This is a genomic window from Kribbella endophytica, from assembly GCF_054781295.1.
The window spans coordinates 844,356-899,861 of the sequence record NZ_BAAGUR010000003.1; the positions used below are offsets into that span (position 1 = coordinate 844,356).

54 protein-coding genes (2 of these 54 running past the window's edge) are annotated in these 55,506 nt (G+C 69.2%); 20 read left to right on the plus strand and 34 right to left on the minus strand.

Annotation, left to right across the window (positions count from 1 at the left end):
- Positions 1-75, plus strand: partial view of an oxidoreductase gene (locus tag ACYVIO_RS30360; protein WP_460654341.1) — the final stretch only. It extends 966 nt beyond the left edge of the window; 75 of the gene's 1,041 nt are visible here — the last part of the coding sequence; its start codon lies off the left edge, out of view; the stop codon is at positions 73-75.
- Between the two features lie 25 nt (positions 76-100).
- Here ACYVIO_RS30360 and ACYVIO_RS30365 read toward each other — a convergent pair whose 3' ends face one another.
- Positions 101-904: an alpha/beta fold hydrolase gene (locus ACYVIO_RS30365; protein ID WP_460654342.1), complete on the minus strand. Its 804-nt coding sequence runs from the start codon at positions 902-904 to the stop codon at positions 101-103.
- A 10-nt stretch (positions 905-914) separates the two neighbouring features.
- Positions 915-1,838, minus strand: coding sequence for a helix-turn-helix transcriptional regulator (locus ACYVIO_RS30370; RefSeq protein WP_460654343.1), 924 nt, complete (start codon positions 1,836-1,838; stop codon positions 915-917).
- Positions 1,839-1,901: 63 nt separating this feature from the next.
- Between ACYVIO_RS30370 and ACYVIO_RS30375 the strand changes: the two genes are divergently transcribed.
- Complete coding sequence (locus tag ACYVIO_RS30375) at positions 1,902-3,053, plus strand: epoxide hydrolase family protein (RefSeq protein WP_460654344.1); 1,152 nt, start codon at positions 1,902-1,904, stop codon at positions 3,051-3,053.
- Here the strand turns inward: ACYVIO_RS30375 and ACYVIO_RS30380 are convergent.
- From ACYVIO_RS30380 to ACYVIO_RS30405, 6 genes are all read right to left on the minus strand, one after another.
- Entirely contained in the window at positions 3,034-3,450 is a 417-nt protein-coding gene (locus tag ACYVIO_RS30380) for a nitroreductase family deazaflavin-dependent oxidoreductase (protein ID WP_460654345.1), read from the minus strand. The genes ACYVIO_RS30375 and ACYVIO_RS30380 overlap by 20 nt on opposite strands.
- 65 nt (positions 3,451-3,515) lie before the next feature.
- Entirely contained in the window at positions 3,516-4,424 is a 909-nt protein-coding gene (locus ACYVIO_RS30385; protein WP_460654346.1) for a ribonuclease Z, read from the minus strand.
- Between the two features lie 4 nt (positions 4,425-4,428).
- On the minus strand, positions 4,429-6,723 hold the full coding sequence (locus tag ACYVIO_RS30390) for an aminotransferase class III-fold pyridoxal phosphate-dependent enzyme (protein ID WP_460654347.1): 2,295 nt from the start codon (positions 6,721-6,723) through the stop codon (positions 4,429-4,431).
- Positions 6,720-7,415 (minus strand): MBL fold metallo-hydrolase, encoded by a 696-nt coding sequence (locus tag ACYVIO_RS30395; RefSeq protein WP_460654348.1) that lies wholly within the window; start codon positions 7,413-7,415, stop codon positions 6,720-6,722. The genes ACYVIO_RS30390 and ACYVIO_RS30395 overlap by 4 nt, the downstream gene beginning before the upstream one ends.
- An 87-nt stretch (positions 7,416-7,502) precedes the next feature.
- Positions 7,503-8,483 carry a threonine/serine dehydratase gene (locus tag ACYVIO_RS30400; RefSeq protein ID WP_460654349.1) on the minus strand — a complete coding sequence of 327 codons (981 nt, stop codon included), beginning with the start codon at positions 8,481-8,483 and terminating at the stop codon, positions 7,503-7,505.
- Positions 8,484-8,508: 25 nt separating this feature from the next.
- A complete protein-coding gene (locus ACYVIO_RS30405) occupies positions 8,509-9,690 on the minus strand; it encodes a C45 family autoproteolytic acyltransferase/hydolase (protein ID WP_460654350.1) in 1,182 nt (393 codons plus the stop codon).
- A gap of 102 nt (positions 9,691-9,792) precedes the next feature.
- Between ACYVIO_RS30405 and ACYVIO_RS30410 the strand changes: the two genes are divergently transcribed.
- A complete protein-coding gene (locus ACYVIO_RS30410; protein WP_460654351.1) occupies positions 9,793-10,716 on the plus strand; it encodes a MurR/RpiR family transcriptional regulator in 924 nt (307 codons plus the stop codon).
- Positions 10,717-10,743: 27 nt separating this feature from the next.
- Here ACYVIO_RS30410 and ACYVIO_RS30415 read toward each other — a convergent pair whose 3' ends face one another.
- Genes ACYVIO_RS30415 through ACYVIO_RS30425 form a run of 3 tightly spaced genes read right to left on the minus strand, consistent with a single transcriptional unit; the run spans position 10,744 to position 16,050 of the window.
- On the minus strand, positions 10,744-12,543 hold the full coding sequence (locus ACYVIO_RS30415; RefSeq protein ID WP_460654352.1) for an aldehyde dehydrogenase family protein: 1,800 nt from the start codon (positions 12,541-12,543) through the stop codon (positions 10,744-10,746).
- A gap of 1 nt (position 12,544) precedes the next feature.
- The gene (gene acnA / locus ACYVIO_RS30420; RefSeq protein WP_460654353.1) at positions 12,545-14,983 is read right to left on the minus strand and encodes an aconitate hydratase AcnA; all 2,439 of its coding nucleotides are present in this window, start codon (positions 14,981-14,983) and stop codon (positions 12,545-12,547) included.
- A complete protein-coding gene (locus ACYVIO_RS30425) occupies positions 14,980-16,050 on the minus strand; it encodes an isocitrate/isopropylmalate dehydrogenase family protein (RefSeq protein WP_460654354.1) in 1,071 nt (356 codons plus the stop codon). Before ACYVIO_RS30425 ends, acnA begins: the two co-directional genes overlap by 4 nt.
- A 177-nt stretch (positions 16,051-16,227) precedes the next feature.
- Here ACYVIO_RS30425 and ACYVIO_RS30430 point away from each other — a divergent pair, with 177 nt between their 5' ends.
- Both ACYVIO_RS30430 and ACYVIO_RS30435 read left to right on the plus strand, forming a co-directional pair.
- Positions 16,228-16,911, plus strand: a complete 684-nt coding sequence (locus ACYVIO_RS30430) for a GntR family transcriptional regulator (protein ID WP_460654355.1) — start codon at positions 16,228-16,230, stop codon at positions 16,909-16,911.
- A 77-nt stretch (positions 16,912-16,988) separates the two neighbouring features.
- Positions 16,989-17,987: a GDSL-type esterase/lipase family protein gene (locus ACYVIO_RS30435; RefSeq protein ID WP_460654356.1), complete on the plus strand. Its 999-nt coding sequence runs from the start codon at positions 16,989-16,991 to the stop codon at positions 17,985-17,987.
- Positions 17,988-18,000: 13 nt separating this feature from the next.
- Here ACYVIO_RS30435 and ACYVIO_RS30440 read toward each other — a convergent pair whose 3' ends face one another.
- Both ACYVIO_RS30440 and ACYVIO_RS30445 read right to left on the minus strand, forming a co-directional pair.
- A complete protein-coding gene (locus ACYVIO_RS30440; protein ID WP_460654357.1) occupies positions 18,001-18,885 on the minus strand; it encodes an alpha/beta fold hydrolase in 885 nt (294 codons plus the stop codon).
- Between the two features lie 81 nt (positions 18,886-18,966).
- Positions 18,967-19,944: a GlxA family transcriptional regulator gene (locus ACYVIO_RS30445; protein ID WP_460654358.1), complete on the minus strand. Its 978-nt coding sequence runs from the start codon at positions 19,942-19,944 to the stop codon at positions 18,967-18,969.
- 409 nt (positions 19,945-20,353) lie between these two features.
- Here ACYVIO_RS30445 and ACYVIO_RS30450 point away from each other — a divergent pair, with 409 nt between their 5' ends.
- The 4 genes from ACYVIO_RS30450 to ACYVIO_RS30465 all read left to right on the plus strand — a co-directional run bounded on the left by ACYVIO_RS30450 (position 20,354) and on the right by ACYVIO_RS30465 (position 24,823).
- Positions 20,354-21,811 carry a GDSL-type esterase/lipase family protein gene (locus ACYVIO_RS30450; RefSeq protein ID WP_460654359.1) on the plus strand — a complete coding sequence of 486 codons (1,458 nt, stop codon included), beginning with the start codon at positions 20,354-20,356 and terminating at the stop codon, positions 21,809-21,811.
- A 161-nt stretch (positions 21,812-21,972) separates the two neighbouring features.
- The gene (locus ACYVIO_RS30455; protein WP_460654360.1) at positions 21,973-22,389 is read left to right on the plus strand and encodes a cupin domain-containing protein; all 417 of its coding nucleotides are present in this window, start codon (positions 21,973-21,975) and stop codon (positions 22,387-22,389) included.
- Positions 22,390-22,427: 38 nt separating this feature from the next.
- A complete protein-coding gene (locus tag ACYVIO_RS30460) occupies positions 22,428-23,981 on the plus strand; it encodes an alpha/beta hydrolase fold domain-containing protein (protein ID WP_460654361.1) in 1,554 nt (517 codons plus the stop codon).
- An 86-nt stretch (positions 23,982-24,067) separates the two neighbouring features.
- Positions 24,068-24,823, plus strand: coding sequence for an ANTAR domain-containing protein (locus tag ACYVIO_RS30465; RefSeq protein ID WP_460654362.1), 756 nt, complete (start codon positions 24,068-24,070; stop codon positions 24,821-24,823).
- Positions 24,824-24,909: 86 nt separating this feature from the next.
- Here the strand turns inward: ACYVIO_RS30465 and ACYVIO_RS30470 are convergent, their stop codons facing one another.
- On the minus strand, positions 24,910-27,888 hold the full coding sequence (locus tag ACYVIO_RS30470) for a glycine--tRNA ligase (protein WP_460654635.1): 2,979 nt from the start codon (positions 27,886-27,888) through the stop codon (positions 24,910-24,912).
- Positions 27,889-28,213: 325 nt separating this feature from the next.
- Between ACYVIO_RS30470 and ACYVIO_RS30475 the strand changes: the two genes are divergently transcribed.
- Complete coding sequence (locus tag ACYVIO_RS30475; protein WP_460654363.1) at positions 28,214-29,209, plus strand: methyltransferase; 996 nt, start codon at positions 28,214-28,216, stop codon at positions 29,207-29,209.
- Here the strand turns inward: ACYVIO_RS30475 and ACYVIO_RS30480 are convergent.
- A complete protein-coding gene (locus tag ACYVIO_RS30480) occupies positions 29,202-29,558 on the minus strand; it encodes a winged helix-turn-helix transcriptional regulator (protein WP_460654364.1) in 357 nt (118 codons plus the stop codon). The two genes, ACYVIO_RS30475 and ACYVIO_RS30480, sit on opposite strands and share 8 nt — an antisense overlap.
- A 112-nt stretch (positions 29,559-29,670) precedes the next feature.
- On the opposite strand from ACYVIO_RS30480, the gene ACYVIO_RS30485 reads away from it, so the two are divergent.
- Both ACYVIO_RS30485 and ACYVIO_RS30490 read left to right on the plus strand, forming a co-directional pair.
- Complete coding sequence (locus tag ACYVIO_RS30485; protein WP_460654365.1) at positions 29,671-30,618, plus strand: NADP-dependent oxidoreductase; 948 nt, start codon at positions 29,671-29,673, stop codon at positions 30,616-30,618.
- 304 nt (positions 30,619-30,922) lie between these two features.
- Positions 30,923-31,549 (plus strand): superoxide dismutase, encoded by a 627-nt coding sequence (locus ACYVIO_RS30490; RefSeq protein ID WP_344180851.1) that lies wholly within the window; start codon positions 30,923-30,925, stop codon positions 31,547-31,549.
- A gap of 48 nt (positions 31,550-31,597) precedes the next feature.
- Here ACYVIO_RS30490 and ACYVIO_RS30495 read toward each other — a convergent pair whose 3' ends face one another.
- From ACYVIO_RS30495 to ACYVIO_RS30505, 3 genes are all read right to left on the minus strand, one after another.
- The gene (locus ACYVIO_RS30495; RefSeq protein WP_460654366.1) at positions 31,598-32,044 is read right to left on the minus strand and encodes a YdeI/OmpD-associated family protein; all 447 of its coding nucleotides are present in this window, start codon (positions 32,042-32,044) and stop codon (positions 31,598-31,600) included.
- The gene (locus tag ACYVIO_RS30500; RefSeq protein WP_460654367.1) at positions 32,041-32,817 is read right to left on the minus strand and encodes an alpha/beta fold hydrolase; all 777 of its coding nucleotides are present in this window, start codon (positions 32,815-32,817) and stop codon (positions 32,041-32,043) included. Before ACYVIO_RS30500 ends, ACYVIO_RS30495 begins: the two co-directional genes overlap by 4 nt.
- A gap of 95 nt (positions 32,818-32,912) precedes the next feature.
- On the minus strand, positions 32,913-34,169 hold the full coding sequence (locus ACYVIO_RS30505) for an RNA polymerase sigma factor (RefSeq protein WP_460654368.1): 1,257 nt from the start codon (positions 34,167-34,169) through the stop codon (positions 32,913-32,915).
- A gap of 162 nt (positions 34,170-34,331) precedes the next feature.
- On the opposite strand from ACYVIO_RS30505, the gene ACYVIO_RS30510 reads away from it, so the two are divergent.
- Positions 34,332-34,706: a YciI family protein gene (locus tag ACYVIO_RS30510; protein ID WP_460654369.1), complete on the plus strand. Its 375-nt coding sequence runs from the start codon at positions 34,332-34,334 to the stop codon at positions 34,704-34,706.
- Here the strand turns inward: ACYVIO_RS30510 and ACYVIO_RS30515 are convergent.
- A complete protein-coding gene (locus tag ACYVIO_RS30515; RefSeq protein ID WP_460654370.1) occupies positions 34,699-35,526 on the minus strand; it encodes an SDR family NAD(P)-dependent oxidoreductase in 828 nt (275 codons plus the stop codon). The genes ACYVIO_RS30510 and ACYVIO_RS30515 overlap by 8 nt on opposite strands.
- A 106-nt stretch (positions 35,527-35,632) precedes the next feature.
- Between ACYVIO_RS30515 and ACYVIO_RS30520 the strand changes: the two genes are divergently transcribed.
- Positions 35,633-36,217 carry a TetR/AcrR family transcriptional regulator gene (locus ACYVIO_RS30520; RefSeq protein ID WP_460654371.1) on the plus strand — a complete coding sequence of 195 codons (585 nt, stop codon included), beginning with the start codon at positions 35,633-35,635 and terminating at the stop codon, positions 36,215-36,217.
- On the opposite strand, the gene ACYVIO_RS30525 is transcribed toward ACYVIO_RS30520, so the two are convergent.
- The 3 genes from ACYVIO_RS30525 to ACYVIO_RS30535 form a co-directional block, all read right to left on the minus strand.
- A complete protein-coding gene (locus ACYVIO_RS30525) occupies positions 36,214-37,746 on the minus strand; it encodes an LCP family protein (protein WP_460654372.1) in 1,533 nt (510 codons plus the stop codon). The genes ACYVIO_RS30520 and ACYVIO_RS30525 overlap by 4 nt on opposite strands.
- Before the next feature lie 130 nt (positions 37,747-37,876).
- The gene (locus ACYVIO_RS30530) at positions 37,877-38,659 is read right to left on the minus strand and encodes an ABC transporter permease (protein WP_460654373.1); all 783 of its coding nucleotides are present in this window, start codon (positions 38,657-38,659) and stop codon (positions 37,877-37,879) included.
- Complete coding sequence (locus ACYVIO_RS30535; protein ID WP_460654374.1) at positions 38,656-39,609, minus strand: ATP-binding cassette domain-containing protein; 954 nt, start codon at positions 39,607-39,609, stop codon at positions 38,656-38,658. The genes ACYVIO_RS30530 and ACYVIO_RS30535 overlap by 4 nt, the downstream gene beginning before the upstream one ends.
- A 99-nt stretch (positions 39,610-39,708) precedes the next feature.
- Between ACYVIO_RS30535 and ACYVIO_RS30540 the strand changes: the two genes are divergently transcribed.
- Positions 39,709-40,476, plus strand: coding sequence for a TetR/AcrR family transcriptional regulator (locus tag ACYVIO_RS30540; RefSeq protein ID WP_460654375.1), 768 nt, complete (start codon positions 39,709-39,711; stop codon positions 40,474-40,476).
- Between the two features lie 66 nt (positions 40,477-40,542).
- Here the strand turns inward: ACYVIO_RS30540 and ACYVIO_RS30545 are convergent, their stop codons facing one another.
- The 3 genes from ACYVIO_RS30545 to ACYVIO_RS30555 form a co-directional block, all read right to left on the minus strand.
- Positions 40,543-41,217 (minus strand): SDR family NAD(P)-dependent oxidoreductase, encoded by a 675-nt coding sequence (locus tag ACYVIO_RS30545; protein WP_460654376.1) that lies wholly within the window; start codon positions 41,215-41,217, stop codon positions 40,543-40,545.
- 83 nt (positions 41,218-41,300) lie between these two features.
- Entirely contained in the window at positions 41,301-42,176 is an 876-nt protein-coding gene (locus ACYVIO_RS30550; protein WP_460654377.1) for a hypothetical protein, read from the minus strand.
- 30 nt (positions 42,177-42,206) lie between these two features.
- Positions 42,207-43,112 carry a GntR family transcriptional regulator gene (locus ACYVIO_RS30555; protein WP_460654378.1) on the minus strand — a complete coding sequence of 302 codons (906 nt, stop codon included), beginning with the start codon at positions 43,110-43,112 and terminating at the stop codon, positions 42,207-42,209.
- Between the two features lie 100 nt (positions 43,113-43,212).
- Between ACYVIO_RS30555 and ACYVIO_RS30560 the strand changes: the two genes are divergently transcribed.
- The gene (locus ACYVIO_RS30560) at positions 43,213-44,424 is read left to right on the plus strand and encodes an FAD-dependent monooxygenase (protein WP_460654379.1); all 1,212 of its coding nucleotides are present in this window, start codon (positions 43,213-43,215) and stop codon (positions 44,422-44,424) included.
- Here the strand turns inward: ACYVIO_RS30560 and ACYVIO_RS30565 are convergent.
- Positions 44,396-45,037: an HD domain-containing protein gene (locus tag ACYVIO_RS30565; RefSeq protein WP_460654380.1), complete on the minus strand. Its 642-nt coding sequence runs from the start codon at positions 45,035-45,037 to the stop codon at positions 44,396-44,398. The two genes, ACYVIO_RS30560 and ACYVIO_RS30565, sit on opposite strands and share 29 nt — an antisense overlap.
- Before the next feature lie 93 nt (positions 45,038-45,130).
- Here ACYVIO_RS30565 and ACYVIO_RS30570 point away from each other — a divergent pair, with 93 nt between their 5' ends.
- Positions 45,131-46,144: a GlxA family transcriptional regulator gene (locus ACYVIO_RS30570; protein ID WP_460654381.1), complete on the plus strand. Its 1,014-nt coding sequence runs from the start codon at positions 45,131-45,133 to the stop codon at positions 46,142-46,144.
- Here the strand turns inward: ACYVIO_RS30570 and ACYVIO_RS30575 are convergent.
- A complete protein-coding gene (locus tag ACYVIO_RS30575) occupies positions 46,089-46,736 on the minus strand; it encodes a nitroreductase family protein (RefSeq protein WP_460654382.1) in 648 nt (215 codons plus the stop codon). The two genes, ACYVIO_RS30570 and ACYVIO_RS30575, sit on opposite strands and share 56 nt — an antisense overlap.
- A 54-nt stretch (positions 46,737-46,790) precedes the next feature.
- On the opposite strand from ACYVIO_RS30575, the gene ACYVIO_RS30580 reads away from it, so the two are divergent.
- Positions 46,791-47,231 carry a MarR family winged helix-turn-helix transcriptional regulator gene (locus tag ACYVIO_RS30580; RefSeq protein ID WP_460654383.1) on the plus strand — a complete coding sequence of 147 codons (441 nt, stop codon included), beginning with the start codon at positions 46,791-46,793 and terminating at the stop codon, positions 47,229-47,231.
- On the opposite strand, the gene ACYVIO_RS30585 is transcribed toward ACYVIO_RS30580, so the two are convergent.
- Together ACYVIO_RS30585 and ACYVIO_RS30590 are read right to left on the minus strand one after the other, a co-directional pair.
- The gene (locus ACYVIO_RS30585) at positions 47,228-47,818 is read right to left on the minus strand and encodes a TIGR03086 family metal-binding protein (protein ID WP_460654384.1); all 591 of its coding nucleotides are present in this window, start codon (positions 47,816-47,818) and stop codon (positions 47,228-47,230) included. The genes ACYVIO_RS30580 and ACYVIO_RS30585 overlap by 4 nt on opposite strands.
- A gap of 283 nt (positions 47,819-48,101) precedes the next feature.
- Entirely contained in the window at positions 48,102-48,251 is a 150-nt protein-coding gene (locus ACYVIO_RS30590) for a hypothetical protein (protein WP_460654385.1), read from the minus strand.
- 65 nt (positions 48,252-48,316) lie between these two features.
- Here ACYVIO_RS30590 and ACYVIO_RS30595 point away from each other — a divergent pair, with 65 nt between their 5' ends.
- A complete protein-coding gene (locus ACYVIO_RS30595; protein WP_460654386.1) occupies positions 48,317-48,883 on the plus strand; it encodes an HhH-GPD-type base excision DNA repair protein in 567 nt (188 codons plus the stop codon).
- Between the two features lie 3 nt (positions 48,884-48,886).
- On the opposite strand, the gene ACYVIO_RS30600 is transcribed toward ACYVIO_RS30595, so the two are convergent.
- Positions 48,887-49,687: a helix-turn-helix domain-containing protein gene (locus tag ACYVIO_RS30600; RefSeq protein WP_460654387.1), complete on the minus strand. Its 801-nt coding sequence runs from the start codon at positions 49,685-49,687 to the stop codon at positions 48,887-48,889.
- Between the two features lie 77 nt (positions 49,688-49,764).
- Between ACYVIO_RS30600 and ACYVIO_RS30605 the strand changes: the two genes are divergently transcribed.
- The gene (locus ACYVIO_RS30605; protein WP_460654388.1) at positions 49,765-50,472 is read left to right on the plus strand and encodes an alpha/beta fold hydrolase; all 708 of its coding nucleotides are present in this window, start codon (positions 49,765-49,767) and stop codon (positions 50,470-50,472) included.
- Between the two features lie 355 nt (positions 50,473-50,827).
- Here the strand turns inward: ACYVIO_RS30605 and ACYVIO_RS30610 are convergent, their stop codons facing one another.
- From ACYVIO_RS30610 to ACYVIO_RS30625, 4 genes are all read right to left on the minus strand, one after another.
- Positions 50,828-52,918: an iron ABC transporter permease gene (locus ACYVIO_RS30610; RefSeq protein WP_460654389.1), complete on the minus strand. Its 2,091-nt coding sequence runs from the start codon at positions 52,916-52,918 to the stop codon at positions 50,828-50,830.
- Positions 52,915-53,886 (minus strand): ABC transporter substrate-binding protein, encoded by a 972-nt coding sequence (locus tag ACYVIO_RS30615; protein WP_460654390.1) that lies wholly within the window; start codon positions 53,884-53,886, stop codon positions 52,915-52,917. The genes ACYVIO_RS30610 and ACYVIO_RS30615 overlap by 4 nt, the downstream gene beginning before the upstream one ends.
- A gap of 7 nt (positions 53,887-53,893) precedes the next feature.
- A complete protein-coding gene (locus ACYVIO_RS30620) occupies positions 53,894-54,715 on the minus strand; it encodes an ABC transporter ATP-binding protein (RefSeq protein ID WP_460654391.1) in 822 nt (273 codons plus the stop codon).
- 87 nt (positions 54,716-54,802) lie between these two features.
- Positions 54,803-55,506, minus strand: the 3' portion of a protein-coding gene (locus ACYVIO_RS30625; protein ID WP_460654392.1) for a hypothetical protein. The gene runs 10 nt beyond the window's last position; 704 of the gene's 714 nt are visible here — the last part of the coding sequence; its start codon lies off the right edge, out of view; the stop codon is at positions 54,803-54,805.

Below are 55,506 nucleotides of genomic sequence, written 5' to 3' on the forward strand. Positions count from 1 at the left end.
ACGAGGAAGTCCTCCGTCGCCCGCGCCGAAGAGGCCGAGCGGTGGTCCCACGTCAGCACCTCGACGGACTACTGAGCCCGAAGGACCCAAAGGCCGCGGACTACTGAACCAGGAAGTCCTCCAGCAGAGCGTTGACCTCGGTCGGATTCTCCAGCGCCGCGAGGTGAGCCGTCTTCTCCAGTACGGCGAACCGCGCGCCCGGGATCGCGTCCGCCATCGCCCGCGTCTCCGCGACCGGGAACGTCGCGTCCTCCCGCCCGGCCACGACCAGCACCGGAGCCTTGATCGCTGCGAACAGCTCCCGCTGGTCGGGCCGTCGCGGGACAACGCTCGTCACCGCGTGCCGCACCGACGAGACCTCCGCCCGCGACGCCAAATCGTTGACATAGGCAACAACTGCGGGCCGCTCCCGCTTGCTCGTCGGCCCCAGGAACGCATCCCGGACCGGCCCCACCAACGGCCCACGCATCCCACCCAACAGTCGAGCGGTGACAACCAGCAGCGGGTACTCGACCCTGTGCCGCAGCCCAGCCGGCGAAGCCGTCGCATTCATCAGCACGGCACGATCGACCCGATCGGGGTACAGCGCGGCGAACGTCCCGCCGATCATCCCGCCCCACGAGTTGCCGACCAGGTGCGCCCGGTCGATGCCGAGGGCATCAAGAATCTGTACGACGACCTGCGCACACTCGGTGAAGTCGAACGGCCGGGTCAGCGGGCTGCTCCCGCCGTGCCCCGGCGGATCCACCAGTACGACGCGGAACCGGTCGGCGAAGTACGACGCCTGCTCGTTCCACAGCGTCCCGTCCATCAGCAGACTCGGCCAGCACACCATCGCCGGCCCGTCGCCCCCGACCCGGAGCCGAATCCGCCCGAGCACCGTCTCGACGTACTGGTCTTCCATGAGCGGGACCCTAAGCCCCCGCAAGCCGGGCCGCTACCGTCCGGGCATGCGCCGCGACTTCGGGTGGTGAGACGACCTCGAAGCCGAAGCCCAGCAGGCCCATGTAGAGGACGAGCTCGTCCAAGGAGTTCGAGCCGGTCCGCACCAGACAGGTCGCGTCATCGACGGCCTCCACAGACGCAACCGACGGAGCCAGCCGGTCGCCGACCTCGAAAGCGGAGGCGTGCACGCGGAAGACCGCTTGGTACTTGTAACCACCGGACGCGATGTCCTGAGAGTCCTCCGGCACCTCCCGCGGCGTGAACCGCGGACCAACAGGAATCCTCAGAACCATCCGGTCCAGCCGATACGTCCGCCAATCCGAGCGATCAAGATCCCAGGCCGTCAGGTACCACCGTCGCCCGGTGTGGACGAGCCGATGCGGCTCCGTCGTCCGCACACTCGCCGTACCGTCGTGCGACTGATAGTCGAACCGCAGCCGCTGATGATCCCGGCACAGTGCAGCCACGGCCAGCAACACCTCCGGATCGACCACAGCCCCCTGAGCAGCCGGTACGGCGACCGACTGCAGCAGGCGGACCCGCTGCCGCAGCCGCGACGGCAGCACCTGCTCCAGCTTCGTCAGCGCGCGCACCGACGACTCCTCCAGCCCGGCCACTCCCCCGGCCGCCGAACCGCGCAACCCAATCGCCACGGCGACAGCTTCCTCGTCGTCCAGCAGCAACGGTGGCAACGAAGCCCCGGCCCCAAGTCGATAGCCCGCCACGCCAGGCACTGCCTCGACGGGGTAGCCAAGATTGCGCAGCTTGTCGACGTCCCGCCGCACGGTCCTAACACCGACGCCCAGCTCGTCAGCCAGCGTCGTGCCCGACCAGTCGCGCGGAGTCTGCAGCAGAGACAGCAGCTTGAGCAGCCGTGCCGAGGTTTCCAACATGCCGCGAAGTCTGCCACCAAGCTAGGACCGAAGCTGTCCTAACCGGATGACAAAGTCGAAGCCATGACGACGATCACCCCGTTCCGCATCGACATCCCGCAGACGACCCTCGACGACCTGCAGCGCCGGCTCACCGGCGCCCGGCTACCGGCCAAGCTGCCGGGCGACGGCTGGGACACCGGCGTACCGGTCAGCTGGCTGAGCGAACTCGTCGACTACTGGCGGACCGAGTACGACTGGCGCAAGGTCGAGCAGCAGCTCAACGAGTTCCCGCAGTACACGACCGAGATCGACGGGCAGCAGATCCACTTCCTGCACGTCCGGTCGGCCGAGGCGGATGCGTTGCCGTTGCTGCTGACGCACGGCTGGCCCGGTTCGTTCATCGAGTTCGTCGACCTGATCGGGCCGCTGACCGACCCGGTCGCGCACGGCGGCGACGCGAGCGACGCCTTCCACGTGGTGATCCCGTCGCTGCCCGGCTTCGGCTTCTCGACGCCGGTCGCGAGCGACGGCTGGACCACCGAGCGGATCGGCCGCGCCTGGGCCGAGCTGATGAGCCGGCTCGGCTACGAGCGGTACGGCGTACAGGGCGGCGACATCGGCGGGTCGGTGTCACCGCAGGTCGCGCGGGCCGATCGCGAACGCGTCGTCGGCGTGCACGTGAACGGCGGGCCCGCGATTCCGCCGTACCCGCTGCCGGACGAAGAGCTCGCGACGCTGACGCCGCTGGAACAGGACCGGATCGCGCGGGTCGGCGAGTTCATGCAGCAGCAGTTCGGCTACATCGCGATCCAGTCGACGCGCCCGCAGGCGCTGGCGTACGGGCTGGTCGACTCACCGGTCGGGCAGCTGGCCTGGATCATGGACAAGTTCCGCGAGTGGACCCACCCGCGGGCGACGCTGCCGGACGAGATCATCAGCCGCGACAAGCTGCTCACCAACGTGATGATCTACTGGCTGACCGGTTCGGCCGGCAGTTCGGCGTACGTCGGTTACGCGCAGGGCGGCGCCTGGGGCGCGAAGCTGGAGAACTCCGGCGTCCCGACCGCGGCGATCATCTTCGCCCACGACGTCTGCATCCGGCGGTACGCCGAGCAGGAGAACACGATCGTGCGCTGGACCGACGTCGACCAGGGCGGCCACTTCGCCGCCCTGGAGGAGCCGGAGCTCCTGCTCGCCGACGTCAGGGAGTTCTTCAGGACCGTTCGAGGATGACGATCGGGATCTCGCGGTCGGTCTTGGTCGTGTAGGTGTTGTAGTCCGGCCAGACCTCGACCATCTGCGGCCAGATCCTCGCGCGCTCCTCCGAGGTCGCGACCCGGGCGTGCGCGGCGAACCGGTCACCCTTGATCTGCGCCTTCACGTCGGGGTTCGCCTCGAGGTTGAAGAACCAGCCCGGGTGCGCCGGGGCGCCGCCCTTGGAGGCCACGATCGCGTAGCCCTCGTCGACCTTGCGGTAGATCAGCGCGTTCTTGCGCTCCTCGCCCGACTTGGCTCCGATCGTGGTCAGGACCAGGATCGTCGCGCCGTGGTCGCCCCACTCGTAACCGGTCGCACCGTCGGTGTCCTCGTACGCCTTCACGTGTGCGGCGCCGTACAGCTGCTCAGCCATGCCATCTCCTTGCTTACGCGGGTATAACGCGCACAACCATAAGCCCGCGCGGAAGATTCCCGCGCTCAGCGGCGTGGCGGCACCGGTACCCGCATCAGGTCGGCGGCGATCACGACCTCCCCGTCGAACTCGGCGCGCGCCTCCTCCTCGAAGAGCTTCATGTCCGTGTAGCGCTGGGAGAAGTGCGTCAGCACTAGCGTCCGTACGCCGCACTCCTGCGCAACGCGAGCGGCCTGCTTTGCGGTGAGGTGCCCGAAGTTCCGGGCCAGCGTCGCCTCCGAGGACAGGTACGTCGACTCGATCACCAGCAGGTCCGCGCCGTCGGCCAACCGGAAGACGCCGTCGCACAACCGCGTGTCCATCACGAACGCGAACCGCTGCCCGCGCCGCGGCTCGCTGACCTGCTCGACCGTCACCGTGCGACCGTCCACCACCAGGGACCCGGCTGCCTGCAGCCGTCCAACCGCGGGCCCGCTCACGCCGTACGCCGCCAACTGGTCCGGCAGCATCCGCCGGCCGTCGGGCTCGATCAGCTGGTACCCGAAGGCCTCGACCGGGTGCTCGAGCCGTCGTACCCAGAGCTGTCCGAACGAGCCGACCGACAACAGCCCTTCCTCGTCGATCGGCTCCTCGCGCAGCTCGGCCCGCTCGAAGAACGACGCCGCGTAGCGCAACCGGGTGAAGTACTCCTGCCCGGACGCCGGGTAGTGCGCGTGCACGGGATGCGGCACGTCGTCGAGCGACAGCCGCTGCACCACCCCCGGTACGCCGAGGCAGTGGTCGCCGTGGAAATGCGTGACGCACAACCGCGTGATCGCCCCGGCCGCGACTCCGGCGTACAGCATCTGCCGCTGGGTGCCCTCGCCCGGATCGAACAGGAATCCGTCGGAGTCCCACCGCAGGAAGTAGCCGTTCTGGTTCCGCTCCCGGGACGCCACCTGGCTCCCGGTGCCCAGCACAACTAGTTCACGCACGCCCTCACAGTAGTGCGAACGCCTTCAGGAAGATCTCGACGTGCTGGGTCTCCCAGATCAACGGCGGCCGGACCTTGAGCACCTGACCACCAGGACCGGTCGTGCCGACCAGTACGCCGAGGTCGCGCAACCGCTCGGCCAGGTCGGCCGCGGTGACCCCGGCCTCGTCGGGGATCTCGACGCCGACCATGAGTCCCTGACCTCGCACCCGAACGGCCGGGTGGATCGAAGGCGCGAGCTCGGTCAGCCCCGCGGCGAGCTGCGCGCCGACCTCGCCGGAGCGCGCGACCAGGTCCGACTCCTCGATCACGTCGAGCACCGTGTTGGCCGCGACGCAGGAGACCGGGTTGCCGCCGAAGGTGCTGAAGAACTCGTCCACGTCGGCGAACTGCGCGGCGATCTCCCGGCGGGTGATCAGCGCGGCGACCGGGTGCCCGTTGCCCATCGGCTTGCCGAGCGTGACGAAGTCCGGCGTCAGCCCGTAGTCCTCGAACCGCCACAGGTGCCGTCCGCCGCGGCCGAACCCGGCCTGCACCTCGTCGGCGAGGAACAGTCCGCCGGCCGCCCGGACCTCGTCCTGCAGCCCGCGCATGAACTCACCGGTCGGCGTCAGGATGCCCGCGCTGCTGAACACCGAGTCGACCGCGAGCAGTGCGACCTCGTGGCCCTGCAACTCCGAACGTCCGGCGCGAACCCGTTGCCTGGCGTCCTCCTCGGTCGGCTGGCGTCCGTCGGCGTCGGTGCGCGGCGCCTCGAACGTCCCGACGTGCGCCGGCCGCGCGGACGGCGGGTAGGTGTTGGTCGAGAACGCCGTCGTCGCCTCACTCACCCCGTGGTACGCGAGGTCGGCGGCCATCGCGCCGGACCGCCCGGTGACGATCCGCGCCATCCGCCAGGCCAGGTCGTTGGCCTCGCTGCCGGAGTTCATGAACACGCAGGTGTCCAGACCGTCCGGCATCGACGCGGTCAGCCGCTCGGCCAGCTCGATCGCGTGCGGGTGCAGGTACCGCGAGTGCACGTTCAGGACGGCGGACTGCCGCGCGATCGCCTGCACCACCGCGGGATGCGCGTGCCCGACGACCGGAACGTTGTTGTAGGCATCGAGGTACCGCTTGCCGTCGGTCCCCTCGATCCACGCACCCGCCGCCCGGGCAACCTGCAACGGCCGACGGTAGAACAAAGGCGACAACGTCCGCCCCCCGAACACCAAGTCCCGACGCCCGAGCAGGTCAGCTTCCCCCGTAACGCTGACGCGCGACGTGCCACAAATCCTGTGGAACCGATCCGCCAACTCCCGCGGATCCAGGTCCGCCCACAGATCCAGCACATGCCAACTGCCGGCAACAAGACTGGTCAGGTACTCCTCGTTCCCCGGGTACAGCGGCGCCCGCCAGGCCGAGATCAGCGTGCTCGCCGCGCACCGCGCGAGCACCAGCTCACCGATCAGCTCGACCTCCTCCGGCTCCAGCGGAAGCACCCGCTGGTACGCGTCGAGGAACTCCCGCGCGGCCGGCCAGGGGTCGTCGGACTCGCGCAGCAACGAGGTCAGGCTGATCGCCAGGTCCGCGACCCGCGCGGTGTGGTGCATGTCGCCGAAGTCGATCACGCCGTCGATGCCCTCGGCACCGAGCAGCACGTTGCTCAAGGTCACGTCGGCGTGCAGGACGAAGCCGGGCAGTCTGTCCGTTGCCGCAGGCAAGGACTCGAAACGGTCGAGCAACTTCTGCATCGGAGCCCGGCGGCGTTCCTCGGGCAGGCGTTCGGCGTACGGGCGCAGCGACGAGACGACGCGCGGATCCCAGTCCAGGCGGCGGTGGGCGGCCGGGTCGCCGAAGCCCTGCAGGGCCTTGACGAGCCGGGCGCAGATCGTGCCGAACGATGAGGCGAACCAGCTCGGCAGGCGGACGAGGTCGCCGACCTGGCCGGGCATCACCGTCATCAGCCGGGTCAGATGCTTGCGGCCGTCCGCGGCCTCGGCCAGGACGACCGAGCTGCCGTCGAGGGCTGCGAGCAGCCGCGGGATCGGGAGACCGGGATCGGTCACCTCGACGTGCCGCATCGCCGCGCTCTCCATCGCGATCTGCGCCGGGTCGTCGCCGGTGTTGGAGATCTTCAGCACCAGCTCGCGGCCGTCGTCGGCCACGGCGAGGAAGTTGCGGTCGCGCTCGCTGCGCAGCATCCGCAGCTCGGCAGTGATCCCGTACGCCGACCGCAGCAGCTCCGTCGCCGCGGCGATGTCCACCTCGGGCGGATCCTCGATCATGCTCGGCGTCTGGCCGGCCGCTGTCTCCACGCTCATCCCTTCACGCTGCTGACGCCGGAGAACACCAACGGCGTCCGCTCCCGCGCTGTCTCGAAAACTCCTCCGGCGGTCCGCCGGAGCAACTGATCGTGTCCCGGCTGGACGAAGTCCGCCAGAGCGGCGACCCGTGCGATCGACGCGTTCGCCTGCTCCGGATCGGTCGGCTGCCCGGACGCCTGACCGGACCGCAGCACGTTCAAGGTCGGTACGGCGTCGCCGGTCAGGACGACGGTCCCCTCGTCGGTCGCGACGGTGAGACCGATCGATCCAGGCGTGTGCCCCGGCAGTTCGATCACCCGTACGCCGGGCAGGACTTCCTCGCCCTCGGCGGTCTCGGTGATCTTCAGGCCGGCCAGCACCGAGCTCGTCCAGCTGGGAGTGTGCGGCCCGGCAGGGTTCGCCAGGAACGTCAGCTCGGCGGGATGCACCAGCACGCGGCTCTGGTGGAACAGGTCGATGTTCTGGATGTGGTCCCAGTGCCCGTGCGACAGCACGACGGTGTCGATGTCCTCAGGTTCGAGGTCGCGCTCGGCCAGCACCCGACGGAGTGCCCGGCGTCGGCCGACGTGCCCGAAGTCGAACACCAGGCGCCGCCCGTCGCTCTCGACCAGCACGATCGAGCAGAACGCCGGACTCCCCTGGTCGGTCGACAACGAGTAGCCGTTGAGCAGGGTGGTCACGGTCGGCATCGGGTCTCCTGGTCGAGGTGGAGCAGCAGCGCCCCGCGGTGTATGAGCACGCGTCAACGGGGCGCTGCTGGTAGAGGGGAACTCTGGTCAGCCCAGAGCCGTGACGAGCGTGCTCGCCGAGATGTTGCCGCCGCAGGACACGATCGCGACGCGCTTGCCTTCCAGTTCCGTACGCCGGGCGCGCGCCGCCGCGAACGCCATCGCGGCCGAGCCCTCGATCAGCTGGTGCTCGGTGTCGATCACCATCCGCAGCGCGGCGGCGATCGCGTCCTCGCTGACCAGCACCCAGTCGTCGACCAGCTCGCGGCACAGCGGGAACGTGATGCTGCCCGGCTCGACGCTGCCCGCCGTACCGTCGGACAGGCTCTCCTGCGGCTCGACCTGGACGATCTCCCCGGCCACCATCGACGCCGCCATCGGCGCTTCGCGCACCGGGGACGCACCGATCACCTGGATGCCCGGCCGGTGCTTCTTCAGCACCGCCGCGACGCCGCTGACCAGTCCACCGCCACCGACCGCGATGACGACCGCGTCCAGCTGCTGACCGGCCAGCTGTTCGAGGATCTCCACCCCGACCGTGCCCTGCCCGGCAATGGTGTCCGGGTCGTTGTACGGCGGCACGTAGACGAGATCGTGCTCAGCGGCGTACGCCCGAGCCTTCGGTTCCAGTACGCCGGAGTCGAACCCTTCGGCCCGCAGCTCGAGCCCGAACCGGCGCAGCGCGGCGACCTTGCCCGGCGCCGCGTTCTCCGGCAGGTAGACGATGCCGCGACCGCCCAGCGTCGCCAGCGCGTTGCCGACGCCGAGCCCGTGGTTGCCGGTCGACGCCGTCACCACGCCGCGCTCGCGCTGCTCGTCGGTCAGCGTGAGGATCTTGGACATCGACCCGCGCGCCTTGAACGACCCGGTGCGCTGCTGGTGCTCGCACTTGACCAGCACCTCCGCGCCGAGCTCCTCGCTGAACGCGTCGTAGCGCACGAGCGGCGTGACCGGCAGGTGCTCGCGCAGCTTCGGCGCGACCCGCTCGGACCGGGCCGCGATCTCGGCCGGTGTCGGTACTTCGGTCATTCGGATCTCCCCTGCTGGAAGGTGGTCAGCGGCCGGCGAGTACGGCGGTCGGCGCCGGGACGTCCGGCCGGTCCTCGGGCCCCGGGCCGTCGTACAGGTTCCAGGGCGCCTGCTGGTAGCTGTTGCTGCACGGCAGACCCGGGGTGAGCTGGTAGCTGCCGGTGGTCAGGTCGACCAGGCTGGACACGATCGTCTCGTTGCGGTCCAGCTCGTGCCGACGCGGGTCGGAGTGCTCGCAGACGGCGTTCGGGTGGCCGAAGTGGTCGCTCATCGTGGTCTGGACGATCCGCGCGACCGCTTCCTCGCTGGTCCCGTCGGTGCGCAGCTGCGCCAGGCCCTCCTCGACCCGCGGCAGCCGGTAGAGCGAGTCGACCGAGAACGGCTTGTAGCTGTCGTTGACCTGCTCGGGGATGAACGACTGGAAGTGGTTGCCGTGCACCAGCAGCCCGTCGGTCGGGTACATCCAGTTGTTGCGGCCGGGCGTGGTCTCGATGTCGATCGCGAACCCGTCCCGGTGGGTGAGCAGCAGGTTGCTGGACAGGCTCTGCTTGGCGTCGAAGATCACCTGCAGCGCGTCGTGGAAGTCCCAGCACTCCAGCACCGTACGACGAACAACCGTGCCCGGGATGCCCGCGCCCGGGCCGAACCCGGCGCCGAGGCCGTTGGCGTTCAGCGCGATCCCGGCCGAGTTCGCGCCGTGGCGGGCGACCTGGCCGGCCTCGACGTGGCCGATGATCGTGGGCTTGCCGGGCTGCGTGATCCGCAGGACGACGACCGTGTCGGCGACACCGGAGTACAGGTCCCAGTTCTGGCCGGCGTACACGTGGCCGAGCGGGTTGGCGGCCGGCAGCAGCGCGAACGACGTACAGCCGTCGTCGTTGCTGTTCTCGGTCTCGGTCCCGAACACGTCACCGCGGAGCAGTTCGCCGCGCACGTTCAGCGTGAGGATCTCCTCGAGGCTGCGGTTGGCGCCGAGCGCGATGCCGCGGATCTCCTCGAGCAGGTCGGGCGCGAAGCCCTCGATCAGCGGCACCCACTGCGTCGACCGGGCGACCACCTCGGCCCAGGGCAGTCCGGTCTTGCGCGCCACCGACTCGGAGTAGAAGGCGAGCGAGCGCTCGATCGGCGCGCGGGCGGCCTCGCCGTACTGCGTGCCCCGCTCCCGCGGGTCGGCGGCGGTGAGGTCGATGGTCTGCAACTGCGTCACGAGCTTGACTCCATTCGTTACAAGATCTGGGTTCACCGTAGTGTCTATTACAGCAACTGGCAATGGCATGATCGGTCCCACCTACGGCGAGGTGGAGGAACTGTGTCGGTAGCCAAGACCCCGACCTTGCAGGAGCGGGTGGCGAGCCGGCTCGGCGCGCTGACCGCGACCGAGACCAAGATCGCCGAGTACCTGGCGGCCCATCCGCAGGAGGCCGCGTTCTCGTCGGCCGAGGAGCTCGGCAAGGCGACCGGCACCAGCGACGCCAGCGTCGTACGGACGGCGAAGGCGCTCGGGTTCGACGGACTGCCGGGGCTGAAGCGTTCGCTGCGCGGTCACCTGCAGACGCTGCTCACGCCGGCGAACCGGCTCAGCAACAGCCTGCAGAGCATGACCGATGGGCCGGAGGCGATGCTCAGCGCGACTTTGCACGACCACGTCGAGCGGCTGCAGGCCGCCGAGCGCACGCTCGACCCGGCCGAGTTCCGGCGGGCGGTCGAGCTGCTCGGAGGGGCCCGGGAGATCCTGGTCTGCGGGCTGGCGGGGCTGGACGGCGTCTCGGAGTACGTCGCAACGCATCTGACCCGGATCGGCCATCGAGCCCGTACGGCGTCCGACACCGGCTATCGCTTGGCCGACCGGTTGCTGCTGCTCGGCCCGGACGACGTCGCGATCGTGATGGCCCACAACCGGATCCAGCGCGAGACCCGGGTGATCCTCGACAGCTGCCGCGAGACCGGCGCCGCGGTGATCCTGCTGACCGACACTCTCGGCGAGGCCCTGCGCGACACCGTGGACGTCGTACTGTCCGCGCCGATGGGCCGGCCCGGTCAGTTCAGCAGCCAGGCGACCGTGCTCATCCTGCTGGAGGCGTTGGTGATCGCCCTGGCCGCGGCGGACCGCGACCAGGCGCTGGAGGTCACCGACCGGATGAACCGGCTCCGCGAAGAGCTCAACGGGTACGCCCTGGCCGACGAGACCCCGCTGGTGCAGCCGCGCACCAAGGAACGCCGCAAGCGCGGCTGACCGGCTGCATCGGGTGGGCATCTGCTGCTACTTGGCGCCCGTGGCGACGGCGCCGCGATCGCCGTCGGACAGGTGCGCGACGGTGATCCCGGTCTCGGTCAGCGTCCGGGTCACCGCGCGGCCGCCGTACACCCAGTAGATGGTCATCTCGTCGTCGCCGACGTTGATGAAGTGGTGCGGGACGCCGGCCGGCACCCAGGTCGCGTCGCCGGCCTTCAGCTCGACCCGCTCGCCGCCGATCACCGCGACCGCGCTGCCGCGCAGGATCAGGACCGACTCCTCCACGTTGTGGGAGTGCAGCGGGATCTGCGTGCCGACCTTGAAGGTCGTCGTCCCGGTGGTGACGCCGTTGTGGGCGCTGTTCCAGCTTCCGACGTACGGCGTGGTGACGACTCCGTTGCCGCGATCGAAGATGTCTGTTTCGTCCGGCCTGACCACGAGGCACTCCGACTCCGGTGTCGTTGCCGGGCCGACCCAGACGGTCTTGGTGTTCATGAACTCGCGCATCCCGTGCGGGCCGAGCTCCCGGCCGTAGCCGGACTGCTTGATCCCACCGAACGGCAAGCGGGGGTCCGAGGCAACCATCCCGTTGACGAACACCGCACCCGCGTCGAGCTGGCGGCTGTACTGCTCGGCCTTGACCGGATCGCCGGTCCACAGCGCGGCGCCGAGTCCGAACTCGGTCTGGTTCGCAAGGCTGATCGCTTCGTCCGCATTCGCCGCGCGAGTGATCGCCGCGAGCGGGCCGAACGTCTCCTCGTCGAACGCGGCCATTCCCGGTACGACGTGGTCGAGCACCGTCGGCTGGTAGTAGTAGCCCTTGCGGTCGACCGGATGGCCGCCCCGCAGGAGCTTGGCGCCGGCCTCGACCGAGCGGCGGGTCTGCTCGTGCAGCGTGACGCGCAGGTCGGCGCGAGCCAGTGGGCCGATGGTGGTTTCTTTGCTCAGTGGATCGCCGACGACCAGGCGATCGGTCGCCGCACAGAACGCGTCGACGAACTCGTCCGCGACCGACTCCTCGACGATGAACCGCTTCGCGTTGACGCAGCTCTGTCCGACGTTGGTGAACCGCGCCTTCACGGCGGTCTCGGCAGCGGCCTGGACGTCGGCGTCCGCCAGTACGACGAACGGGTCGGAGCCGCCCAGTTCGAGGACCTGCTTCTTCAGCGCGGCGCCGGCCTGGGACGCGATGATCGTGCCGACCTCGGTCGAGCCGGTGAAGGTGACGGCGGCGATCCGGTCGTCGGCGATCAGCTCGGCGACCTTCTTGGTCTCGACCAGGAGGACCTGGACCAGGCCTTCCGGCGTACCGGCAGCATGGATCACGGCGGCGATCGCGAGTGCGGACTGCGGGACGGAGTTGGCGTGCTTGAGCACGATTCCGTTGCCTGCGGCAAGGGCCGGGGCGGCGAAGCGGAAGAACTGCCAGAACGGGTAGTTCCACGGCATCACCGCGAGCACGACGCCGAGCGGGTCGTAGACGATCCGGCTCTGGCTCGCGTTGCTGCGGACCGGCTCGTCGGCCAGGAAGCCGATCGCGTTCGTCGCGTAGTACTCGCAGGTGATCGCGCACTTCTCGATCTCGGCGCGCGCCTCGGTCAGGGGCTTGCCCATCTCCTGGGAGATCAGCAGGGCGAGGTCCGCGGACTTGTCGCGGAGGGTCTTGGCGATCCGGCGGAGCAGTTCGGTGCGTTCGCCGACCGGAGTCTGACGCCAGGCTCCTTGCGCCTTGGTGGCAGTGGTCAGCCGCTCGTCGACCGACTGGTCGGAGTCGGGCTCGAACGTGGCCAACTGCTCGCCGGTGGCCGGGTTGACGGAACGGATCATCTCAGAGCTCTCCTGCCTTCAGACGCTGCAGCACATAAGGCAGGACGCCGCCGTGCCGGTAGTACTCGGACTCCCGCGGGGTGTCCAGGCGGATCCGCAGCCGGTAGCTGCGGCCGCCGGACTCGACGGTCGCGAAACCGTCGTCCCCGAGGGTGATGTCGATCGGGTGCTCGCCGGTCAGGTCGTCGCCCTCACCGGGCGCGAACTCCAGCGGAAGGATGCCCAGGCCGACGAGGTTGGAACGGTGGATCCGCTCGAAGGACTGCGCGAGCACCGCCCGTACGCCGAGCAGGGCGGGGCCTTTCGCGGCCCAGTCCCTCGACGACCCCGTCCCGTAGTCCTTGCCCGCAAGAACGACCACGGGAGTGTTCTCGAGTCGGTACGCCTGAGCGGCCTCGTACACCGAGAGCAGTTCCCCGTCCTTGGTCGTGAATCCACCTTCCTGGCCTTGGGCCAACTGGTTCCGAAGCCTCAGGTTGGCGAACGCCCCGCGCATCATCACCAAGTGGTTCCCCCGCCGAGATGCATAGGTGTTGAGCTCCTTCACGCCCAACTCCCGCAGGTACTTCCCGGCCACACTGTCCGGCGGGATCGCTCCAGCCGGCGACAGGTGGTCGGTGGTCACCGAATCCCCAAGCCTGACCAGCGCGCGAGCGCCCTTGAGGTCTCCCGGCGTTGGGACGAGGTCCAGGTAAGGCGGCCGCCGCAGGTAGGTCGAGTCGTCTTCCCACTGGTAGGTCTTGGTGCTTTCGATGTGCAGGTCCTTCCACCGCGCGTCACCGCCGAACACGTCGGCGTACGCGCTGGTGAACATCTCCGGCTTGAGCGCACTCTGGATCACCTCGTCGATCTCGGCCTGCGTCGGCCAGAGATCCTTCAGGTAGACGCCGTCGGCGATCGGCTCGCTGGTGAGGTCGATCCCGAGCCGACCGGCCAACGCGTACGCGACGACGAGCGGCGGCGAGGCCAGGTAGTTCTGCCGGACGTCGGGCTGGATCCGGCTCTCGAAGTTCCTGTTCCCCGAGAGCACGGCCGCCACGGAGAGGTTGTTGCTCTTCACGACTTCAGCCACACCGTCGGCCAGCCCGCCGGACGCCCCGATGCACGTCATGCACCCGAAGCCGGCCAGATGGAACCCGAGCTTCTCCAGGTACGGCGTGAGTCCGGCCGCGGCATAGTAGTCCATCACCACGCGAGACCCCGGCGAGAGCGTCGTCTTCACCCAGGGCTTGGTCTCGAGCCCGAGCTCGACCGCCTTCTTCGCCACCAGCCCCGCGGCCACCATCACGCTCGGATTGGAGGTGTTCGTACAGGAGGTGATCGCCGCGATCACCACAGAGTCATCAGAAAGTCCCTCTACTGAAGACTTTCCGTGGGCAACCTCCGTCAGCGGGATGCGTTGGTTCGGGCGGTTCGGGCCTGCGATGGAGGCCACTACCTCCGCCAGATCGACCGTCAGCTCCTCGTCGTACAGGAGTTCTGTGGTGTCGTGCCAGAGTCCTTGTTCCTTGGCGTAGTTCTCCACCAGGTCGACATGCTCCGGCGCGCGACCGGTGAAGCGCAGGTAGTCCAGCGTCTGCTCGTCGATCGGGAACCAGGCGACCGTCGACCCGAACTCCGGGCTCATGTTGGCGATCGTCGCGCGATCCGGCACCGGCAGCTCGGCCAGCGCCGGTCCGTAGAACTCGACCAGCTTCCCGACCACCCCGTGCGCCCGCAGCCGCTCGGTGATCGTCAGCACCAGATCGGTCGCCGTCGACCCAGCCGGCAGTGCGCCGATCAACCGCACGCCGACCACCTTCGGGATCACCATCGAGATCGACTGCCCGAGCATAGCGGCCTCGGCCTCGATCCCGCCGATCCCCCAGCCCAGCACGCCGAGCCCGTTCACCATCGTCGTGTGCGAGTCGGTCCCCAGACACAGGTCCGGGAACGCCTTCCCGTCCCGCACCTCGACCACCCGCGCGAGCTTCTCCAGGTTGACCTGGTGCATGATCCCCGCGCCTGGCGGCACGACCTTCAGCTGCTCGAACGCCTGCTGCCCCCAGCGCAGGAACTTGTACCGCTCCCCGTTCCGCCGGTACTCCAGCTCGACGTTCCGCTCCAACGCATCCGGCCGCCCGAACACATCCGCGATCACCGAGTGGTCAACCACCAACTCAGCCGGCACCAACGGATCAACCCGCGCCGGATCCCCGCCGAGCTCCACCATCGCGTCCCGCATTGCCGCTAGATCCGCCAGCACCGGCACACCGTTGGTGTCGTGCAGAAACACCCGCGACGGGTACACCTCGATCTCACCGGTTGCCCCAGGCACCCAGTTCGCCAGCACGTCACTGGCCGTCCCGTGCCGAAGCGCGTTCTCCAACAGGATCCGCAGCGTCCGCGGCAGATGCGCAGGAACGGACCACCGCAGGGGTTGATAGTCAGGCGCGATCATGCTGAGGCAATCGCCTTGGCCACCGCAGTACCGAACTCTGCCGTACCTGTAGTCCCGCCGAGGTCCGGCGTACAAATCCCTGAACGAATAGTGCTGAACAGTCCCTTGTCAACCAACTGGGCGGCCTTGCTCGCGGTCGGGTCGTCGCACCGTCGGCCCAGCCAATCCAGGAGCATGCCGCCGGAGCCGATCATCGCGGTCGGGTTCGCCAGGTCGCGCCCGGCGATGTCCGGAGCCGACCCGTGCGCCGCCTGCGCCATCGCGCGTTCGGCGGACGCGTTCACCGACGGCGCGATCCCGAGCGATCCGGCCAGCTCACCCGCGAGGTCCGACAGGATGTCGCCGAACATGTTCTCCGTTACCACCACGTCGAAGTCGGCGGCCCGGCGTACCAGGTGCACGGTCATGGCGTCGATGTGGAAGTCGTCGACCTCGACCTCGGGGTAGTCCGCCGCGATCTCCCGGCAGATGGCGAGGAACATCCCGGTCGACACCCGCAGCACGTTCGCCTTGTGCACCACGGTCAGGTGCTTGCGCCGGCGCTTGGCCAGCTCGAACGCCTCCCGCGCGATCCGCTCGATCGCGGGACGGGTGAACACACCCATCGCGATCGCGACGTCCTTGGTCGGCATGTACTCACCCGTGCCGGCGAACGTGTTGCGGTCGGCGTAGAAGCCCTCGGTGTTCTCCCGGACCACGACCAGGTCGGTGCCGCGGTCGTCGAAGGACCGGGCCGGCCGGATGTTCGCGTACAGGTCGAAGTGCTTGCGGATCGCGCCGCTCGGGTTCAGCTCGGAGCGGTGCGGTTCCGGGTACGCCGCGCTGTCGTGCGGGCCGAGCAGCCAGCCGTCGAGCTCACCGAGCGTCTCCAGCGTCGCGGGCGGCAGCGCGCTGCCGTGCGTCTCGATCGCCGCGGCGCCCAGCGGCAGCGGGACCCACTCGATCGGGGCCGCGCCGGCCGCGGCGACGGCCGCGTCCATCACCTCGACCGCGGCCGGGACGATCTCCGGGCCGATGCCGTCGCCGAGCAGGATGCCGAGCCGGTAGCTGCGGGGGGTGGGGTTCACGCTGGTTCCTCTCCGGGGTGGTCGCACCTACTGTGCTTCGTTATAACCTGTTCCGTCAAGAGAGGTGTGGCGGTGGTCTCAGCCGTTGGAATCAGTGGTTATCTCCAGATTCGTCGTTATAACGAGCCGTGCAAGCGGGCGTGCGATAAGTTTGAGCCCCGGTCGGAGGGAGGTGCGATGGACGAGCAGAACGGGAACCGCCCGACCAAGGCGGAGGCGGCGTACGGGCTGGTCCGCGCCCGCATCCTGAGCGGCGACCTGGTCGCCGGCGCGGTGATCCAGCAGGGTCCGCTGGCCCGCGACCTGGGCATCAGTACGACGCCGCTGCGCGAGGCGCTGCGCCGCTTGATGAGCGACGGCCTCGTCGAACTGGACGCCCACCGCGACGCCCGGGTGACCGCACTGACCGCGGAGGAAGCGCGCGACCTGCTGGAGATCCGCCGCTCACTCGATCCGCTGGCCGCCGGGCTCGCCGCTGAGCGCCGTACGCGCGCCGAGCTGGACGCCATCCGCGCAACGGCTGCCGAACTGCTCCCCTTGCGGACCGACCCAGCGTCGTACGAGCTGGACACCCACCGCCGCTTCCACGCCGCGATCTACCAGGCGTCCCACAACCACCTGCTGATCCAGACCCTCGACGGCCTGTGGGACAAGGCCGACCGCTACCGCCGCCTCGCCCTCGAGAACGGCCGCTCCGACGAAGACCTGGAACGCACCCGCGCCGACCACCACGCCCTGGTCGAAGCCATCGCCACCCGCGACAGCGAGTCAGCCGCCGCCATCATGCTCGCCCACGTAGACGCCAGCCTCGGCGCCAAAGCAGCCGACCGCCTCACCACCCCGGAAGACACCCATGTCTGACCCGCGCCCCCGGCTCCCCCGCGCCCTCGTCTTTCAAGTCGGCACCACCCACCACCTGCACGAAGGCGACAAGGCCCATGTCTGATGCCCTCTGGACCGGCTACCGATTCCGTGAAGTCGACGCCGACGGCTGGTCGACCTTCTGGCGCCTGGACCCCCGCGGCCAAGCGACCGGCCTCCACGACTGGCACGGCCGCCCCGACCGTCCCGGCCACCGCCTCTGGTCCCGCGCCGCAACCCCAGCCGGCGTACGAGCCTCCTGGCGCACCACAGCAACCGAAGTACGCCTCGAACTGCGAGCCGCCCTCGACATCTACACCAAGCTCGCCCCCGTCGACTTCCTCGTCGACGGCGAACTGCACCAGCGACATGAGCTGGAGATCGGCGAGCAGCAACTCACCGTCACCCTCCCCGGCAACGACGTTGAGCTGACCATCTGGCTCCCCCAAGCCGGCGCCATCGCCGTACGAGCTGTTGACTTCACCGGCGACGCCGTCGCCTCACCCCCGAGCGGCCCCCGCTGGCTCACGTACGGCAGCTCGATCACCCAATGCACCGGCGCCTACGGCCCGTCCGAGACCTGGCCGGCCCTCGTCGCCCGCCGCCACGGCTGGGACCTCACCGCGATGGGCTTCGCCGGCGAGTGCCACCTCGACCCGATCGCAGCCCGCACCATCCGCGACACCCCGGCGAGACTCATCTCCCTCTGCCTGGGCATCAACATCTACGGCGGCGCCACCTTCAGCGGCCGCACCCTCCCCGGCCAGGTCGAGTCGTTCCTGCACACAGTCCGCGACGGCCACCCGCACACGCCGATCATCCTGATCACCCCGATCATCGCGCCGGAGCACGAGGGCAAACCGAACGAAGTCGGCCTCACCCTCGACGACGTCCGAGCCTGCATCGAACTCGGCGCCCGCTCCCTCAACGACCCCGACCTCCAGCTGATCGACGGCCGCACAGTCCTCACCGACGAGGAGGCCCGCGCCCTGTACGCCGACGACCTCCACCCCGGCCCCGACGGCTACCGCCTCATCGCCGACCGCCTCGCCCCACTCCTCACGCTCCCCCTCTGAGCCCCGACGCAGCTCAGGCTTCCGACCCGAGCGCTTCGTCCAGCCGTACGGCGAACGCGGCGGCCTCGGTCCCGAACCCGCCGTGGTCGCCGGGAAAGACGAGCGCCTTCGCCCCGAGCCGCTCCGCCACGGCGTGGGCAGCTCGTACCCACGGCTCGTCGGTCCCCGCCGCCCCGACCGCCGGGAGCACCCGCAGACCGCCCAGCTTGCCGAGATCCGCCCGGTACTTGGCGAAGTGCGGCACCTCGTAACCGATGAAGAACGGCAGGTTCGCCTGCAGCCTGGCCGCCGTCGCCGCATCCGGCTCAGCCTCCGGCCCCAAGACCGGCTCGTCTTCCGGCCCCGGCTCAGCCTCCGAGTCCAGCGCCGGCCCGTCCTCCGACGCCGCCGCCTCCTCCTCACCAGCCGGCTCGAACGCACTGTTGAACAGCCCCAGCGCCGCCCAGGGACCTTCTGCTGCGAAGGTGGCTTCGACCCGGTCGGTCAGCTCGCGCCAGCGCTCGTGGTCGGGCAGCAGATCGAACATCGGGGGCTCGTGCGCGACCACCGCGCGGATCAGCTCGGGGTACCGGGCGGCGAGGTCGAGCGCGATGATCGCGCCCGAGCTGTTGCCGAAGACATCGGCGGCCTGGCCGGGGGCAACCGTCTCCAGCACCAGCCGCGCGTCGTCCGCGTGCTCCTCGATCCGCTGCGGTCCCGGCTCGCCTGACAGCGGGCTGCGAGAGTTGCCGCGCCGGTCGTAGGTGATCACGGTGTACCGGTCGGCGAGCTGTTCGGCGAGCGGGCCGTAGCCGTCCGCGTCGTACACACCGCCGCAGATCAGCAGCAGCACCGGACCCGCACCGCGGACCTCGTAGTACAGGGTCGCGCCGGGGACTTCCAGGGTGTCGGTTCTCATCAGGACCTCCGCTCGAGGACCGGTCAGGGTGACCGGCCATCCACTGGTCGGAGCCGGGACGACGTTCTTGCGGTGAGCCTGTCAGACCCGTTTCGGTGCGTCTCGACGGAGTGCGCTGATCGTGGTTGCCCGGCGTCGGTGGAACAGGTCCCGCAGGGTGCTGACGTTGAGGTAGCCCACGCGGGTGGCGATCTCGGCCGCGGTCAGGTTGGTGGTCCGCACGAGCTGGGTGGCCTTGTCCAGGCGGATCTCGTGGATGAAGTCGACCGGGCTCATCCCCAGGACGTCCGCGGTGGTCCGTTGCAGGGTGCGCTCGGAGACGCCGAGGTGCTGGGCCGCGGCGACGATCTGGATCGGCTGCGCGAGGTGTTCGCGTACCCAGCGTTCGAAGGCACTGGTGATCGGGTCGTAGCCGGCCAGCACCGCGGGGATCGCGAACGCGGCCTGGTTGGCCTTGGAGCCGATCAGCAGGTAGCGATCCACCAGATCGGCCAGGGCCGGGTTGTGGGACCTGATGATCGCGAGCGCCAGATCGATGTGGGAGAAGGCCGCACCGGCTGTGGTGACACCTGGACTCTGGCTGATGATCAGGCCCTCCTGCAGGTCGACCTTCGGGTAGCGGCGCCTGAACACCGGCGCCAGCCACCAGCTCGTGGTGGCCGTTTCACCGTCGAGAACGCCGGACTCCGCCAGGAAGAAGGTCCCCGTGCAGGCCGCGGCGATTTCCACGTGCTCCACGCGGGCCTCGCCGATCAGGTCGAGGATCGGACGGTTCCGCGCACTGGTGACCCGTTCGAGCAGCCCGGTCGCCTCCTTGGTGTTCACCGCCGGCATCACCAGGATGTCCGGCAGCCGCGTCAGACTCGCGATCGGAACGGTCGGGGCGCGGTGCCCGAACCCGGTGCGCACCTCGGAGCCGAGCCCGATCGGTGTCACTGTCCACGGCTCCGAGGCGGCGTCGGTCTCGTGCCGCAGCGACGCGGCGGTGCCCAGGACTTCCAGGAGCGCGGTCAGACCGAAGTCGGCCACGTCGTCGACGGCGATCAGTCCGACCTCCACAACGGTTCCTCCCGGTGACCGGCAACGTGCGATGGGGTGACCGTAACCCCGATCGGACGCGAACGGTGTCAAAACCGTCGCATTCACCACTGCCGATTTCTCCGGCCGGCTCTTATTGTTTGTCCCGGAGTACAGCAAACCGCTCCCATCGCGCAGCGACATCTCTGTCCTGCCGGCGCCTCTCGCAGCGCTTCAATGTCGCGAGGAACTCCTCCGTGCGGCCCACCGGCCGCCCAGCCTGTTCGTGGCATCACCGTGCCCGCTGACAGGAGGCGTTTCCGCGTCTTTTCCCGCCCGATTACCGGCGGGCCGATTCCGGTCTTTCCCACCGGAAGTCAGCCGTTTAATTCACCTGAATTCACGGCACATCACCACAAATCGCCACGGCGTGGCGACGAAGGAGTCCCCTGTGTTCCGAGACCGCACAGCACCGCCATCTCTTTCGGCCGTCCGGCGCAGGTGGGGAGTACTGGTCCTCGCCCTGTCCCTGGCCGCCCTCGGCCTGACCGCGGCGGAGTCCACCGCGACCGCGGCGCCGCTCGAAGCGACGCAGACGACCACCGACAACTGGGTCGGCAGCTGGTCGGCCACCCCGATGACACCGCTCGGCCCGGACAACACGCTCGGCATGCCGCTCACGTTCGTCAACCAGACCCTCCGGCAGATCGTGCGTCCTCACCTCAGCGGTGAGGTGGCCCGCGTGCGGCTCACCAACCGGTACGGCACGCAGCCGATCACCTTCCGGGACGCGCGGATCGCCAAGCAGGTCCCTGGAACGGACAACCTTCCGGCCGGCCTCGGCATCCCGCCCCTGCCGACCAGCATCACCAACTTCCCGGGGCAACTGGTCAGTGCCGCAACGCTGGCCGGAGCAGTTCAAGGGGCGGCCTTCGTGGCCGGCACCAGCAAGCCGCTGACCTTCGGAGGCTCCACCTCGGTCACGATTCCGGCGGGCCAGGACCGTTACTCCGACCCGGTTCCCTTCGCGGTCCGCGCGCTGGAGAACCTCGTCATCGACTTCTACGTCCCGAACCTGACCGGGGCGGCGACGCAGCACACCATCGGGAACCAGATCAATTACCTCGCGCTGGGGAATGTCAGCGGCGTGAACCCGGTCCTGCCGTTGACGTCGGTTCCGTTCCTCCCGAGCGGAATCTCGTACTACTTCCTGAGCGGCGTGGACGTGGTCGGCAGCGCGACCGCCCGCAGCGTCGTCACGCTCGGCAACTCGATCACCGACGGATTGATGTCCACCATCAATGCGAACAATCGCTACCCGGATTTCCTGACCGAACGGCTCCAGAATTCCACGGCGTACAAGAACGTGTCGGTGCTGAACGAAGGAGTGGCCGGTCAGCGGCTGCTGTTCAACAACATCGGCCCGAGCACGCTGAATTCGCTCGACCTCAACGTGCTGTCCCGCCCGGACGTGAAGTACGTCGTACTGGAGGCCGGGATCAACGATCTGGCCAACCCGCCGTTCATCGGGATCCCCGGCCGGCACCCGGAACCGATCACCGCCCAGCAGGTCATCAACGGCATGCAGCAGGTCATCACGGCGGCGCACGCCCGGGGCGTCAAGGTCTACGCCACCACGATCACCCCGAGCGGGGACCTGACCTTCCCGGCCCGCGGCCTGTTCACCACCTACTCCCTGCCTGACGTGGTCGCCAAGCGGCTCGCGGTCAACAACTGGATCCGCACCAGCGGCGCCGCGGACGCCGTCATCGACTTCGACGCGACGATCCGCGACCCGCTCAACCCGAACTCGATGAAGATCCCCTTCGCGAGCGTCGACAACCTGCACCCCAACGACGCCGGCTACAAACTGCTCGCCGACTCGATCGACCTGTCCCTCTTCAACTAGACAGCACGGCCACGCTGCCCCGCGGGGCCCGGTGCGGACAGCATCGAGCCCCGTGGGGCGCTGTCGCAAACGCTGTCGAACACGTCGTATCCGCCACTGTCGAACGGGTGACCGGATTCCTACTGTGAGTCCGGTACCCCCGGTTATGAGAGGAGTCACCAATGGACGAGTTCGCCACCGCTGACGCTGCCGAAGGCGGCCCGGTGCCCGACGCACTGAAGGCCCTGTTCAACGACCCGGACGGCGTGAAGGTGCAGCCACTGCCCTGCGCGCTGCCGGACGAGAAGTCGATGGGCGTGCATTTCGCGGCGGGAGCCCGGACCGTGCCTCATCGTCACGAGAACGGTCAGCACCTCGTCATCACCGACGGAGTCGGCATCGTCGCCGACGAGCACGCGGTCCACGTCGTCAAGGCCGGCGACGTCGTCACCAACCCGCCGGGCGGCTGGCACTGGCACGGCGCGACGCCCACCTCGGCGATGTCGCACGTGACGGTCGAGGGCGAGGACGCCGGGCTGGATCTCGACGTGGAGCAACGCGATTGGGAGTCGACCTACACCTCCGATCTCGGCACCTGATCGAACCGCGACCGACGACCTCCAGGAGATCTGACCCCATGGCACTTCCCTACCCGACCCAGCCCGGCGACGTCGACCACATGATCACCAACGACCACGCCGCGGTGAACCGGCTGTTCGAGCACCTCGAGGCCGGACGCGGTGATCGGCAGATCCTCGCCGACCAGGTCTGCTTCCAGGTCGCCCTGCACGCCGACGCCGAGGAACGGACCTTCTACCCCGAGCTCAAGCGACTCGGCCGCGACGACGACGCCGAAGAACTGATCGCCGAGCACGCGGAGGTCAAGAAGCTGGTCAAGACCGTCGAGCAGTCCACGCCGGGTGACCCCGAGTTCGAAGACGCGCTGGCCGCGATCATCAAGGACATCCGCGAGCACGCCCACGAGGAAGAGACCATCTTCCTGCCGATGATCCGCGAAGGCGCGGGCCCGGAGCGAATGGCCGAACTCGGCGAAGAGTTCCTGGCGGCCAAGCGCACCGCTCCGACGTACTCGCACCCGGCCGCGCCGTCGAGCGGTCTCGGCCACAAACTGGCCGACGCCGGCGCCGCGGTGATCGACAAGCTGCGCGACAAGGCCAGCGGACGGATCCACGTCCTCGGGACGGACGCCTCCGGTCTGCTCGATCCGCAAGCGCAGCGGCTCGTCGACACCTTCGCCGGTCTGGATCCCAAGCCGATCGAGATCCTCAAGCCTGACCAGGCGCGTCGTCAGCCGACGTTGGTCGACGCGGTGCACGCCATCCTCGCGGACGACGGCAAGTCGACCGATCCCGAACCGGTGGGCTCGGTCGAGGACGTCAACCTGCTCGGTGACGACGGCGAGCTGCCGGTCCGGATCTACAAGCCACAGAACGCGGGAACGGCGCCCTTGCCGGTGATCCTGTGGATCCACGGCGGCGGTTTCGTGCTGTACGACGTCGACACGTACGACGCCTCCTGCCGCGGGCTGGCCAACAGGTCCGGCGCGATCGTCGTCTCTCCCGAGTACCGCCGGGCACCCGAGCACGTCTTCCCGGCCGCGCACGACGACGTACTGGCCACCTACCACTGGCTCCAGGCCAACGCCGCCCAGCTCGGTGGCGACCCGGCCCGGATCGCGATCGGTGGGGAATCGGTCGGCGGCACCATGGCCGCGGCCACTTCCTTGCAGCTGAAGGAGTCCGGCGCGCCACTGCCGGTCGCCCAGGTGCTCGTGTACCCGCTTACGACGGCCGAGCAGTGGGGTGACTCGTTCGCCGACGCCGCGGACGCCCGCCCGCTGAGCAGGCCGCTGCTGTCCTGGATGGCGATGCACGCCTTGGAAGGGGTTCCCGAAGCAGCCACCGATCCTCGCATCGCCTTGCTGGACGTGGGCAAGGAGGAGCTCGCGGGACTCCCGCCGACGCTGGTGATCACCGCCGAGCGCGACGTGCTGCGTAGCCAGGGCGAGCAGTTCGCCACGAACCTCGAGACGGCCGGCGTCACGGTCGTCCACAGCCGTTACGACGGCATGATGCACGAGTTCTTCGGCGCCGCCGCGGTGCTCGACAAGGCCGGCCAGGCCCAGCAGGAAGCCGCCGATCACTTCGCGGCCGCTTTCCGCACCCACTGAGTCGACGAGCGCGGGAGAGCGACATGCCCGGCCCGGTACGGCGCGGGCAGCGCCCGCGCCGTACCGCTGCGTCCGATCAACCGGCCGTGGACGCGGGGCGTGCCCACGCGGCAGGGTTCGGCCTGCTGGCGATGGACCTCCATAACGCCCCCGGTCTCGACGAGACCGTCTCCCGGGCCCTGCGGTTCGCGCACCAGGTCGTTCCCTGCGACTTCGCCGGCCTCATGCTGCGCGACGACAAGAACCGGTACCACCCGGTCGGGGTCTCCGATCCGCGCGCCGCGGCTGCCGTCGAACTGCAGGTCATCACCGGCGAGGGGCCGTGGCAGTCGCAGGTTCCCGCACCGCGCAGCATCCTGATCCAGGACACCATCGACGATCCCCGGTGGCCGCGATGGGGACCGCGGGTCGCCGGAATCGGTCTGCGCAGCCTGCTGAGCATCCGCTTGTCGACAGCGCGGGCCGAACTCGGTTTCCTGAACTTCTGCTCGACCAACCGAGGCCGGCTGGCCGTCGCGGACAACGCGGTCGCCTACCTGCTGGCCTGCCACGCGGCCATCGCCATCGATTCGGCCCAGCAGACGGCGACCCTGACGCGAGCCATCGAGGCCCGCACGGTGGTCGGTCAGGCCCAGGGAATCTTGATGACCACCTTCGGCATGGACGCCACCCAGGCGTTCGCGGTCCTGCGCCGCTACTCCCAGGACGCCAACGAAAAGCTGGCCGACGTAGCCCGCCGCGTCATCGAAACCCGCCGCCTCCCCGTCTACCGCCCCGCCCCACTCCGTACCAGACCCGAATGGCGCCCCGACGGCCGCCGGCAGTACTACGACGCGGAGTAACTCACGCCTGTTCTTCTCTCCAACGCGAAGGGGGTGTCCGGCCGTGTGGCTGGACACCCCATTCGGGTGTGGTTGGTGCTTGTTTGTCAGGTCAGGCTGGTGCCCAGGGCCTGCCAGTCGAGGACGGGGGCCGCGAGGTCGCGGATGGTGGCCAGGAGGCCTAGGCGGGCTGCCTTGACCTCGGGGTCTTCGGCCATCACCAGGATCTCCTCGAAGAACGTGGTGATGGGCTCGACCAGGACGCTGGCTGCCGGGACGAACTCGGCGAGGGTGGTCGGGGCCGGGGTGACCTTTTGGACCGCCTCGTGCAGAACTACCTCGGCGGGCTCCGTGAGCTTGCCTGCGTCGTACGTCGGGTTGGTGTCCGGCGGGACGATTCGGCGGGCGCGCTGGAGTACGGCGACGAGCTCGGCGAAGCCGTCCGTCTCGACCTGGCGCTGGAGCTCCGCCAGGGTCTCGTCGGCGAGTGCCGGGGCCTCGGCCAGCGGGAGTACTGCGGCGACCTGGAGATGGTCGTCGCCGCGGTCGATCAGTTGCTGCTCGTACCGGCGTACGGAGAACTCGGAGACCTCGGCCAGCGACTCGGCCGGTACGTCGATGCCCTGGGCACCGATCTGTTCCGCGGCGGCGGCCAGACCGACGGGCAGCGTGATCGCGCGCAGGTCCGGGTGCTCGCGCAGGATCGCGACCACGCCGGCCGCGGCCCGACGCAACGCGAACGGGTCGGAGCTACCGGTCGGCTTCGCACCGATCGCGAAGAGCCCGGCCAGCAGGTCGAAGCGATCCGCCAGCGCGAGCAGCGCACCCGGCTTCGTCGCCGGCACGGGGTCACCGGCCGAGCGCGGCAGCTCCATGTCGAACAGCGCCTGCGCGACCGCCTCGGTCTCACCGGCGCGACGCGCGTACTCGCGCGCCATCGTCCCGGCCAGGCTGGTCAGCTCGACGACCATCTGCGAACCGAGGTCGAACTTCGCCAGCTCGGCGGCGCGGTTCAGCGTGGTCAGCTCGTCGCCGCTCAGTTCGACGACAGACCCCAGCGACTGCGCGATCCGCCCGATCCGGCCGGCCCGCTGGGCCATCGAGCCGAGCTTCTGCTCGAAGGCCAGCTTGTCCAGCTCGCCCTTCATCGTCTCCGGCGAGGTCTGCAGGTCGGCGCGCCAGAAGAAGCTCGCGTCCTCGTACCGGGCTCGCAGAACGCCTTCGTTGCCACCACGTACGACGTCCGGCTTGACCGAACCGTTGGCCACGGCAACGAAATGCGGGAGCAGCTTCCCGTCCGCCGAGCGCACCGGCAGGTAGCGCTGGTGCTTGCGCATCACCGTGGTCAGGATCTCGGCCGGGAGATCGAGGTAGCCCGGCTCGAAGCTGCCCAGGATCGCGGTCGGTTCCTCGACCAGGTTGACGATCTGGTCGATCAGCGCGGACTCGCCCTCGACGTCGACGCTGCCGTCGACCGTTGCGGCCAGCTCCTGCGCCGCCTCGACGATCTGCGAACGCCGGCGGGCCGGGTCGGCCTCGATGCCGTGGATCCGGAGCAGGTCGAGGTACCCCTCGGCGGCCGCGATCTCCACAGTCGGCTGCGCCGCCGTACGGTGCACGCGCGTGATGCGTCCGGCAGTCAGCGTCGACGCGGCGACCGGGACGACCTGGTCACCGAGCAGCGCGACCAGCCAGCGCACCGGCCGGGTGAACGACAGCTTCGCGTCGTTCCAGCGCATGTTCTTGTCCGACCGCAGACCGGTGACGATCTCACTCAGTACGCCGCTCAGGACCTCCGCTGCGCCGCGGCCCGGGTCGGGCTTGGTCACCGCGACGTGGACCACACCGCCGACGTCCAGGTCGTGCAGCTCGGACGGGTCGACCCCCTGACCGCGGGCGAACCCGGCGGCCGCCTTCGTAACGTTGCCTTCGGCATCGAATGCCGCGGCCTTCTTCGGGCCGCGGGCAACCTTCTCGGCGTCCGGCTCGAACGCCTGCACCTCGGTGACGAAGGCAACCACGCGCCGCGGTGTCGCGTACGTCGTCACCTTGCCGTGGCCGAGGCGCGTCGCCGCCAGCTTCTCGGTGAGGGCCTTGCGCACCGCTTCGGCGGTCTTGGCGACCTCCGACGGCGGCATCTCCTCGGTACCGATCTCGAACAGCAGCTGGCGGGTCCCGCTGACCTTCGGGAACTCGGTCGGCTCCGGGGCCGCGGGCGGCAGTTCGGCCTTGCCCAGCGGGTACTCCAGCTCGGTCCGCCGCTCGGCCCACAGCTGCGCGACCTCACGGGCCAGCGTGCGCATCCGGCCGAACGCCTTCGCGCGTTCCGTCGTACTGACCGCACCGCGGGAGTCGAGCACGTTGAAGGTGTGCGAGCAGCGCAGCACGTTGATGTGCGCCGGGACCGGCAGGCGCGCGTCGAGCATCCGGCGCGCCTCGGCGGCGTACTCCTCGAACAGCCGCTTCTGCGACTCCACGTCGGCGTCGTCGAGGTAGTAGCGGCTCATCTCGTACTCGGCCTGGCCGAACGCCTCGCCGTACGAGATGCCCGGCGCGTACGCGATGTCCTTGAAGTGCGAGACGCCCTGCAGCGCCATCATGATCCGCTCGATGCCGTAGGTGATCTCCACCGACACCGGGTCCAGCGTCATCCCGCCGGCCTGCTGGAAGTAGGTGAACTGGGTGATCTCCAGCCCGTCCAGCCAGACCTCCCAGCCGAGTCCCCAGGAACCGGTCGCCGGGTTCGCCCAGTTGTCCTCGACGAAGCGCACGTCGTGGGCGTGGATGTCGATGCCGAGCACTTCCAGGCTGGCCAGGAACAGTTCCTGCGGGTTGCCCGGATCCGGCTTGAGCACCACCTGGAACTGGGTGTGCGTCTGCAGCCGGTTCGGGTTCTCGCCGTAGCGGCTGTCGTCGGGGCGCACACTCGGCTCGACGTACGCGACCCGCCACGGCTCGGGACCCAGCACCCGCAGGATGGTGGCCGGGTTCAGCGTGCCGGCACCCACCTCGGTGTTGAACGGCTGCACGACCATGCAGCCCCGGTCGGTCCAGTACTTCGTCAGCGCGAGCAGCGCGTCCTGCATGGTGAGCACGACAACAACCTCGGGTTCGGTATGGGGATCTCAAGACCCCAACAGCCGGGCAAGCCGCCGGGATCGACCTCCGAAGTCTATTAGCCCCGGCCGAGTGCTCGCGCCACGCGTCACCGCCCGACCACTGAGGGCCGTCGCGAGGGCGTTGGAATTGCGTCGACGGACTGTCGTGGGGTGGCTTAGCGTGGCGGGCGTGACCAGACCTGTGCACGCGCCTGTCGTTCACTGATTCAACCGTTCCCGCTCCCCGGCGCCGCTCGGCGGCCGGGTGAGCCGCGCTGCCCTCTGGACACCTTCTTCGCAGCAGGAACGGCTGATGAAAACACTTCTCGTCATCGACGACGCGTGGTCGGCGTCGCGCGCACTCCGAACCATCGATCGGGGCTCCCACCTCCTCTGGCAGGGCGACTGGCACAACGGCAGGCAGGTGATCGCCGCCATCAAGCGGCGCCTGAGACCGGGTGGGTCCGACTTCGCCGAGTACCGCCGCGGGCGGGCTCGGCAGGTGCGGGCCGTCAACTCCGTCTTGGTGCGGCTCGACTCCCAGTACGAGCTGGCCGTACGGCGGGCGCCCGACGTACGGAGGGCCTGTCGCGAGGCATATGGGAAGCCTGATGGCGAGCGGTTGGTGCCTTTGCAGGAGCTGCTGGGAGTGATCGGGGCTCATCAGCTGCGGGTGAAAGGCGTGCCCGTGCCGGCGTTGGGTGCGCGGATTCATCCCTACTACGGGGTGTTCGCGCCGACGCGTTCGGAGTACGTCGAACTGGTGGTCGAGGCGCCTTTGACGGGCAGGACGGCGTTCGACGTGGGGACGGGGACCGGGGTGCTTGCGGCTGTGCTGGCGCGGCGGGGACTCGCGGTGACAGCGACCGACATCAGCCCTCGTGCGGTGGCCTGTGCGCGCGACAACTTGGCGCGGCTCGACCTACCCGCCGATGTTCTTCGCGCGGATCTGTTCCCACCCGGCCGGGCGGACCTGATCGTGTGCAATCCGCCGTGGATCCCGGCCCGGCCGATCACCGCGCTCGATCACGCCGTGTACGACGACGGCAGCCGGATGCTGAGTCGGTTCTTGGCCGGCGTACGCGATCATCTGGAGCCCGGCGGTGAGGTCTGGTTGGTGCTGTCGGACCTGGCCGAGCATCTGGGGTTGCGGACTCGGGCGGAGTTGCTGGCAATGGTCGAGCGGGCTGGGCTGGAGGTCGCCGGACGGACGGACGTCGTACCGACGCATCGACGGAGTGCTGACCGGCGTGACCCGCTGGCGGCGGCTCGTGCTCAGGAGGTGACGTCGTTGTGGAGACTCAGGTGATCTCGTGGAGGTGGGACTCGACCCAGGTGCGGAGGGACGACAGCGGGACGGAGACGCTGCGGCCCAGGTCGGTCAACGAGTACTCGACGTGCAGCGGTACGGCGGGGAAGATCTCGCGGTGGAGAAAGCCGGCGTCCTCCAGGCGGCGCAGGGTCTGGGTGAGGACCTTGGGGCTGATGCCTTCGAGGCGGCGCTGGAGTTCGCCGAAGCGGAGGGCGCCGGGTTCGAGCGCGCCGATGGCAAGCGCGGCCCACTTGTTCGCGAGCAGGTCGAGGACGTCGCGGCACGGGCACTGGGCGGCGTACACGTCGTGCTTGTCGTGCTGGCCGGTGGCACAGGTGGCGGTCATCGAAGCCCTCTTTCGCGGTAGTACTTCCCGATGGATAGTAGCAGTCCTTGCGGGAAAGTACGGTCCAGAAGATAGCTTCACCGGCGTCAGAACAGGCGTTGGAAGGAGCGGGATGAGGGCGATCAGCCAGGACAAGTTCGGTGGGCCGGAGGTGCTGCGGCTCGTCGACGTGGAGCGGCCGGAGCCGTTGCCGACCGAGGTGCTCGTCCGCGTGCACGCGGCGGGCGTGAACCCGGTCGACTACAAGACCCGCGAGGGCAGCGGCGTGTCCGGCGTACTCGGCAAGCCGCCGTTCGTGCTCGGGTGGGACGTCGCGGGTGTCGTCGAGCAGGTCGGGCACGGGGTGCACACGCTCGAGGTCGGGGACGACGTCTACGGGATGCCGTGGTTCCCGCGGGCGGCTTCGGCTTACGCGGAGTACGTCACTGCGCCCTCGCGGCAGTTCGGTCGCAAGCCGGCGAACTTGTCGTACGCCGAGGCGGCGGCGCTTCCGCTGGCCGGGCTGACGGCTTGGCAGATCCTGACTGCGGCGGCTCATGTTGAGGCTGGGCAGCGGGTGTTGATCACGGCGGCTGCTGGTGGGGTCGGGCATCTGGCGGTGCAGTTCGCGAAGGAGCTCGGGGCGTACGTCGTCGGCACGGCGAGCGCTGGGAAGCACGAGTGGTTGCGTGGGCTGGGCGCGGATGAACTGGTCGATTACCAGAGCGCTGCGGTTGATGAGGTTGTGGCGGATGTGGATGTGGTGGTCGACCTGATCGGGAGCGAGACGACGCTGGATCAGGCGATCAAGGTGCTGCGGCCCGGTGGGCGGTTGATCGCCGTACCGTCTGGGACGTCGGCGGAGTTGGTGGAGAAGGCGCGGGCGGCTGGGGTGCGGGCGACTGGGTTCCTGGTCGAGCCGGACGGGCATGCGCTTGGGGAGATCGCTCGGCTGGTCGAGTCCGGTGCGGTGAAGGTGGAGGTCGAGCAGGTGTTCCCGCTCGCGGAAGCGGCCGAGGCGCATCGGCGGATGGAGTCGGGGCGGACGCGGGGGAAGCTGGTGCTCGACACGATCAACTAGGCGTACGGCGTACGGGTGGTAGCTGAGAACCGGCCTGCGGAGGGTGGTTCGAGAGGCGGCGGCTCTGACGCGGAGGGCTGTGATGAGACTGGGAGACCTCCGGCGTGGGTGCGTGGCCGGAGTATGTGAAGCTGGAGGCGACCGGCGCGTCCTGTGTGAACGGCTGCGCACCGGGCACAGGTCAGGAATCACGCCGCCCCGCGTGGTGACTTGACCTCAACCGTGGTTGAAGTTTCAAGCTGGTGTAGCTGAGACAGGACATCGGAATACCGGCCCCCGCGCGGGCCCTGACGAAGGAGCAGAGTTGACCACGTACACGCTTCCCGACCTTTCCTACGACTACGGCGCACTGGCGCCGCACATCGCCGGGGAGATCATGGAGCTGCACCACTCCAAGCACCACGCCACCTACGTGAAGGGTCTGAACGACACGCTCGAGAAGCTGGCCGCGGCCCGCGAGAGCGGCGACTTCGGTTCGATCGTCGGGCTCGAGAAGACCCTCGCCTTCAACCTGGGCGGGCACGTCAACCACTCGATCTTCTGGAAGAACCTCTCCCCGGAGGGTGGCGACAAGCCGGACGGTGAGCTGGCGGCCGCCATCGACGAGTCGTTCGGCTCGTTCGACGCGTTCCAGGCGCACTTCACCGCGGCGGCGACGACCATCCAGGGGTCCGGCTGGGCCATCCTCGGCTGGGACGCGCTGCAGGGTCAGCTGCTGATCCACCAGCTGTACGACCAGCAGGGCAACCTGCCGGCCGGCCAGATCCCGCTGGTGATGCTGGACATGTGGGAGCACGCCTTCTACCTGCAGTACAAGAACGTCAAGCCGGACTACGTCAAGGCGTGGTGGAACGTGGTGAACTGGGCCGACGCCCAGGCCCGCTTCGACGCCGCCCGCACCAACGCCGGCGGCCTCATCACCGTCGGCTAGTCGAACACCTGCAGCGTCCGGAGCACACCGCTCCGGACGCACCGCAGGTCATCTCTGCCCGCGCCCCGACGCCAGTCGGTCGACCGCTTTCTCGATGCGGTTGGCGCGGGTTTCCGGTTTCTTCGCCTCTTCGATGCCGAGGACGAACCAGCGGCGCTGGCTGTACGACAGGGTTTGGTAGAAGTCCTTCGCCTTCGGACTGGCTGCCAGCGCTTCGGCGAAGTCTTCCGGTACGGCGACCTCGCGGGGTGCTGTGTCCAGCTCGAGGGTGACCTCGACCTCGTCACCGCCTGCGACACCGGCCGCAGCCCGGTTCTCGGCGCTGACGCCGACCATGTACGCGCCGCCCATCACCGCGACCGTGCTGCGGTACGTGTGGCTGCCGATGGTCACCTGGACGGCCGGCTTCTTGCCCGCGCCGAAGGACTCGACGATCTCCGGCGGCACCTCGATGCCGACCTTGGTGGTCCCGATCAGGACGGTCCGGAACTTCATCCGAAGAACTCCTTCAGCGCGGCAGCCATCACGGCCGGGTCGACGTTGTGCTCCTGGCCGTCGAGCGTACGGTGACTGCCGTCCGCGAGACCGGCAACGACCGCCTGGTTCCCGTCGACCATCCACTGCCACGACGCCCCACCCGTGAGCACCCGCGTCGGCACGCTCACCTTGGCGACCGCGTCGACCGGCACCGAGTAGTCACCCATCACCGTCGCGTCGTACGCGAGTGTGTGCGCGATCGCCTCCTGCGCCGGCCACCACGGCGACTCCTTCGCCATCGCCACGAACTCCGGCGGCAGCCCCACAACCTCCGCCATGAAGTACTCCGCCGCCTTGTCCCGCCGCCCGGCCGCGACGAAGTCCCGGAAGATGTCGGCCAGGTTCGCGGGAGGCCGCGGCCGACCGCCGTCCAGCATGTACGGCGGCTCCCACAGCACCAGCCGCGAGATCGGACGCCCGGACGCCGTCGCGAGCAACGCCAGGGCCGCGCCGGACGACGTACCGTACAAGCTCGCCGATCCACCCGCCGCCGCGAAGATCGCGTCGAGGTCCTCGAACTCCCGCTCGACGGCGTACTCGGCCGCGTCGCCGGAGTCGCCGCGGCCGCGGCGGTCGTAGTTGTAGACGGTGAAGTTCTCCGCCAGCAGCGCGGCCAGCGGCGCGTTCGACATCCGGTCGACGGAGCCTCCGCAGACCAGGACGACCGCGGGTCCCGCGCCGAGCCGGTCGTAGGCGATCGTCGTACCGTCGGCCGAGGTGACCTTGTCCATTGGTGTTCTCCTAGCGCTCAAGGGGCCGCGATCCCGGCCTCACACCACTGCGTCGAACACCTCGCCCCGAGATCGACACGACCCCGGAGAAAGTTTCAGCAGGCGGCAGCGCGGTCGAGCAGCAGCGCTCGTTCCCGCTCGTTCCGGGTCAGCGAAGCGGCCCGCTCGAACTCCGCTCGCGCCTCGTCCAGCCGCCCGAGCTTGAACAGCAGATCACCGCGCACGCTCGGCAGCAGGTGGTAGTCCTTCAGCGCCGGCTCGTCGAGCAGCGCGTCGACCGCGACCAACCCGTTCTCCGGCCCGAACGCCATCGAGATCGCGACCGCGCGGTTCAGCTCGACCACGGGCGAGGGCACGACAGCAGCCAGTACGGCGTACAGGCCGGCGATCCGCGCCCAATCGGTGTCGTCCGCCTCGGCCGCTCGCGCGTGACAGGCGGCGATGGCGGCCTGCAGCAGGTACGGGCCGGGCTCGCCCTCCAGCGCCCACGCGCGGTCGATGCTCTCCAGCCCGCGGCGGATCAGCAGGCGGTCCCAGCGGCGGCGGTCCTGGTCCAGCAACAGGACCGGCTCGCCGTTCGGACCGACGCGGGCCTTCGCGCGGGACGACTGCAGTTCCATCAACGCGAGAAGGCCGTGCACCTCGGGCTCCTCCGGCATCAGCTGGGCGAGCAGCCGGCCGAGCCGGATCGCCTCGTTGCAGAGCGTCGGGCGCATCCAGTCGTCGCCTGTGGTCGCCGAGTAGCCCTCGTTGTAGATCAGGTAGACGACCTCGAGGACGGACCCGAGGCGGCTCAGCAGCTCCTCGCCGGTCGGGACCTCGAAGCCGACTTCGGCCTTGGCCAGGTTCTTCTTCGCGCGCACGATCCGCTGCGCGATCGTTGCCTCGGGCGCCAGGAACGCGCGGGCGATCTCGTCGGTCTTCAACCCGCCGAGCAGCCGCAGCGTCAGGCTCACGCGGGCGTCGGTGGTGATCACCGGGTGGCACGCGGTGAACACGAGCCGCAGCAGGTCGTCCTCGATGGTGTCCTCGAGGATCGCCTCCACGTCGTCCTCGACCGACTCACCGTCGATCTCCAGCTCGTGCCCCATCTCGGCGAGCTTGCGCTGGTAGGTCTCCTTGCGCCGGATCAGGTCGATCGCGCGCCGCTTGGCGATCGTCATCAGCCAGGCGCCCGGGTTCCGCGGTACGCCGGACTCGGGCCACTGCTCGAGCGCCGCGACCAGCGCGTCCTGCGCGAGCTCCTCCGCCAGCCCGACGTCGCGCACGATCCGCGCCACCCCGGCCACGATCCTGGCCGACTCGATCCGCCAGACCGCGTCGATCGCCCCGTGCGTGTCCGTCACCGTCACCCGACCGATAGAACAGCACGCAAGGGGTCAGAGCAAGCCAGTACGACGGGGAGCGGGCGTCCGGCGTACTCGGAAATCTTTTGGGTGGGTGTGTCGATCTGGTGGTGAGCCGGTCGACGTGAGAGTAAGTGATCGACCGATGAGCGAGGGAGTGGGCAGCAGATGCGTTTCATGATCATCAACAAGGCGGACGAGGCGAGCGAGGCCGGGCGGATGGTGAGCGACGAGATCGCCGCGAACGTCGGGGCGCTGGTCGACGACCTGTCGAAGGCGGGTGTGCTGCTGGTTGCCGAGGGCGTGCACCGGAGCGCGCTCGGGGCGCGGGTGAAGGTGAGTGGCGGCAAGCGGACCGTCACGGACGGGCCGTTCGCCGAGACCAAGGAGCTGATCGGCGGCATCATCATCGTCGAGGTCCGCAACGCCGACGAGGCGATCGAGTGGGCCGCCCGGCTGGCCGAGGCGCTCGACCAGGAGGTCGAGGTCCGCCGCGTCGTCGACGAAGCCGACTTCGGACCGGACTCGGACCTGTTCAGCTGACCGTCAGGACGTCCTTGGTCAGTTCGTAGAGCCGCTGGGCATTGGCGGGATCGAAGGTCGGCAGCGAAGGATCGACCGGCTTGTCGAGTGCGCGCAGGATGAGGCGCTCGGCGGGCTGGTCGTCCATCAGAGCGATGGTGCCGCGAATGCTGTCCTCCGGGGACTTCGCGAACACCTTCCCCAACGCGCGGGCCACCGTCCGGTGGGGCTGCGGCAGGTGATTGGTGCCGCTGTTGGTGTACCACGGGCGCAGCTGCAGGTACTTCGTCCGGCCGTCCGGATGGTTCTGCACGTAGTGCACCCCGAGCAGGTCGTTGGCGCGGCCGGCGCTGACCATCGCCTTCACCATGCCGTACTGCGAAGTGAACTGCGGGTCGGCCCAGTTCACCGCGCCCTTCGTGAGCCCGGTCGCGCCGATGCTGACGACGAGCGGCGTGTCGCCGCGCTCGAGCAGTTCGGTGAGCCGGTAACTCAGGATGAACCGGCTCACGTAGTACAGCGAGAAGACCCCCTCGAACCCATCGACCGTCTCGTGCCGCTTCACGAACGGCATCAGCTGGGTCAGCACCAACCCGTCCAACGCCTCGTGGCGCGCCTCGATCTCGGCGACGACCCGATGGTTCTCCGCAACCGAACGCAGGTCCGCGCGGACGAAGCCGGCCCGCTCCCCCGCGCCGATCGCCAAAGCGTCGGCAAGGAACTGCTCGCCGCGCGCCGGCGTACTGCCGATCACCGTCACCCGCGCCCCCTGCCGCAGGTGGTGCAGCGCGATCACGCGGCCCATCCCGGTCGTGCCGCCGGCTACTACGACGTTCTTCATCCCAGCCTCCATCCCTAAGTCATCGATCGATGACTTGCCCTGAGACTAAGCACCAGCGCGCTACCATGTCAACGATCGATGACTTGCACTCCACGGGGAGGACCGGATGGCGCACAAACGCGATCGTGAGGCGACCCGGGCCCGGCTGCTGGACTGCGCCCGCGTCCGCTTTGCCAGGGACGGGTACGACGGCGCGAGCGTGCGCGACGTCGCCGGGGACGTCGGCGTCGACCCGGCGCTGGTCTTCCGCTACTTCGGCTCGAAGTCGCAGCTCTTCACCGAGGCGATGGCCACCTCGACCGCGCCCGTGATCCTGCCCGACGGCCCACTCGACGAACTCCCGGCGAAACTCCTGCGCGACCTCGTCTTCGAGGACTGGGCCGAGTACGCCGGCGAGCACCCGCTCATCGCGATGCTCCGGTCAGCGGGCCACGAGGACATGCGCGACCGCGTCCGCGAGCAGGTCTGCAACGGCTACCTCGGCGTACTCAAAGAACTTGCTGACGGCAACGATGACGCCGAGCTCCGGACCGAGCTGTTCGCCGCGTGGCTGCTCGGCATCGGCATCCTCCGCACCGCCGTCGGCACCCCGACCCTCGCCAAGGCGACCGAGCAAGACCTGCTGCCCCACCTAGCCACCGTCGGCGAAGCCCTCTTCGGCCGCCCGATCCCTATCCCTGCAACGGATTAAGGCGTGTCACCCGTCGGGTGGTAGGCGCAGGCGTCGCGGAGGTCCTCGGTCGGACCAGGCGGCGGCGTGGCCGGGCGGTTCAGCTTGCCGGTGGGCGGAGTCGTCGGCGGCTGAGTGGTCGTGACCGGCTCGTGGTCGAGGGCCTTCTCGATGGTCTCGCGCAGGCCGTCGTAGTCGGGGTGCAGGTACTTCAGCTTCAGCTTCGACTGGTCCAGCGCGACGTTCGAGACCGTCCCGGACTTCACCTTCAACCCGAGCTGGACGAGAGCCGGAAGAAGCTCCTGCGGGATGTCGGTACGGAGCAGGTTCTTGCCCGCTTTCGCGATCGCCTGGTACTTCGTCACCAGCGTCTTCGGGTCGGCCGCGTCGACAATGCCCTTGATGGCGCAGCGCTGGCGGATCTGGCGCTGGTCGTCGTCGGCGCCGTACCGGCCGCGGGCGAACCAGAGCGCCTTGAAGCCGTCGAGGTGCTGGTTCGGGCCGGGTTCGATCCACTGGCCGGGCGGGATGTGCGAGCTCGAGATCCCGCCCATCGCTACCCGCTCGTTGACGTTCACGGTGATGCCGCCGAGCGCGTCGACGATCTGGTCGAAGCCCTGCAGGTTCACCTGCAGGTAGTAGTCGATGTCGAGCCCGGTCGCCTCGCCGACGGACTGCTTGACCACGTCCGCGCCCTCGTTGTCGGACGGGCCGAGGATGCCGGGGTGCGCCTCGGGGATGTTCTGGTACATCGCCGTCAGCATCCACTCCAGCCGGCCGGTCAGGCTGAGCCCTTCCTTGCCGAAGCCGTTCGGGTAGATCTTGTGCAGCGGCGAGTCCTTCGGGAACGGCATGAACGTCAGCTGCCGCGGCAGCGAGATCAGCGCGGTGTCCCCGGTCCTGGTGTCGATGCTCGCGACGATCACGGTGTCGGTCCGTACGCCGATCCGCCCCTTGCCGTCGTCACCACCGAGCAGCAGCAGGTTGACCCGCGGCTTGTCCTCCCACGGGTCCTTCACGTTCACCGTCTCCGGCCGGGTCGCGCTCTTGCTGTCGCCCTGCGAGACGAACACGTTGGTGACCAGATCGCGCTGCGCGAGCACACTCTGTACGCCGACCGCCGCCGGCGCGCTGATCGCGAAGCACAGCACCCCGACGAAGACCGCGCCGGCCGCCCGCCCGGCGGGCCCACCCGTTGCCGGACGCAACAACCGGTGCGAGGCGACGACCACGATCACCCAGCCGAGCGCCAGCGCACCGATCCCGATAGCGACCCCGAGCAACCGGTTCGGCACGACGCTGGACTCGACGACGTCGTCGCGGCGCCAGAACCCGACGTACAGACCGAAGCCGATCAGCCCGAGGGTCAGCGTGAGCACGAACGCGCCGATTCGCCGGCGGCCGCCGAGAATCAGCCCGCTTCCGGGCAGGAACGCGCTGATCAGCGTCAGACCGAGCGATTGCGGCACGGTTCTGGCCCGGCTGTGCCGCCCGTCGGGCGTGCCGGTGTCTGTCCCCTTCGCGCGGGTGGCGCGTGAACGACGACCCATGGTTCCCCTGTCGATGCCCCGTGGCCTGGGAAGCAGGTACCCAGGCCGCACACTTGGAAAGACGCTGGGCGGGATCGATCGGTTTACCTCGATGGAAAGTCTACTGGCTCACACGCCACCCGCGGGGGTTCTAGCGGGACAGGTTTCTGAACTTACGCGCCGACAGCGGCAGGAACACGGCCACCAGGAGTAGCGGCCAGATCACCGCGCCGGCCAGCGCGTGCTCACCGATCCACGACCCGGCCGAGCCGCCCGGGTTGTCGAACAGCGCGCGGGCCGCGGTCGCCGTCGACGACATCGGGTTCCACTGCGCGACCGCGCCGAGCCAGTCCGGCATCGTCGCGGTGTTCACGAACGCGCTCGACAGGAATCCCACGGGCCAGATCGCGACCTGGATCGCGGTCACCGACTCCGCGTTGCGCACCGACAGCCCGATGAAGATCCCGACCCACAGGAACGCGAACCGCAGCAGCAGAAGCAACCCGAACGCCGCCAGTGCTTCCAGCAGCGACCCGTGCCACCGCCAGCCGAGCGCGAGCCCGGTCGCGGCCAGCACGATCAACGTGACCACCGAGTCGAGCATGTCCGCGATGCACCGGCCCAGTACGACGGCCGCCGAGTTCATCGGCAGCGACCGGAACCGGTCCGTCACCCCCTTCGCCGCGTCGGTCGTGATCGCGGTCATCGTGCCCTCCAGCCCGAAGAGCATCGACAGCGCGAAGATCCCCGGCACCAGCAGTTCGTAGTACGACGTCCCGCCCGGCATCTCGATCGCTCCCCCGAGCAACGCGCCGAACATCAGCAGCATCAGCACCGGGAAGAACCAGCCGAAGATCACCACCCCGGGCTGCATCCGCCAGTGCAGCAACGTGCGCTGGGCGATCGTCCAGCCGTCGGCCAACGCCCACCTCATGCGGCCACCCCCGATCCGGTCAGGTGCAGGAACACTTCGTCCAGCGTCGGTCGTCTCAGCGTGATGTCCTCCGGTTCGATCTGTACGGCGTGCAGCGCGGTGGCGACTTCCACCAGCGCCTTCGTGCGGTCCCGGACCGGGATGCTGACCGTCAGGTCGTCGATCCGGACCTCTCCATCGGCGTACCGCTCGACGAGCGCCTGGACCTTCGGTACGTCGGCCGGGTCGGCCAGGACCAGGTCGAGCCAGTCGCCGCCGAGCTGCGCCTTCAGCTGATCAGGGGTGCCCTCGGCAACTACCCGCCCCTCCTTCAGCATCGAGATCCGGTCGGCGAGCTGGTCGGCCTCTTCCAGGTACTGCGTGGTGAGCAGCACCGTCGTACCGGATCTCACGAGGTCGCGGACCGCGGACCAGACCTCGCGCCGACCGGCCGGGTCCAGCCCGGTGGTCGGTTCGTCGACGAACAACAGCGCCGGGGCGACGATCAGGCTGGCCGCCAGATCGAGCCTTCGGCGCATGCCGCCGGAGTACTTGCTCGCGGCCTGGTCCGCGGCGCCTTGCAGGGAGAACCTCTCGAGCAACTCGTCGGCGCGGTTGTGAGCAGCTTTGCGCGACAAGTGGTTGAGCCGGCCGAACAGCACCAGGTTCTGCCGGCCGGTGAGGATCTCGTCGACCGCGGCGTACTGGCCGACGAGCCCGATCCGCTTTCTGACCTCCTGGCCCTGCCGGCGGACGTCGTACCCGGCGACGCTCGCCTGGCCGGAGTCCAGCTCCAGCAGCGTGGACAGGATCCGGACCGCGGTGGTCTTGCCGGCGCCGTTCGGGCCGAGCAGTCCCACCACCGACCCGGCCGTCACCTCGAGGTCGAACCCGTTCAGGCCCGCCCCCTCGGTGCCGCCGGGGTAGTTCTTGCGCACGTCGTCCGCGACGATCACGCGTTCTGCAGCCACTTCCACCTCGATCTTCGTTGTTACTTCGGTACGGCGTACCGTACACCGTACGACTCAGGTACGATCGGGTCAACGACGAGCGGTTGGAGTTTGTTCCCGGTGAGTGGAAAGAAGTCCGCGGCGCCCGATCCGGCGCGCAGCCTGGCCCTGCTCTGGGGCAGTCACAGCAAGCCCGGCCGCTCCGGGCTGACCGTCCGCGCGATCGTCGACACGGCGATCCAGCTGGCCGACGCCGCCGGGCTGGAGTCGGTGTCGATGCGCCTGGTCGCCGAGCAGCTGAAGGCGGGGACGATGTCGCTCTACACGCACGTCCCGGGCAAGGGCGAGCTGACCGACCTGATGTTCGACACCGTGTACGCCGAGCTGTACGCCGACGTCGACGAGCCGGCGCGGCAGCCCGGTGGGTGGCGGGCCGGGATGGAGTTCGTCGCGCGGCGGAACTGGGACGTGCTGATGGCGCATCCGTGGATCCACGAGGTTCCCGCCGTACGGAGTGCGCTCGGGCCGAACATCACGCTCAAGTACGAGGCGGAGCTGCGGCCGTTGGACGGGGTCGGGCTGGGTGATGTGGAGATGGACTCGGCGCTGGCGCTGGTTCTCACCCATGTGCTGGGGACCGCGCGGGCAGCCGCCGAGCACCTGCGGACCCAGCGCGAGAGCGGGCTGACGGATGAGGAGTGGTGGCTCACGACGGGGCCACTACTTGATCGGTACATGGCTGGGCTGGCTGATCGGTTCCCGGTCGCGGGGCGCGTTGGGACGGCGGCCGGCGAGCAGTTCCAGGCGGCGATGGACGCCGACCATGCGTTCCGGTTCGGGCTGGACCGGATCCTGGACGGGATCCAGCTGCTGATCGACCAGCGTTAAAGATCGCGCGCCCGCGCCCTGCGGGCGCGCGAGGAAAAGAGGAGGGCCCGGGGCGATCGGCTTCGGCTAGACCGGGATGTGGGCTCCGGTGATCGCGTCGGAGTCGATCAGGAAGCGGATGGCGGTGGCGATCCGGCTTGGTGGGGTCCAGTTGGTGGTGTCGGCGTTGGGCCGGGCCTCGCGGTTGGTGGGGGTGTCGATGGTGCCGGGGAGGATCGTGTTGACCCGGATGTGGTCGGCGGCGTACTCGACGGCCAGGGCGTCGGCGAAGGCGATCACGCCGGCCTTCGAGGTGATGTAGCCGGCCGCGCCGGAGAACGGTTTGAGCGCCGTTTGGCTCGACGTACAGACGATCGCACCGCCGCCGTTGGCGATCAGGTGCGGGACGGCTGCCTGGGTGATCAGGTAGAGCGGGCGGAGGTTGAGCGTCAGCTGGCGCTCGAAGTCCTCGACCGGGGTCTCGTGGACGCGCTTGCCGGAGGCGAAGCCGCCGACGAGGTTGACGAGCGCGTGCAGCGGGGCGCTCTCGTCGGAGGTCGCCAACGCGACGACGTCCGCAACTCCTGCCGGATCGGACAAGTCAGCAAGCACCGGAGCCAGCGACTCGTTGGTCCCCAGCGCGGCCAGCGACTTCTCACTGCGGCCCGGTACGACGACCCGCCAGCCGCCTTCGAGCAGCTCGGCCGTAACCGCTCCACCCAACCCACCGGTGCCCCCGGCAACAATCACAGTCCGCTTCACCACAGCAGCGTATTACGCGCACCCCGGTCGCGCTGCTCACGGCCGATCGGGGGTGGGGACTTGAAGGGCGGGAGGCCAGGCCGCTACTCAGGCAGCGCGAGGGTGCGGCCGGCGTCTCGGGCGGCCTTGATGGACCTGGTGAAGGTGTCCTTGAGTGCCGCGGCCTCGTCGGCGAAGCCCTGGACCACGGCAGTGTCGCCGGCTGGTTCAGTGCGAGCGAGCAGCTCGATGTAGCGGTCGCCGTCCTCCAGCGCGGCCTCCGCGCGAAGAGCGGCATCGGCGGAGCGCACGCGGTCGGCGTACTGCTCGAGCAGCTCGACCTTCCGCCGGATCGCACCCACCGACCGCGACAGCGCACGACGTTGAGGACCGAGTACGGCGTCCAGCTCGGCCGTCGCCATCCCGCGCGCGACCTCCTGCTGGCGCGCCCGGAGCACCGACTGCTCGTGCAGCACCTGACCGAGGTCCCACAACTGCTCCGGCAGGACCAGCTCGTTCTGCATCTCGTCGAGCATCCCGCGCCGGGTAACTGTTGCCTCAAGCACCGTTTTCACCGCGCGCTGCGCCCGGCCGAGCAGCTTGCCGGACGGCTCGTCGAAGTCCTCGGCCAGCAGGTACTTCCCATGCTGCAACCGGACCAGCTTGCGCCCGCGGTCCTCGACCGCGGATCGCACCGCGACCCCACCGGTCGCGACCACCGCGAGTGCGGCCAGCACGACGGATACCCACGCCGCGGCAGCGGTCGGCAGCGTGATCGCGAGGATGATCACCGCGAGGATCCACCCACCGACGCAGACGGCGAGCCAGACCAGCATCGTGCCGAACGTGTTGCCGGGTGCCTCCGACCACGACGTCCGCCGCTTCGGCCGCGGCTGGTCGGCGGGCACGAACAGCTCGGGCCTGCGATCGAACAGCCGGCGTACCTCGTTCGGCACGCCCGGCGCGAACACCGGATCCATCGCCACCTCCCAACCGTCGACGAACGACACTCAGCGTAGCCGCGAGCGCACTGTTTCGAGGCGGACACCCAGCCCGTCGAGTACCAGTTGCAATCCGAACTCGAACAACTGGTCCAGGTCGAAGTCGAAATCGAACCCCTCCCCCAGTCCCTGGAACCCCGGCAACCCATCAGCCAGTACGGCGAGCCGATCCGCCTGCCCCTCCGCCCACTCGTCGGCAGTCAGCCCGGTGTCCTGCTCGGCCAACGCCTCCGACTCCAGGTTCAGCGCGACCCCGCGCACGTACCCGAACACCGTGATCGCGGCGTACATCGCCGTACTCGGATCAACTCCGAAGCGGCCGACCGCTCGCAGTACGGCGTCCGTGTGCGACAGCAGGCTGGGCAGCAACTGCGGTCGCCCGATCGTGACCGCGCCCGGCAACCACAGATGCTTCCGGTACGCCGCCCACTGCAGCCGAGCGGCCGTCTCGATCCCCTCGCGCCAGCCGGCCGGTTCGCCCGGCGGGAACGGGAAATCCGCGATCGCCCGGTCGACCATCTGCAGCACCAGCACGTCCTTGCCGCCGACGTGCCGGTACAGGCCCATCGTCGACACACCCAACTCGCTCGCGATCCGCCGCATCGACAGCGCGGGCAGCCCTTCCGCGTCGGCGAGCACGATCGCGACCCGCACGACCTCGTCCCGGCTCAACGCGGGCTCATCGGACCGGACCGGCGTACGGCGGGCGGCCCCGACGACCGTGCCGACGCCGGGCCGGGAGTGAACGAGGCCTTCCTGCTGCAGCGTCGTCAGCGCCTTCGTCGCGGTCGCCATCGCAACGCCGTACTCGCGCATCAGCTCGCGCGTCGACGGCACGCGCTCACCCTGGCCGAGCTCGCCGGCACTGATCCGCGCCCGGATCCCGGCGGCGATCTGCTGGTACGGCGCTGTCATGCGTTCTCCCTGGGTGCCCTAGTGCACGTGGACTGTGGTTCAGCTGCTCAGGCATCGTGCTGCGTACACCGTACAGCGCACTACCTCCAGGGAGATGACGATGAAGGTACTGATCAGCGGAGCCGGCATCGCCGGACCGGCGCTCGCGTACTGGCTGCAGCGCGCGGGCTTCACCCCGACCGTGGTCGAGCTCGCGCCTGAGCCTCGGCCCGGCGGGCAGACGGTCGACGTTCGCGGCGTCGCGCGGGACGTCGTCGATCGGATGGGCGTGATGCCGGCGGTCAAGGCTCGACAGCTGCACGAGAAGGGGCTCGCTTATGTGCGCTCCAACGGCAAGCGCGCGGCCGCCCTGCCTGCTGAACTGCTCGACGGCGCCGGGCCGGTCGCGGAGATCGAGATCCTGCGCGGCGACCTGTCGGAGGTGCTGCTCGCGGCGACGCCGGACGTCGAGTACCTGTACGGCGACTCGATCAGCGGGCTGACGCAGACCGACGAGGGGGTCTGGGTTTCGTTCACGAGCGGTAAAACGCGAGAGTTCGATCTCGTCGTCGGCGCCGACGGCGTGCACTCGCGGGTCCGGGCGCTCGCCTTCGGACCGGAGGAGGAGTTCGTGCACCACCTCGGCGGCTACGGCTCGTACTTCACGATGCCGGCGCCGGAGGATCTCGACGGCTGGATGAAGATCCACACCGCGCCGGGCGGCCGCTGGGTCGGGCTGCGTCCGGACCACGATCCGCGGTTCGCTCGCGCGCTGCTCAGCTTCCGCTCGCCGGTTCTCAGCTACAACCGGCGCGACATCGAGGAGCAGAAAGCCCTGCTTGGCAAGACGTTCCAGGGCGCGGGCTGGTACACCGCCGAGATCCTCGACGGGATGGTTGCCGCCGACGACTTCTACTTCGACAGCACCAGCCGGGTCGTCGTACCGGAGTGGTCGCGCGGGCGGGTCGTGCTGGTCGGCGACGCCGGGTACTGCGGTTCACCGCTGGCCGGTTACGGTACGGCGATGTCGCTGGTCGGCGCTTACGTCCTGGCCGGGGAGTTGGTTGCCGACGGCGACCATCGGCGGGCGTTCGCGGCGTACCAGAAGGTGATGCGGGAGTACGTCGTCCAGCGCAGCGCGCTACCGCCGGGTGGGATCGCGCTCGCGATGCCTCGGACCGCGCTGGGGATCCGCGCCCGGGATCTGATGACCGCGACGATGACGTCCCGGCCGTTCCGCGGCGTACTGGCGAAGGCCGCCGCGGCACAGCCGGACGCGATCGAGCTCGCGGACTACGCCGGGCTCACTCCGGCCACTCGGACCCGAGGATGACGTCGACGAAGTTCGTCCGCTCGAAGCCGGGAACGAAGCGGTCGAGCACGTCGGCCTTCACGTTGCCGAACGTGGTCGCCGGGCGGTGCTTGATGCCCTCGGTGAACGCGTGCAGGATCTGGTTCTTGAAGTCCGGCCGGGGGTGCGCGGCGACGATCGCGGCGCGCTCCTCGGCGGTGATCCGGTCCAGGCCGAGACCCAGTACGTCGGCCTCGACGCCGCGGGTGACCAGCGCGATCTCGGGCTTCATGTGCACCGGGACCTCGGGGGTCGTGTGCAGCGCGATCGCCGTCCAGACCGTCGTCGCGTCCTCCTCGGCGATGCCGCGCGAGCGCAGGAAGTCGGCGGCCGCGTCGGCACCGTCGATCTCGAAGCGCTGCATCGAGTCGCGGTAGCCGGCGGTCAGGCCGAGGTCGTGGAACATCGCGCCGACGTACAGCAGTTCCGGGTCGTAGCTCAGGTCGCGACCGTGCAGCGCGCCGAACAGGTACACCCGGCGCGAGTGGTCGTAGACCAGGTCGTCGGTCACGTCGCGGACCAGCTCGGTCGCCTCGGTGGCGAGCTTGCTGTCCGGGATCTCGATCCCTGCGATCACTGTCGTCAGCTCCTTCATCGGTGGTTTTCCCCAGCCTGACGCGGGCGGGGCGGCCGGCGTACGGGCGATCCGGACGGGTGACCCACCGATCCGGACACGCATACTGCTGGGGTGGAGCGTGTTGTCGTGGTCGTTGTGTACGACGGGGTCCGGCTGCTCGACGTCACCGGGCCGCTCGAGGTGTTCGCGGTGGCGAACGAGCAGGGCGGCGGGACTTATCGGTCGGTGATCGCGTCGCCTGACGGCTCGGACGTGGTGGCGAACACGGGGACTCGGCTCGGGGTGGATGTGAGCCTGGCCGACGTCGATGCGCGGGGCGCGACGCTCGTCGTGCCGGGCGGGCCGAACTGGTTGCACACGATCAGCGACGCCGGATTGATCTCTGCTATTGGGCGGTTGTCGGAGCAGTCCGCTCGTACGGCGTCTGTGTGCGCCGGCGCCTTTGCGCTGGCGGCGGCCGGGCTGCTGGACGGGCGGCGGGCGACGACGCACTGGGAGCTGGCCGATCAGTTGGCGCTGCGGTTTCCGGCGGTGCACGTCGACAGTGATGCGATCTTCGTGCAGGACGGGCCGGTGATCACGTCCGCGGGGGTGACGTCGGGGATCGACCTGGCTTTGGCGTTGGTGGAGGCGGATCTCGGGGCTGCTGTTGCGCGACTGGTCGCCAAGCATCTGGTGGTGTTCCTGCAGCGGCCGGGTGGGCAGTCGCAGTTCAGCGTGCGGCTGAGCGCCGGGCAGGCGCGGCACGAGCTGGTCCGCGGCGTGCTCGACTCGATCACCACCGACCCGGCCGGCGACCACAGCCTGTCGGCTCTGGCCGGGCGGGCCGGGGTGAGCGAGCGGCACCTGACCCGGTTGTTCCACGACGAGGTCGGTACGACGCCGGGGCGTTTCGTCGAGAAGGTCCGGGTCGAGGCGGCGCAACACTTGCTGGAGGCAACGACTGGCCCGCTGGACGTGATCGCCCGGCGTACCGGCCTGGGTACGGCGGAGACGCTGCGGCGGGCCTTCACCCGGGTGCTGGGGATCAGCCCGGGTGCTTATCGGAATCGCTTCCACACCAGCGGGATCACCAGCGGTCCCAGTGCAGCACCTCGTCGCGGGGAACCCGCTTCGCGGGCTTGAACTCGGTACCGATCGTGTAGGCCAGCGGGATGAACGCGGCCAGCATCACTTCGTCGTACGGGACATTGAGGGCCTCGGCCATCTCGCGTTCGAGCGGGCCCTGCGCGGAGGTCCAGACCGTGCCGAGACCGCGGGCTCTCGCAGCGAGCATGAAGCTCCAGACCGCGGGGAGGATCGAGCCCCAGGTGTTGGCCTGGGCGCTGACCGGCGCGTGATCCGTGCGGCCCTCGACGGCCGGGATGACGAACGCGGGGACGCGGTGGATGTTGTCGAACAGGTAGCGCAGGCCGTCGAAGATGCCCTCCATCGAGCCCGGCTGGTGGTTCATCCGGCGCAGGTCGTCGGGCGTCAGCGGGAGGCCGGGATCGGCGACCAGGGCGCGGCGGTAGATGTCGGCGATCTTGGCACGCTGGGTTTCGTCGGTGACGACGAGGAAGTGCCAGCGCTGCCGGTTGCGGCCGGTCGGGGCCTGGGTCGCCAGGTCGATGCACTGCTCGATCAGCTCCCGCGGTACCGGGCGATCGAAGTCGAGCCGCTTCCGTACAGCGCGTGTGGTCGAGAGCAGCTGGTCGGGGGTGAGGTCGATAGTCATGTGTTCAACTGTAGGCCAGCAGACAATCTTGGTAGAGATGGTTTACTGTCTCGTGTGGCGGACAAACCGACGTACTTTCCTCAGCTGGTGGCTTCGCGGCCGGACATCGCTCTGTGCCGGGCGGCGACGCAGGTGATCCGGGCGGGCGAGGCACATGCGGCTTCACAGGGGCTCGGGGCTGGGCATCAGTTGGTGCTGAAGATGCTGTCGGAGGTGGGGCCGACGTCGCAGCAGGCGCTGAGCGAGGGATTGCGGATCGATCGCAGCGTGATGGTGACGATCTGCGACGAGCTGGAGCGGACCTCTTGTGTGCGCAGGGAGCGGAACCCGCAGGATCGGCGGTCGTATGCGGTGACGCTCACCGAGACTGGCCGGGCCCGGCTGAAGGAGGCGGACGCCGCCGTACCGGAGTTCCTGGATCGGACCTTCGAGCCGCTGAGTGCGGCCGAGCGGCGGCAACTGTCAGCGCTGCTCGGCAAACTGCTGGGGGTCTAGTCGAGCGGTGAGACCCAGTCGGGGTTGCGGCCGAGGAGGGCGAGCAGGGTCTCGAAGTCGTCGGCGTCGCCGGGGACCTTGACCGAGCGTTCGAACGCGGCACCCGGGCCGCGGCTGCTCTCGGTGTCAGGGATCCGGCGGGCGAGGCTGAGCGCCATCTCGAGCATGTCGACCGGCGGTTCGTACGGTACGTCGATCGCCCGCGCCAGATCCCACGCGTGCACCACGCAGTCGAGCTGGTGGAAGGTCAGCGCCACCCGCCGCGGGAACGTCCCGAACTCGCGCACCTCGATCGGCCGGTCCAGCGCCCCACCATCGGCGAACGCCTCCGCGACCTTTACGTTGGACCGCCGGTAGGCGCCGGCCGGGTTGTCCCCCAACCGACCGCCGTTCCAGGTCTGCACGGGAGCCGACCCGTTCGCCGCCGCGGCCGCGAACCCTTCGTTGTCACTCACGATGTGCCGCAGCAGCCCACGCACAGTCCAGTCAGGGCAAGGCGTCGGGAACCACAGCTGCTCAGCCCGAACCTGCATCACCACTTCGCCGAGCACCGCACCGGCCCGCCGATCCAGATCCCGGATGTCCATCCGCGCTCCCTCCGTCGACCTGCCCTGACCGAGCATAGGCCCGCCTCCACCGCGCCGCCGGAAACCCGGCGCGGATCCAGGGTTAACCCGCACACCCGCAGGCGTGGGACCCACCGACGCCGAATCGCTGCCGCGCGCCACCCCACGCACTTCCGGCCGCAGCGGCCTCAGCCCCTGGCAACCTCCCCGGCCGCATCGGCGCCGAGCTCCAGGGGACAGCAAACCTGTACGACGCACGCACACGTACGTCGTACAACAAACAAATGGAAGTCCGTGCGGAAAGTCAGCCGGCGACGACGCTGGTGGCGATGTCCTGGTCGACGTTGCGGCCGCCGTCGGGGTCGCTCGGCGGGGTGCCTGGGACCGACGTGACGGTGTCCTCGAGGCGGATCGGGTCCGGCAGGCGGCGGTAGTCGTTCACAGGCTCGCTCATCGGGACCTCCGGACTCGGCAGCGTGAACTCCAGTGTGCACCCGCGCGGGGTCCTACGATGTCCCCATGGGCTTCCAGATCGCCAACGAACCCGAGGCCGACCGCGTCCTCGACCAGTACCCGTTCGCCGTGCTCGTCGGGATGATGCTGGATCAGCAGTACGGCATGGAGCACGCGTTCCGCGGCGGCTGGAAGGTGCTGAGCCGGTTCGGCAACCTCGACCCGGCCGCGATCGCCGCCGCCGACCCCGAGGAGTTCAAGGCGCTCTGCAGTACGCCGCCCGCGATCCACCGCTTCCCGGGCTCGATGTCGGCCCGCCTCCAGGAGCTGGCGGCGCTGATCGAGTCCAAGTACGACGGCGACGTCACCCGCCTGTGGACCGAGCCCGACACCGGCAAGGAACTCCTCAAGCGGGTCCAGGAGCTCCCCGGCTTCGGCAAGCAGAAGGCCCAGATCTTCGTGGCCCTGCTCGCCAAGCAGCTCGGCATCAAGCCTGCCGGTTGGGAAGCCGCCGCCGGCGACTACGCCCTCGACGGCTACCGCTCGGTCGCCGACGTGGTCGACGCCGACTCCCTCCTCAAGGTCCGCGAGTACAAGCAGGCCAAGAAGGCCGCAGCCAAAGCCGCCGGCTGAACCTCAGCGTTGGGGTCTGGTTCGATACCGCCCCGGCGTCGTACCGATGATGCTGGTGAACGCCGCGATGAAGCTGCTGGGATTGGCCCATCCGCAGGCGGATGCGGTGTGCGTGGTGTCGTGGCCGTCGGCGAGCAGCACGAGCGCGTGGTAGACGCGTAGCTGCGTGCGCCACTCGTAGAACGTCATGCCGAGCTCGTCGCGGAACAGCCGGCTGAGAGTGCGGGTGCTGGCTCCGATCGTCTTCCCGAGTTCCGCCAGCGTGGAGTTGTCGGCCGGCGTCTCGTACAGCATCCGCGCGACCGCCTGCAGCCGGTCGTCGTGCGGCTCCGGCAAGTGCAGCGGCTGCTCGGGTGCTTCGCGGAGTTCGTCGACGAGGACCCTCATCAGACGAGAGCGCGCGGCACGGCTGTAGCCCGGTACGGCGTTGTCGTAGTTGCGGGGCCCGGTCAGGGCGAGCAGCACCTCGCGGGCGAGGCCGGAGGTCTGGAACACCGCAGGATGCTCCGGTACGAGCTTCGCGAGGGACGGCGGAAGAAAGACGATCCGCATGTCGGTGTCGCCGTGCGAGCGGCGGTAGTGCGTGAACCCGGCGGGAGTCCACGCGACCCGATTCGCGGGAACGATCGACGTACCGCGATCGGTGTGAACCGCCAGGACACCGCCGGCCGCATAGACCAGGTGCCCTCGCGCGTGCGACTGCACCGCGCTCGTCCCACCAGACGGCCACAGGTGTCGCCCGCCGGAGGGCCAGATCTGGGACGTCGCGCCGGCGGTCGAACGAGGTTGGCGGGGAACGGGCATCAGTTGGCATTTTAGCGGTAGCGAGCCACACCCCTGCTTGGTGAGACTTCATGCGACAGCTAGAGAAGGAGAAACGCATGACGACGTTCGTCCTCGTACCCGGAGCCTGGAAGGGCTCCTGGTCGTTCGAGACGGTGGTCCCGCTGCTGGAACGTGCCGGTCACGACGTCCACGCCCTGACCCTGACCGGCCTGCGGCCGGACGACGACCACGCGACGCTGGCAACCGCCAACCTCGACACGCACGCGTACGACGTGGTGCGGCACCTCGATCGCCACCAACTCACCGACGTGACGCTGGTCGGCCACAGCTACGCCGGCATGGTGATCGCCGCTGCCGCCGATCGAGCAGGCGGCCGGATCTCACGACTGGTGCACCTCGACGCCTACGTCCCGCGCGACGGCGAGTCGTGCTGGTCGTCGACGAACGACCACTTCCGGCACGTGTTCGCCACCGGCGCCGCAACCACCGGCTACGCCGTACAGCCGCCCGGCAACGGCGATCCCCGCCGCCGCCCCCATCCCCTGGCCGCGTTCCTGCAATCGATCAGGCTCACCGGCCAGTTCGCCCAGGTCCCCCGCAAGGAGTTCGTCTACTGCTCGGGCTGGGAAGACCGCACCCCGTTCGCCGAGCTCCGCACCCGACTCCAAGCAGATCCCGAGTGGCAGGTCCACGACCTCCCCACCGCCCACGACGCAATGCACGAGGCCCCCGAAGCCGTCGCCGCCCTCCTACTCAGCGACGCACCAGCCCACCAATCGCAGCAACCGTCTGCCCTGACTTAGGGCACACCCACCCCGGCCCGCTGTCCGTAAGCCGAGCCCCCAACGGATGCGACCCCGGATGCTCCAAGCACTCAGGCCAGGTCACCGGCAGCTCCAGCCGCCCCAGTTCCTCAAGCACGAACTCCTGCACCTGATCAGCCACATGCACCACCCGCTCGGCGTCCCCCATCCACCGCGGAGCCAGCAACCCAGTCCGCGACGGAGGTGCCGACAACATCCACAAGGACTCGTACGCCGAGTCGTCAGTCGCCGGCTCGTCCAACAACTCCAGCGTCACCCCACCCGTACCCGCCAGATCCCGAACCACCAGCCCTAACGCCTCCACCAACGACATCTCCACGCCGTCACTCTAGGTTCAGAGCTTGGTGGTGCGGGTTCTCCACAGCAGGTACACGAAGTACGGGGCGCCGATCATGGCGGTGAGTAGGCCGGCGGGGATTTGCGCGGGCGCGAGCAGGGTGCGGCCGAGGCTGTCGGCTACGGAGACCAGGACTGCGCCGAGGAAGGCTGCGACTGGGAGGAGGCGGGAGTGGCGGCCTCCGACGAGGGCTCGGGCGGCGTGGGGGGCGACCAGGCCTACGAAGCCGACTACGCCGATGGCTGAGACGGCGGCTGACGTCAACAAAGCGGAGGCTGCCAACGCCAGCAGGCGTGTGCGTTCGAGGCGTACGCCGAGGATTCTCGGGACGTCGTCGTCCAGGGACAGCAGGTCGAGTTCGCGGCGGGCGAGGACGACGACCGGGGTGAGGACGAGCAGGGCTGCGGTGACCGGGATGACCTGCGGAAGCGTGCGTCCGTACGTGCTGCCGGAGAGCCAGGTCATCGCCATCGTGATGTTCCACGGGTTCGTGTAGACGATGACGAAGGTGATGATCGCGGTCGTCGCCGAGCTGACGCCGACCCCGATCAGCACCAGCCGGTCGGAACTGAGCCCACCCCTCCAGGAGACCAGGTAGACCAGCGCGAAGGTGCCCAGCGCGGCCGCGGAGGCGACGCCGGACAGGAGCCAGATGCCGGCCGCCGGGACGAGCATCAGGGTGATGACGGCGCCGACGCCGGCACCGCCGGTGATGCCGAGAATCCCTGGCTCGGCAAGGGGATTGCGGCAGACGGCCTGCACGGTCGCACCAGCGATCGCGAGTGCGGCACCACAGAGCACGGCCGACAAGACCCGCGGGAAACGCTGGTCCAGGACGTACGTGATCGCCCGCCCGGAGCGCCCGTTGATCCAGTTCGCGATGTCACCGGTCCGCAGGAACGCATCCCCGGCGAGCATCGCGAACACCACTGCGCCGACGAGCAGCACAGCCAACACACCGACGACGATCCAGAACGTCCGCAGGCTGCGCAGCCCGGAGGACGCGCCGGACGGCGTACGGCTCGGGCCTGAGTCGCGGTACCGCCGCGCGAGCCACACCAGCACGATCGCGCCGACGAGCATCGTCATGATGCCGGTCGGAATCTCCACACCGGCCTGCCCGCCGAGCACAGCCCGCAGTACGACGTCCGCCGCGAGCACCACGAGGATCCCCGACAGCCCGGACAACGGCAGCAGTACGCGGTGCCGCATCAGCCCCGGCACCAGCGGCGCCACCAGTCGCACAAGCACCGGCGCGACCAGTCCCACAAAGCCAACCGGGCCGGCCACCGTCACAGCGGCCGCCGACAACATCACCGTGACGAGCGTGATGAGCACCCGCGTACGCCGTACGCGCACTCCCAACACCGATGCCGTGTCGTCGCCCAGCGACAGGATGTCGAGCCGCGACGCCAACCACAACGCGGCGATCAGACTGACCGCGACGATCGGCGCCATCTGGCCGACCGCGTCGAGATCGGTCTGGACAAGCGTCCCACTCCCCCACGCGAAGGTCCCGACCGTCTCCTCGCGCCGCAGCAGCATCAGCAACGTCGTCACCCCGGACAACGCCATCGCCACTGCGGACCCGGCGAGGATCAACCGAGTCGGTCCAGACGTCCCACCAGCAGACAGAGCAAGCACCAGTACGGCGGCCGCCAGCCCGCCCGCGAACGCGACACCGCCCGCCGGCAGCACCGGCAGGTTGATGCCGAACGCGGCGACGATCACGACCGCCAAGTAAGCACCCGCGTTGACGCCGAGCGTGTCCGGCGAAGCGAGCGGGTTGCGCGCGAGCGATTGCAGCCCCGCGCCGGCGACGCCGAGCGCAAGGCCGACCAGTACGCCGGCCAGCAGTCGCGGCAACCGCGACGCGACCAGGATGTTGGCCGAGTTGTCGGTGCCCTGACCGATCACCAGCCGGAGCAGGTCCCCGGCGCCGACCGACGAAGTCCCCTGCGTCAGGTGCACGCCGGCCAGTACGACGACCGCGGCCAGGGCGATGACGAACACCCCGGCGACGCGGATCCGTCGTACCGGCTGGAGGGCCTCGGCGACCTGGGGCCGCTCGGTGGTGAGCTGGGTCAAGAGGTGACTGCCTGCACCGTGGCGTCGATGAACTGCTCGGTCGACTTCGGTCCGCCGAACATCCAGATCCCGTCGGACAGGCGGTGCACGCTGCCCGCCTTCACGAACGGCAGGTTCTTCCAGATCGCGTTCTTCGACAGGTCGCCGCCGAACACGTCACCGCCGTCGGTCGTCGAGGCGATGTACAGGAAGCTGCCGTCGCCGAGCTTGGTCAGACCCTCGATGTCGGTCTGCGCCAGGCCGTAGTCGGGATCGCCCGCGCCGGTCCAGTTGTTCTTCAGGCCGAGCTCGCCGGCGACCGCACCGAGCAGCGAGCCGCTGGTGAACATCCGGATCGAGATCGTGCTGCCTTCCTTGTAGCCGTCTGCCATCGTGAAGCCCTCGCCGGCCTTGCCCGCGTCGGCGATCTTCTTCTTGCCGTCGGCAACCGCCTGGTCGAAGGCGGCGTTCGCCTCGGTGGCCTCCTTGGCCTTGCCGATCGCGGCACCGACCAGCTCCAGGTTCTTCTTCATCTGCGGGATCGCGTTCTTCGCGTCCGCACCCCGTACGACGAGAACCGGCGCGGCCTTCTCCAGCTGCGTGATCGTGTTCGCGGCCTCGTCGGTGGTGGTGATGATCAGATCGGGGTTGAGGGCAACGATCGCGTCGACGCTGGCCTCGCCGCGGGTCCCGACATCCTTGACCCCGGCATCGAGTTTCGCCGCGGTCACCCAGGTGGTGTAGCCCTTCACGTCGGCGACGCCGACCGGCTGGACGCCGAGGGTGATCAGGTTCTCGACCACGCCCCACTCCAGGCCGACGACCTTGGCCGCGGGCTTGGGCAGGTCGACCTTCTTGTTGCGGGCGTCGGTGACGGAGACCGGCTGGGCGGCGGCGGACTCGTTCGCCTGCGGCTCGGTCGGCTCGCTGGTGCCGCACGCGGTCAGCGCGAGCAGCAGGCTCGCGGCCAGGACGGTGACTCTTCTCATCGGGTCCTCAGATGTCTTGAAGGATGTGCCGGTGCAGGTGCCTGCCGACCGGCTGGGTGCTGATCCGCCCGGTGACCGGGTCGGTGCTGACGTCGATCCGGATCCCGTAGGTCTCGGTCAACGCGTCCGACTGCAGGACCTCGGCCGGCGTACCGGTCGCCCGGACCCGCCCTTGGTCGAGCAGAACGACCCGGTCGGCCACGTCGGCCGCCTGGTTCAGGTCGTGCAGTACGACGCCGACGGCCACGCCGTGCTCGTCGGCGAGATCGCGCATCAGGTCGAGGATCTCGATCTGGTAGCGCAGGTCGAGGAAGGTGGTCGGCTCGTCGAGCAGCAGGACGCCGGTGTCCTGCGCCAGACAGGTGGCGAGCCAGACGCGCTGCAGCTCACCACCGGAGAGTTCGTCGACGGCCCGCTCGGCCATCGAGGTGACGCCGGTGACGTCCATCGCGTGCTCGATCGCCGCATTGCCGTCCGGGTCGTCGTTGCGCCAGCGCCCGCGGTACGGGTGCCGGCCGTAGCCGACGACGTCCCGCACACTCACGCCGTTCGGGGTCGGCCGGGACTGCGAGAGCAACGTCACCTTCCGCGCGAAGTCCTTCTGCGACAGCGCGAGCGCGTCCTCGCCGTCGGCGAACCGCACGGTCCCCGCATCCGGCCTGTGCAACCGAGCCATCGCCCGCAGCAGCGTCGACTTCCCACTCCCGTTGGGCCCCACCAGCGCGGTCACCCCCGCCGGCTCGATCCCCAGCCCAGCGTCCTCCACCACCAACCGCCCGTGGTACCCCAGCCGCAACCCGGCGCCCGTCAGCCCCACCGACTCTCGCATGGCCGCAGGATAGCCTTACCTAACCCACCATGTCAGCTTCGCAGACGGTGATCGGGCGTTCACACAACGGCGCTCCAGGCGGGTCCGTCAGGAGAATTCGCCGAGCCTCCGAGCCGCCTTTTCGATACGGGTCAAGACGGCCGGCAGGACCTCGGCAGCATCGAGGAGTGCCATCGCGCTCCGGTTGATATCCATGGAACTGAGGATGTCGCTCGCAGCCAGCAGAGCCTGCGCACTGCGCACATCCACTCCGGCCTCGGAGGTCGACAACGTCCTCAGCACGTACTTCAGTTCATCGACAGTCTCTTGATTGGCGACGCCGGTCCTCTCCAACCGCTCCGCGATGGCGTCGAGTCGGTCCAGCGGCGGCGACGCGACCTGGGTGAGGATCTCCATCCACTCGTCGGGGTCTGGCAGTACAAGGCCGTTCAGCGGGGCAACCTCGGCGTCCTCATGTCCCACCTTCCACGCTCGCAGGAGATCCGGTGGATAGCGGTCCTCGTCACCGTCGATCTCGGTGTGGTGCGGATAGCAGAGCAACAAGAGGTTGGAGAACGAGTCACGAATCTCAGCCGGGATGTCGGGGCGGTAGCGAGGTCCGCGTGGCCTGACTCCGTAGATGTGGGCGATCTGGGCGTTCTTGCCGTAGACACCCGGACGAACCTCGTGGACGACCGGCAACCTGCATGCCGGCGCGTAGCAGCGACCATTGCTGAGAGCCCAGAGAGCAGCCTCGGTGGCGGTCCGGATCTTCTTCCGCTTGCCTGCACCCTCGGCCGGTGGCTCCGTAG

Excerpts from the sequence above, each read along its gene's own strand:
- ACYVIO_RS30380 (WP_460654345.1), bottom strand. The coding sequence starts at position 3,450 with ATGGCTGAGCAGCTGTACGGCGCCGCACACGTGAAGGCGTACGAGGAC.
- ACYVIO_RS30485 (WP_460654365.1), top strand. The coding sequence starts at position 29,671 with ATGAGGGCGATCAGCCAGGACAAGTTCGGTGGGCCGGAGGTGCTGCGG.
- acnA (WP_460654353.1), bottom strand. The coding sequence starts at position 14,983 with ATGATCGCGCCTGACTATCAACCCCTGCGGTGGTCCGTTCCTGCGCAT.
- ACYVIO_RS30400 (WP_460654349.1), bottom strand. The coding sequence starts at position 8,483 with ATGACCGAAGTACCGACACCGGCCGAGATCGCGGCCCGGTCCGAGCGG.
- ACYVIO_RS30370 (WP_460654343.1), bottom strand. The coding sequence starts at position 1,838 with ATGTTGGAAACCTCGGCACGGCTGCTCAAGCTGCTGTCTCTGCTGCAG.
- ACYVIO_RS30530 (WP_460654373.1), bottom strand. The coding sequence starts at position 38,659 with ATGAGGTGGGCGTTGGCCGACGGCTGGACGATCGCCCAGCGCACGTTG.
- ACYVIO_RS30390 (WP_460654347.1), bottom strand. The coding sequence starts at position 6,723 with ATGAGCGTGGAGACAGCGGCCGGCCAGACGCCGAGCATGATCGAGGAT.
- ACYVIO_RS30615 (WP_460654390.1), bottom strand. The coding sequence starts at position 53,886 with ATGAGAAGAGTCACCGTCCTGGCCGCGAGCCTGCTGCTCGCGCTGACC.
- ACYVIO_RS30435 (WP_460654356.1), top strand. The coding sequence starts at position 16,989 with ATGTCTGATGCCCTCTGGACCGGCTACCGATTCCGTGAAGTCGACGCC.
- ACYVIO_RS30475 (WP_460654363.1), top strand. The coding sequence starts at position 28,214 with ATGAAAACACTTCTCGTCATCGACGACGCGTGGTCGGCGTCGCGCGCA.
- ACYVIO_RS30605 (WP_460654388.1), top strand. The coding sequence starts at position 49,765 with ATGACGACGTTCGTCCTCGTACCCGGAGCCTGGAAGGGCTCCTGGTCG.
- ACYVIO_RS30520 (WP_460654371.1), top strand. The coding sequence starts at position 35,633 with ATGGCGCACAAACGCGATCGTGAGGCGACCCGGGCCCGGCTGCTGGAC.
- ACYVIO_RS30575 (WP_460654382.1), bottom strand. The coding sequence starts at position 46,736 with ATGACTATCGACCTCACCCCCGACCAGCTGCTCTCGACCACACGCGCT.
- ACYVIO_RS30430 (WP_460654355.1), top strand. The coding sequence starts at position 16,228 with ATGGACGAGCAGAACGGGAACCGCCCGACCAAGGCGGAGGCGGCGTAC.
- ACYVIO_RS30550 (WP_460654377.1), bottom strand. The coding sequence starts at position 42,176 with ATGGATCCGGTGTTCGCGCCGGGCGTGCCGAACGAGGTACGCCGGCTG.
- ACYVIO_RS30595 (WP_460654386.1), top strand. The coding sequence starts at position 48,317 with ATGGGCTTCCAGATCGCCAACGAACCCGAGGCCGACCGCGTCCTCGAC.
- ACYVIO_RS30460 (WP_460654361.1), top strand. The coding sequence starts at position 22,428 with ATGGCACTTCCCTACCCGACCCAGCCCGGCGACGTCGACCACATGATC.
- ACYVIO_RS30365 (WP_460654342.1), bottom strand. The coding sequence starts at position 904 with ATGGAAGACCAGTACGTCGAGACGGTGCTCGGGCGGATTCGGCTCCGG.
- ACYVIO_RS30480 (WP_460654364.1), bottom strand. The coding sequence starts at position 29,558 with ATGACCGCCACCTGTGCCACCGGCCAGCACGACAAGCACGACGTGTAC.
- ACYVIO_RS30510 (WP_460654369.1), top strand. The coding sequence starts at position 34,332 with ATGCGTTTCATGATCATCAACAAGGCGGACGAGGCGAGCGAGGCCGGG.
- ACYVIO_RS30560 (WP_460654379.1), top strand. The coding sequence starts at position 43,213 with ATGAAGGTACTGATCAGCGGAGCCGGCATCGCCGGACCGGCGCTCGCG.
- ACYVIO_RS30600 (WP_460654387.1), bottom strand. The coding sequence starts at position 49,687 with ATGCCCGTTCCCCGCCAACCTCGTTCGACCGCCGGCGCGACGTCCCAG.
- ACYVIO_RS30500 (WP_460654367.1), bottom strand. The coding sequence starts at position 32,817 with ATGGACAAGGTCACCTCGGCCGACGGTACGACGATCGCCTACGACCGG.
- ACYVIO_RS30495 (WP_460654366.1), bottom strand. The coding sequence starts at position 32,044 with ATGAAGTTCCGGACCGTCCTGATCGGGACCACCAAGGTCGGCATCGAG.
- ACYVIO_RS30555 (WP_460654378.1), bottom strand. The coding sequence starts at position 43,112 with ATGACAGCGCCGTACCAGCAGATCGCCGCCGGGATCCGGGCGCGGATC.
- ACYVIO_RS30395 (WP_460654348.1), bottom strand. The coding sequence starts at position 7,415 with ATGCCGACCGTGACCACCCTGCTCAACGGCTACTCGTTGTCGACCGAC.
- ACYVIO_RS30515 (WP_460654370.1), bottom strand. The coding sequence starts at position 35,526 with ATGAAGAACGTCGTAGTAGCCGGCGGCACGACCGGGATGGGCCGCGTG.
- ACYVIO_RS30415 (WP_460654352.1), bottom strand. The coding sequence starts at position 12,543 with ATGATCCGTTCCGTCAACCCGGCCACCGGCGAGCAGTTGGCCACGTTC.
- ACYVIO_RS30620 (WP_460654391.1), bottom strand. The coding sequence starts at position 54,715 with ATGCGAGAGTCGGTGGGGCTGACGGGCGCCGGGTTGCGGCTGGGGTAC.
- ACYVIO_RS30455 (WP_460654360.1), top strand. The coding sequence starts at position 21,973 with ATGGACGAGTTCGCCACCGCTGACGCTGCCGAAGGCGGCCCGGTGCCC.
- ACYVIO_RS30525 (WP_460654372.1), bottom strand. The coding sequence starts at position 37,746 with ATGGGTCGTCGTTCACGCGCCACCCGCGCGAAGGGGACAGACACCGGC.
- ACYVIO_RS30565 (WP_460654380.1), bottom strand. The coding sequence starts at position 45,037 with ATGAAGGAGCTGACGACAGTGATCGCAGGGATCGAGATCCCGGACAGC.
- ACYVIO_RS30470 (WP_460654635.1), bottom strand. The coding sequence starts at position 27,888 with ATGCAGGACGCGCTGCTCGCGCTGACGAAGTACTGGACCGACCGGGGC.
- ACYVIO_RS30585 (WP_460654384.1), bottom strand. The coding sequence starts at position 47,818 with ATGGACATCCGGGATCTGGATCGGCGGGCCGGTGCGGTGCTCGGCGAA.
- ACYVIO_RS30440 (WP_460654357.1), bottom strand. The coding sequence starts at position 18,885 with ATGAGAACCGACACCCTGGAAGTCCCCGGCGCGACCCTGTACTACGAG.
- ACYVIO_RS30590 (WP_460654385.1), bottom strand. The coding sequence starts at position 48,251 with ATGAGCGAGCCTGTGAACGACTACCGCCGCCTGCCGGACCCGATCCGC.
- ACYVIO_RS30375 (WP_460654344.1), top strand. The coding sequence starts at position 1,902 with ATGACGACGATCACCCCGTTCCGCATCGACATCCCGCAGACGACCCTC.